This is a genomic window from Novosphingobium sp. BW1, from assembly GCF_008107685.1.
Classification (GTDB): domain Bacteria; phylum Pseudomonadota; class Alphaproteobacteria; order Sphingomonadales; family Sphingomonadaceae; genus Novosphingobium.
In genome coordinates, this window is sequence record NZ_VIRF01000128.1 from 1 (window position 1) to 57121 (window position 57121).

Genomic DNA, 57121 nt, shown 5'->3' on the forward strand with positions numbered 1-57121 from the left:
GCTTCCGCTCCGCTACAGCCGCTTCCCCGCTGCCGATAAGGCCCAGCCTCAACCCGAGGCTTTTTGTTTGAACCAACTGGCCCGTTTTTAAACCGGTGGCTGGCCCCTTTTTATACCGGCGTTGACACGCGGTTTTCTCGCCCTCGCTCGGGACGCCGGTGATCGGCGTGCCGTGCCGCTGGAGTTCGTAGCCGTCATCGACAGGACTGATCGTAAGCTCGCCGTGTCCGAGATAGGCTGCGATCAGCTTGTTGATTACCCCGGCGGCGGGGCCGTGCGTCCTTATCTGCTGGCGGAGCTCGCGCGCCTTCTCCCGCAGCGCCGCAGCACTTTCGGTCTCCACCTTCAGCTTGTCCTTCGCGTCATTGAGTTCCTTTGCCGTCTTCGCGTAGTCGTCGCGGCAGTCGACGATGAAGTGTCGCCGTATTGAGGTCTCGGCGGCTTCCTTATGCTTCGCGAAATCGGTGACCGCCTGGTTGTGGGCCGAGATGGCTTCGTTTACGGTCGCGATGCCCGCAGTAATCCGCTCCGCAGTGGCGAGGACATCCGCTTCTGCTGCAACGTCCTTCATATCGGCGGGCGTCGCTGGACGCTCCAGCTTGGCGGAAAGCACAGTCTGCAGCGTGCCTAGCTGCTTCGCGAGAAGGCGCACGTCCTTCAACACATTCACCCGGACGTCCCTGAAACCGGCCCGCAGCTCCGTCGCCAGATCGTCCAGGGCGGGTATCTGGGCGCCCATTTGAGTCGAGGATTCGATTAGATCGCTGAGCCGCTCGGCAGTCTTGTTTAGACGTGCGACAAACTGGTCGACCCTGTCGTCGAGGGCCGCGGCGAGGAGCTCTCGGCGCTCGGCCGAAATCGCGTTACCGCACAGAAGGCAGTCGGTGATCCCATGAGCTTCGTGGTACTCATGCCCGTGCTTCAGCCAAAGCAGTATATCGGGATACTGCTGCACCTCGTCGAGTGCCACTGTCGCCAGTGACTGGCCGCAGACGTCGGCGATGAAGCGGTAGGCCGTCTCAATGGTCGCTTTGTCGAAAGACATCGTTTCGAGGCGCGGCATCGGCTCCTCAAGCCGGCGGGTGTCCTCGACCGCCTTCAGTTCGTCATCCGTGAGTGCGGGCCGATCATCATCCTTCCAAGTGTCATAGTCCTTTGCGAGAGCCGGCGCCTCGTACTTGCGGCTGCCAAGATGCAGGCGGGATGCAACAGACTTAGCGCGCTCCCTCTTGTAGTTGGCGAATGTCTTCTCCGCAGCCTTTTCTGTCGCGGATGCGGCTTCCCTCTTCGCATCCACTTTGACGATTTCGCTTTCGACCTTAGTCAGTTCATTGGCGGCTTCAGCCTGCTCAGCGCCAATGTAGAAGACAGGGTTTGCACGCCCTGCAGCCCATTGCAGATTCTGCTCAATGTAGTCTGAGTTAAAGACAAGCAGCCGCTGCTCGAGGCCGATGGGATTGGTCGGGCATCCGAACTCCGAGCCATCGTCCAGCGCTACCTCGAATGTCCCGCCCGTGGGAAGCTTGGGGTGCGGTCGGCCGGCCTCAAGGCTCGCGAAAAGGCGCGACAGCGTGCTCTTCCCCGACCCGTTGAATCCGTAGACGAGGTTGTAGCGGCGGAATTGGAGGGAAGGCGAACGTGCGCCGCGGTCGGCATATATCCCCATTCGCTGCAGCGATTTGATATTCGTTATGATCCCCATCACTGGAGTTCAGGCGGTGACATGGTCGTTGTCAACTTCTCAATTTGCAAGTCCGACGTACAGGCAGCGCGCGCCTCGCTGGGTAACTCTTTGCCGATCAGTCACGAAAATAGCGTCCAATCGCGGTAATCAGCCGTCCGCACGATGAACGACAGCTCTTGGGATGATCGGCGAGCCATCTGAACGGCCGCCATGGACCGAATTGCCGTCACCACAGTTTCGTCGATCTAAGCGCTGGGAACGTCGTCTTTCTTTGGTCAGTTGTTTTCAAGCCGACATCCGGGAAAATCCCACACCCAGTCTTTCAGCTGCCGTCGCAGCTGCTAATGACAAAGATATTCTGCTTGCAAAAAGGTTCTCCAGCACGCAAAATGTGTCCCAGCAGCTTTTGGGGAAACTACATAAGCTGTTGAAACCAAGCCACTTTATGGGCAGCACTGGTGCGTACGGTGCATTACAAAACGGCCACGGCCGTGAGTGCTTTCTTGCGCAGCGATTTCTCGCTGCGTCGCCACGTCCCGGAAGGGGCGCGGCTCCCCCGAAGGGGGCCTTGTCCTTTCGCCGGTGGGACACCGGCAGGCTGATCATGGTGCCGCAAAGAGAAACCTTTGATTTCATGATGACCTCGCGGGGCCAGGGATTGCAGGCCGCCTTCGGGCGGCCGACAAAGGGGGCGGCGGGCAGACCATCGAAGGACCGATGGAAATGCCCAAGAAGACCGACCGCGAACGCCTCGCCGACCTCGAAGCGCGCCAGCACATGATGGCCCAAGAGGTGGAAAAGACCCGCCGCGCCTTGCGCCGCAAATACGCCGAGATCGTCACCGACCTGCCCGTCGAGGACCTCACCGAACGGGAATTTCGAGACCTGCTTGCCGCTGCGATCCGGTGTGGCGGCGCAGCTGCCTTGAGCGCCCTTCGTGCTCTTCCGGAGGTGAGCACTTCGCCCCAGTCTGGTGCTCCCACGAACTCCAAGTCATCCCGCAGGGATGGCCCAGCGACGAGCATGGCGTAGCCACGCGCAGGAGGCCGGAGCCACACTCGTGGCTCCGCATCGGCCCCGTGACGGGCGCGAAGCCGAGAGGCTTCGGGTCCCTGAGCGGGGGCGATATCCACGCTGGCAAAAAAGAGCGACCGGCCGAGCCGAAGCCCGACCGGTCCCCTTCCTTGCCGCCTACGCCGCGTCCCGATTGGTGCGCTGGTCCTTCAGCGCGAAGAAGCGAGCGGGGATCCGCTTCGCCCTCACCTCGCGCGCGAGATGGGACTGCAGCCCGGAGCCTTCGCAGACGATCGCTTCAACCGGACGCAAGCCCAGGAGCTGCTCGTTGCGGGCAAACCCCGCCCGCTTGCCGAGGCGCCTGTCCAGGGTGAATGCGATGAGCATCGTGCCGCTGCGCGCCGCCCAGGCCGCCGCGATGGCATCGCAGCCCTTGTCCTGCGCAGTAGTTGCCAGCACCATGTTCGGCACTCGCGCCTTCACCGCATCGAGCACGTCGGTGAGGAGTTCGTGATCCTCCCAGGACTGCCCTCCCGAGAAGATCACCACCGGGCCTTGCGGAGCATGCGCCTCGGCCTTGCGCATCCGCCGCGCGGCGAGGAAATCCTGCGCGGCAATGACCGACGCGGTGCGTTTGGAGGAGACCAGCGAGCCCCGCGCCGACGACCATGGCCGTCCGCTTTCGGCAAGGTAAGTTGCCGCCGCGTGATCGCGCATGCAGGCCACCGCCTCACGTGCTTCGTCCAGCGACTGGCAGAGCACCTGCGCTTCCTCAAGTTCACTCATCAGCACCTCGCTGCCGTCGGCATCGCCGGCGAGATCGCGTACCTTCATCGCGGCCCGGTCGGCTTCGCCATCGAGCTGTTCGGCCACCTTGTGGAAGGAGTTGACGATCCCCCAGGCCAGGCGCGGCGCGAGGCTTTCGATGCGCGTGTCGCGCAGCACATCGAAGAGCGTGGCGACCAGCATTTCGGTGGCAAGCTGGGCCTGCATAGCGTCCGGCATGTCGCAGGTCAGTTCGTCTTCGGCGACGCCCATCCGGCTCGCATCGAGGCCGGTTTCGAAGGCGGTAGAGAAGCCGTCGGCCGAAGCCAGGGTTTCCGCGACGATAAGATCGGCGATTTCTGAAAAGTCGCGAATGGTGCGCTTGGTGTTCATCGTAGCCTCCTTGAATTCAGGAAAAGAGGCTTCCCCTCCTGCACGGGCTGCGAGTGCCGGGGTCAAGGACCGGGCGCAGCCCGGCCGCGAAGCGGGCGACGGAGGAACCGATTTGCGCAGCAAATTGGAGGGGCCGTCGATCCTTGAGGCCGGGGCTGACCCCGTGCCAGACTTGGACTTGTTGGAAGAGAGAATAATACACAACGCCTGCCCCATACGCCCGAGCCCCGACATGGGCTCGATGCCCATGACAGGGCTTTTGTGCAGCAGTTGAGTAGGAGTGCTACGGCGGGATTCGCGGCAGGTAGCGCTCCCCGGCAGCACAAAAATGGGCTGGCGCGCGGGGAATGCGGCCAGCCCGAATTGTCCTGCTCCGTCGCGCGGACCAATCCTGTCCGCGCTGTCCTCGTCACGCCCGTGGTAGTGCGCGATCGCCCGGATCGGGCGGAATGTAGTGCTCGAAAGGGTTCCCATTGCAGAGATGTCCTAACGGGGTCATTACGTAATCGCCTTCGTCGCGGCCCACGGCCGTGACGACGTAGCGAGGAACACCGGTCTGGGCATCGGTGCACTCCAGAAGCGCAAGATTGCCATCGGCAGCGGCGCGAAGCAGCGTTTGGAAATTGCGGCGATAGGGTTCGGGAATTGCCATGCGAACCTCCTGTCCTGGAAATATGATGGGGCGGGCCAAAGGCCCTGCCCCGGATGATCAGGCCGGCTTCACGCCCGCATACGCGGGACTGCGGTGTCAGCGATCTGGTCGGCCTTGCGGAAGGCATGGATCGGGACATTGGCCTCGCGCAGGACCTGATAGAGGTTCGCCTGCAGGCCCGATCCTTCGCACAGCAGCGCCTCGACCGGCCTCAGTTCGGCCAGCTTGCGGTTTCGGGTAAAGGCCGTCTTGCGCCCCGAACCGTAGAGCCCGTAGGCGACCAGCGGTACGCTGTTTTCCGGGCGCGCGGCCCAGGCCGCTGCGATCGCATCGGCGCCCTTGCGCTGTCCGGTCGTCACCAGCGTCATGTGCGGCACGCGTGCCTTGATCTCATCGAGCCGCGCCCAGAGCGTCTCCCAGTCGTGCCATTGGGCCGGCCCCGAGAACACGACCACAGGTCCCTTCGGACTGTGCTTTTCGCGCGTGGCGAGTTCGCGGGCGCGCAGGAAATCGAGGGCGGCAATCTGGCTGGCGGACGAGGCCGACGATGCCTTGCTGCCGCGTGCCGGGGACCAAGGCCAGCCCGACTGCACGCGGTACATTTCAGCGGCATAGTCTCGCATGCATTCGATCGCGGCGCGCTGCTCGGCGACCGACTGGCAAAGCAGTTGCTTCTCTTCGAGATCGCCGTTGTAAACCTCGCTCATGTCGGGATGGCGCGCCAGATCACCCAGTTCGAGGGCAATGGCGTCCTCACGGCGTTCCAGTTTTCCGGCAACGAAGTGGAAGCTGTTCACGAAACCCCAGGCGATTTCCGGGGCGAGCGGTTCGAGCCGGGTGCCGGCAAACAGGTCGAAGATCGCGGCGATCACACCGCCGCATTCGGCCTGCGCTGCGAAGGGCTCAGGCATGTCGTGTTCGCCCGGCTCCTCGCCCGGCTGGGTGATGGACACGGCAAGTGGATCGCCGAACGCCGCCTGAAATTCCGGGGTGGCGGTCATCTCGGCATAGAGGGTCTTGAGGTCGGCGAAGCGATCGACGCTGCGCGTGTGCGGGGTGTTGGTCATGGCGAGGCCTTTCACATCTCGGGATCTGGACAAGAAAAGGCCGGAGGCGCTCATTGCGCCCCCGGCCTTCGCAAGGTGCTGTTCGTAAGGGATCAGAACAGCGGTTCGTCGCCCTCATCGGCGCCGGCACCCATCAGCGCGCCATCGGCTCCTGCAGTGCTGTCGCCGAAGCCTTCCTGCCCACGCTCATCGTAAGAGCGCTGCATGCTGCCGAAGCCGCCGGCGAACTCGGACCGCATGGTCTCGCGCCGCCAGGCGATGGTGTAACCGCCCTCCTCGGTCGGGAAGAGCGCAACGGGCAGCGGTTCGGGAAGGCCCGGATCATCGACCGATCCGGCAAGGAAGGCTTCCCCGGTCTTCTTCGAGAAGGCCTCCCACAGCGCGCCGATCTGGACCCAGCGCCGGGCGACATTAAGCGCCAGGATCTCGTAAGCGGGCGCACGGTCGCTCATGCTTTCGACCTTGCGCAAACCGATACGCGGCAGGTCGATGGTGCGGGTAGCGATGGCTCCGGTGAGGCGGCCATTGACGCTGCGAACTTCTCCAATGTTCATGATCTTCACTCCTTGATGATGTCGCTCTCGAACCATTTCTTCGCGACACCTTCTTCGAACCTCCTCTCCTCTGTATCCCGCCCTCGCGGCCTCACCCTTGCGTGGCCGGGCGCAACACCCTCGCCTCCCGCGGCACGCCGTCCGTCAATCTGGGTGGACTGGCCGGCTCCTCATTTCAGGGGTATTTATGGGCGATGGACTCGGAAACGCTTCGCGCCGTGGCGGACCTTGCCCGCAAGCGCGCAGCGCGCGGGTGTTCAGGCGCGCATAGCGACAGCATGATGCGGCTGGGCGCGGCGCGTGCCCTCACCCAGCTTGCTGTGGATCTCGAAGTTTCCGCAGCCGAACTTGAGCGCATCCCCGGTTCGCGGCGAGGCGGAACTGATCAGCGGCCCGGGGATAAAAGGGCGATCCGTTAGCGGTCAGGATTTCCGCACCTTTGTTTGCAGTCGCACGGTATGCGCGAGGGGTTCAGGCTGAAGCTGAAGCGATCCAGGTCAACGTGAGGCGGTCTGGTCCGGTCATCTGGCCCTCGGCGACGACCTGTTGGTCATGGAATGAGGCAAGATCGTCCTCGGAAACGAGGAAGATCAATTCCCCATCGCCCGTTTCGAGAACGGCGCTGCGGCCGTTGAGACGCAGCAAGCCCGTGAGACGGCGATACGTGGGATAGTGCGACGCCATCAAACCATGGCTTTCGAGCGCAGCGCACCCTGCGCGCCAATGCGAGCGCGGAGCCTCCCGCGGAAGATTCGGAAGAATGCCATACGCCCCCTGTCCGGCGATCTTACGCAATGATCAAGACTGAAGATACTGCCAGAGCATATCCTGGTGTTTCCGCGTCGCGGCGCAGAAGATGGCTGTAACTGGACGAAAGGAGCGCGCCGATATCGCGGATGATGACGGCAATGGTTTGGCCAAGGTCTGCTTCCGCCGCAGGCGAAAACTGCAGATCCATCAACTGTTCGTAGCGCCGGCGGCGATGCCTGCGATCCGTTTGCGCGCGTTCGCGAATACCTGTTCGGCGCAAATGCCGGGGCCGCTGCTGGCACCCTGCTCGATCTCCGCGCGAAGCGCATCGAGCCGCGCCTGACGTATTGCGTCCTGCTCCTTGAGCAAGCCAGAGCTATCGCTGGCGGTTCGACGATAGGGTCGGCGGCCCGTTCCATCTGTTTTCAACGAATGGCGACCACTTCAACACCGACCTTTTCGGCAACTGCACTCCACTGCCGATCCGATGTCCAGGCCGGCACATTCTCAATCGAAGCCAGAGCCAGACAGAAGCGGTCGCCCAGGGACAGTCCGACGTCAGCAGTCAAGGCGCGCAGGTGCCCCGCAAGCCGCGCGGTATCGGGATCAGCCGGAACAAGGGAGATTGGCAAGGGATGCAGCATGTCATCCACTTCGTGTGAAGGCATGCCGTTGTGAATGAAGTGGCTGACGACTTCCGCGTAGTTGACCACGCTCATGCGCGCATCGCCAAGCGCTTCGGCCACCTTGTCACCGCCCGGTTCCTCCCGGAGCATGGCCAAGAGCCCCGACGCATCGAGAATAAATGCGCTCATACCCCGCTGTCTTCACGCCGGTTCGCGAGAAACGCATCGACCGAGGCATCAGGCCGGTCAGCGGTATATTTCCGGGCAAGCGCCCTCGCATGCGCGACCGACTGGGCGACAGTTCGCAGGATCACGCCGTCAGGGGTTTCCTCGACGATCAGCGAGCCGCCTCCCGCAAGGCCAAGCCGCTTGCGGATATCAGCGGGCAAGCTCAGCCTCCCGCTGGGTGTTATTGAAATCTGGATTGTCATAGCGCAGGCCCATATGGCTAATGATCAAAATCGTGACATGAATGATAATATATGCCACAGCGTGCACCTCTTGTCATGCGCCGAAGATCAAAGCTCGGCACGATAACGATTGACGGCAGGAGGTGAGGCGAGTGGCCAGTCCCTTCATGCGACAAGCGCGAGAACGATTTCATCGTTGCCAGGCGCCAGGCAGCTTGTGCGGATAGGCTGAAACGGATTGCCGGTGGCGACGATAAACTGGCGCATGCCCGTTTGGCGGCGCGCGCACAGGGCAACATTATAAGCGCGATCGAAGCTCGTGAGTTCTGCTCGGCGCGGCGATAGCGTGCAGCCGGAGTCGGCATTGCGCATGGAGCTTCTCCAATCCAGGGTTCCCGGCGATCATCAGTGTCGTCCGAGCGGGCCGATCGTCACCCGCTCGCGCCATTCTCCAGATCGTGCAATGCGCCATCACCGCAGTGGTAGCCTCCACTGTGTGTGGCGGCCACCGCTTTGTTCAGGCGCTTCTCATTCCCGCCTCACCGGCGAAGAACAGTTCCACGCTTCCTTCTTCGGCCAGAATCGGCACATTCCGACCGGCGGGAATGAGCCACGCGATCTTCTCGGAGACGATGTCCCGTGGCATCACAAGAATCATGAAGAACACCAGCAGCTTCATCTGGCCCGGCCTATTTCAGTCTGCCCTCCAGGCGCATGATCAGCTCCATTCGCTCGTGCAGGATTGCAACGATGAGCGCCGGTTCGGCCGCGCGCGGCAGACAGAAAATATAGTGATGTTCGCAGTGGACCATCCGGAGCCCTGGGTAGAGCTCCCCCATCTCCTTGAAAACGCCGTCCCCGGTCGCAATGCGAACAATGCCTTGTTCAAGCTTGGCGAGATAGGAGCGAACCTGAGCGTTCCCCCATTGCTTGCGCGTATGACGAATGATCGAGCGCAAGTCGTCTTCGGCTGCCGCCGTCAGAACATAGGGGGCAGTCAATCCTAGCGATCCTCACCAAGCTCTTCGTCCACTATCGCGCCAACACTCTTACCTGAAACGCAGCCCGCCAGGCCTTGGTCGATTCGCTCGCCCAGAAGCGCTTTCAGTTCAGCCCAAGCTTGATCGGTGCCAGCATCGGCGGGGAAAAGCCGTTCGATCGCATATTGCCGGATCGTCTTGCCCTGCAAGGCGGCCAGGGCCTTCAGGCTCTGGTGCTGCTGCTCAGAGATGTCGATGGTGAGCCGACTCATGGTGAACCTCGCAAGTTTCTACAAACCTACATTTACAGAAATGTGGGCCTGTTGTCATGCATGCCGACCAAGGCTGGAATGACTTCTCGGTCCGCGCTGCGCCTCGCGCTTCTGGGAAACGCAGCACCCGGGTCACCATGGAAACACCGGCAGGCCATCGATGACGTCGGCATCACAGTCGAACAACAGATAGTCGCATCCCAGATCCCGGGCGAACCGCATGGCCGCCAGCAGCTCCAGGGGAACCTTCCGGCAGTAGGGCTCGGGGATCTCGCGGCTGGCCACGAACCAGCCTTCATGGGTCGATGCGACAGCCAAGGGCCGAAGCGAGCGATCAAGCGCGGCCCAGGCATCGAGCCGCTCGGCTGTACCCAGGCACACATGGGATGTGCTGAGCACGAGGTAGCGCCCCAATTCCACAGGCACCTCCAACGGTAATGAAAATCGAGACGTGCCGGCCGATGCAAAAATCGCACGGCCGGCACGTGGCGGTTCAATTGACCTTTTCGAGGATCTTGCGCGCCTTGCCCTCGATCTCGAGCCGGGCGTCCTGGTTGGTCTTGCTGCGCGCGTGGGCGGTGATCCCTTGGACGAAGTCATAGAGGCTCTCGGGCGGACGGCCTTCCTCGGCGAGCACGCTGGCAATGATCTTGCCGGTCTCGGCCTTGGAGAAGCCACGCTTCCTCAGGAAGTCTTCGCGGTCCTCGTCCTTGCGGGCGACGATGCGCTCGCGCGCATGCTTGATCCCGTCGACAAAGCTCCTGGGCGAGGAGTCCGCGAAGTGCGCCAGGGCGGGCGCAGCTTCATGCGCGAAACGGTTGGCGGCGAACTTCGAGTGGCGGATGCTTATTTCTTCGAAATTTTCCACGCCCCACAGCGTCCTGTTCTGGCAGACCGCCCTCAAAAAGAAGGTTGCGATTCCCAGAGTTTTGGCGCCCACTTCGGAGTTCCACGCATAGAAGCCGCGGAAGAAGAGATCGGGCTCGCCGTTAGGGAGCTTGCCGGCCTCGATCGGATGCGTGTCATCGACCAGGAACAGGAAGACGTCGCGGTCGGAGGCATAGAGCGTCGTCGTCTCGCTGCTCACATCGACATGGGGATTGTAGACCATCGAGCCCCAGTCGAGCACACCCGGCACCTTCCATCGCGTATCGCCCACACCGTCACCGGCAATGCGCATGACCGCGCTCACGAGTTCGTGATCCCAGATGCGGCCATAGTCGGGGCCGGTTACCGCCCGCAGTTCGGTGCGGCCAGTATCGGTCTGGAGAAGCTTCACCTGCTCGCCGCGATGGGAGAGTAATCCGTGCTGCATGTTGATGCCAGCAAGGGCTGCCGGAAGCGTGCGCAAATAGGAAGCAGGCGCCCCCACCAGGCTCGCGAGCTGTCCGAAGGACCAGTTGGTCGGCGCGATCGGCGTGTCCTCACCCGGCGTGATCAGCGCGAGCATTTCCGGGTCCTCGCTGCGCGCCCCGACACGCACCTGCCTGCTTTCGACAATCCGCGTCGTTGCTTGGTCGGCTCGGCGGCGCACGCTGGCATGCAAGTCTGTGAGCGAGAGATAGCGTTCGTCGTCGGGGCGCGAAAACCATTCGGAGGATACGCGCGAGATGTTCTGGCCGCGCGAGATGTCGACGCGGTATCCAGTGTTTACAGGCGCGTCGGAGGGTTGCTCGATGATGCGGGCGAGAGTGGTCATGATGGTGCTCCTCGAAGATGAAAAAGGTCAAAAAGCCTGAAGCGTCGCCACCCCCAGGCTCATCCTCTTCATCCCCCTTTCCTTTCGTCACATGGCAGTTGACCCCGCCCCGTCGGGGCCGGCGATCAGCGGTTGCCATTCGTAAAGCAGGTGAGCATCCGGATCGTGTTCATTCCCGATCGCGATCCGCACCAGGCGTCCATCGCAGGCGAAATTACTGGCGCGCGGGAAGTCGCAGTAACTGCGCCCTTCGAACACGAAATCCTTGGACCGAACCTCGATCACCTTGCGCGCCGCGCCCAGTGCGCGATGGTTGAAGGGCGCGTGCAGCAGAGTGAGGGTATCGCCGGGTCTGAGGCGCTTCCTGAAGCTGGCGAGCGAAACCAGATTGTCGACCGGATTGGCCTTCCCGCGCCGGGCAGCGAGCGCTGCCCAGTAGGCCTGCCCGATGGCAATTTCCGCATAGAACGAGCAGCTCCAGTAATCTTGGAGCGGGTTGGTGCGGCAAAAGCCGAAGCGCTCGATCTGATCGCGTACCACCGTGATGAATGTCTCTTGCGCCTCGCGCGTGGACAGATCGCCGGGAGCATCGAGAACTTCGGCCGTAATCTTGCGGCCACCGGTAAATCGCTCGCTGCGAAGGACGAAGCAGATTTCAGGGAAATGGCTCGCGAGGTGCGTCTCGATCCGGTTGCACAATGTGCCCATGTGCTCGGAGGGACGATAAAGATCGCCCTTGTAATGGAAATTACCCCGCTCGTCGTAGGGTGTCTCGCTGTAGAGGCGCGCAGGCGCCTCCACCGGTGTGGTGGATAGCATCATCGTATCCTTCCGTTGGGGGGAGTGTCAGCCGCGGCCCGCGGCAACCCAGGCCCAGTAGCCGAGCCGGGGTCGCCATCGGCAACTTCGGCCTGCCAGTCGGCGAGAGGGTAATCGGGATCCTCGCTCCAGCCATTGCGGCTTTCGGCGGCGGAGGCCGCATGGGATTTTTGCGACAGCATGTCACTCAGCATCGCGCCCGTCGTCTTGAACGCGATGCCGCCCGCAGAGATCGCGCAGGCCCCGCCCCCGAATTCCCCCAGCTTGGGGCGAGAACAGGTGCAGGCCCATTCGAACCCGATGGGTGCCTGGCGCAGGGTATCCTGGCAACAATGCCGTATCAGCTGCGCGAGTGCATCCGGCTGGAAGTCGGTCGTCGAGTACAAGATGACGGTCGATACTTCCGGATGATCACACGCATTCCCGGCTTCGAATTCCACGCCGAAGTCCGGAAAATCCGGATCGGGAAAGATTGCAAGAAACCCGCTCCACGGATCGTCCGGTTTGACCGGCGGAAACACGGCCAAAAACTCGGGCGACGGATCGCTGGGCGTATCTTCGGCCATGAAGGCATAACTTGCCTCGAAGGCCTCCTCGATCAACGCCAGTTCGGCATGTGTGCAGTTGAAAGAGAAACTGCCCTGGACATAAGAGTCAGCCATTGTCCGTCGCCCCCATCACGCCGATTTCTGCAGACCACTCGCGATGGCGATCGGCGGCGGCTGAAATTCCGCGAGTTCGGACCACGCCTCGATCGCCTCCATGGTCCCGAGCGCGCGGATCATGCTGAGGGCAAGGACGATTTCCTCGTTCTCGGTCATGTCGAACTGCGCGGGCGAGCCGGTGCCGGTAAAGACCACGCGTTCGGGGCCAAACACGCCGCTACAACTCCCGGAATTGCGCACAAACGCGATGCCATGGTCTTCGCAGAACTGCTCGGTCCACTCGAACATGCCGCCGGGCTGGGCATAGGCGAAGGCCGCGAGGGTCTCGCCGGAGCGCAGCGATGCAGGATCGAGTGGCTCGCCTTCCCAGTCGGCGCGCCCTCCGTCGCGTTCAATCGCGGCGAACAGGCCAGAAATACACGAATGAGAAATCACGCCGCCAATGCGGATCGACGCACTTGTCCGGTCAGCCATCTGGGTTCTCCATGTTTCAGGTTCTGGAATGTGCGCCCGGCCAATCGGGCGCACCAAATCTCCCCCACTCCCTTCACGGGCCTGGGCATGATGGTACGGGTGGCGAAGCCAGGTCAGCCTCGTGCTATCGCCGAGAGCACCTCTTCCGCACGATCAAGGGGCACGAACAGACGCGTCGTGTACTGGATGACCTCGGTGAAGCAGCCGCGCGCCTTCAGCCAATCCCGATCGCCGGAGGCCGCCCCGCGCAGTTCCAGGCGGCGGCTGTTGTTGACGAAGACCGAGGCCAGGCGAACCCCTTCGAGTCCAGGGACGGGAACACCGCTATCGCTGCGCGCGGCGGCAATCAGTTCGCCCGTCGTCAAGCGCACCGATGCCCTAAGGCCAAACTCGGCCTGAAGCTTCTCGACGGCTGCCGGCATGACGATCCGGCCGAGCAGCGCCTCGCCATTCCTGTCGATAATCCGCCGGACCCGCACATCGTCCGCTGGGAGCTTGTGCCAGACCGGCAGCAGGAGGCCGGTTGCAAGGCTGACGGTCTCGACATTCAGATGGGCCGAAGCTGCTGCCACCTCGGCCACCCAAAGAGCGCGGAAAGCATCCTGCTCGATCGCTTGCCAGTGCGTGCTCTCCAGGCCTTGCGCGGCTATTCGTTCGCTGCCCGTGGGGCGGACCAGCTGGCACATGGGCACCGGACGGCCGTCTTCATCGGTAATCGACCAGGAGGGAACCCGCAGCGCCACCTTGCCCGAGCGGCCATTCCGCAGCCAGGCAATGCCTTCGTTGCCTTCCCACATGCGCGTGAGGCGCGCCCATGAGGTGATGCGCGGCTTGGTGTGAAGTTCGAGGCGCAGCAGGCGTGTCTGCGCGCCGGTGACGGGATCGGTACGCAGGACCTTCTCGCCAAGCGGCATGATATGCTCGGCAACAATGGTTTCGACCCCGAGATCGAGCGTGCCAGCCTCGCGCGCCGCATCGATGCGAGCCTGGATGAGCCCGCCGTATTCCTCGAAAATGGCATTCTGCGCCGCGATCCTGAGTGCCAGGATGCGATTGAGCCAGCGCTGGATAGGCGGCAGGCGTTCGAGCAGTACGCCGCTATCTTCCTCGACCAGCTTGAGACCGGTGAGTGACGTAAAGTCTGCGAGGGTCGTGCTGGTCAGCTTGCCGGCGTGCAGCAAGTGATACCACTGGGTCAGGGCCTCGCGGGCATAGGTACTTTCGAGGTTGTCGGCCGGATCGAAGAGGTTCTGCCCGCCAGTCTGGCGCTGACCGCGTGTCAGTGCCCCCAGACTGTCGAGCCGCCGTGCGATGGTGCTGATGAAGCGCCGCTCGCCCTTGCAATCCGTCGTGACAGGTCGGAAGACCGGTGCGCTGGCCTGATTGGTGCGATGGGTTCGTCCCAAGCCCTGGATGGCGCTTGCCGCCTTCCAGCCCGGCTCGAGCAGGAAGTGGATGCGGCGTTTCCCGGCGCTGCCGCAGCCCATGTCCGCATGGTAGGAGCGCCCCGTCCCGCCAGCATCGGAAAAGGCCAGGATTGCCTTGCGCCCAGCCATGAAGGCATCGCTGTCCGCCTTGCGCGCACCGGGACTACGCGATTCCAGTTTTTGGTTGCCGTGCGGATCGAGGACGATGCGTTTGGTCCGGCCTGTGACTTCAGCGACCACGTCGCTGCCGAAGTGGGCGATCAGCGCGTCGAGCGCGGCGGGAATGGGCGGCATGCCGCAAAGCTGCTCGATCAGGTCATCACGCGCCGCCAGGGCTTCGCGGCAGGGCACCGGCGCGCCCTGATCATCGACCATCAGTTCGGAACGCGCGGTGCCATCGCTGGCCGTGAACACCCGCATTTGCCGGGTGGGAAAGGCATTGCGAAGATAGTCAATGAGGCCGTCCCTGGGCGATACATCTACGGCGAGATGCGCGCGTTCCTGTACGGACAGGCCCGACAGCCGCCGCTCTAGGACGGCCTCGCCGGTCGTCACCAGCTGCACGACGGCGGCATGGCCGGCCGCCACTTCGCTTTCGATCGCTGGGATCAGGCTCGGCATCTTCATCGACAGGAGCACCTGGCCGAAGAAGCGCTGTTTGGCGCTTTCGAAGCGGGAGAGCGCGGATCCCTTGGCCTGCGAATTCAGCATATCGCCCGACATCCGATCGACGACGCCAGTGGCTTTCAGCGCCTCGGCGAGGTGCTGATGTATAATTCCCCAGGCGTCCGCGTAAGCATCGTAGATCGCGATCTGGTCCGGCGTCAGTTTGTGTTCGAGAGCCTCGTACTCGACGCCGGCAAAGCTGAGAGCCCGGGCGGTATAAAGCCCCATGGCCTTCAGATCGCGCGCGACGATTTCCATGGCGGCAATGCCGCCATCTTCCATCGCCGCCATGAACCCGGCCCGGTCGCGAAAGGCCGTGCCCGGCCCCCACAGCCCGAGGCGCGCTGCGTAGCACAGGTTCGCCGGATCGGTAGCGCCTGTGGCCGAAACATAGAGCACCCGCGCGCGCGGCAGCGCATGCTGCAAGCGGACGCCAGCCAGTCCCTGCTCGGAGCCCCTGGCCGCGCCGAACTCGGTCTCGGTTCCCGCGGCATTGGCCATGGCATGTGCCTCGTCGAACACCAGCATGCCTTCAAAGTCGTCGCCCAGCCAGGTGCGGATTTGCTGGAGGCGAGAGGCCTCATCGTGCCGCGACGAGCGCAGCGTCGCGTAAGTCAGGAACAGGATGCCGCTCGCCATCGCAATCGGCCCGCCCAGCGGGAAGGCATCGAGCGGCTGGATGTCGATGGGAAGTCCGCCGAGCGCTGCCCAGTCGCGGCGAGCATCCTCGATGAGACCCGAGGCCAGCGAAATCCACACGGCTTTCCGGCGTCCCCGGTTCCACTGGTCGAGGATCGAGGCGGCCACTTCGCGCCCCTTGCCGACACCAGTGCCGTCGCCAATGAAATACCCGGTGCGATAGACATACCCTTCTGCGGCATCGGCCAGTTGATCGCCCGCTTCGTTGGGAACGAAGGTGCCATGCAGATCACGCTCGAAGGCTTCGCCGGCCTGGATCACGGTTTCGAGCTGGGCATCGGAAAGCGCAGCAAGGGCACGTGCCTGCAGCATGGGGCGATAGGTGGGCGCCGGAGGCAGGACCGAGGCCATGGCCAGGGATTCCACGAGCTGATCGGGATGCGCGGGAGCGCCCGGGATTGCGATGCGGGAGAGCCGCCAGGGCACATAGATGCCGACGGGATCGCCCGCTGGCAGCGGCGTCTCGCGGACAGTGTATTCGATCGGCTTTGCTACATCGTCGACGCGCGGGTCCCGCTGGGGCAAGGTGCGGCGCGGCAATGCAAGCCCCGAGAACAAGGGTGACGTGGCAGGCCGCGCTGCGACACGCACCGGCGGTTGCGGCAGTGCCGCCGCAGGTGGCGGTGTCGGCGAGGGATCGAGCCGGGGCGGCAGCGCCAGAATGACTGGCAGGGCCTCTTCCAGCGAATGGACTATGTGGCGCTCCACCGGCCCCGCCCCGCCCTTGTCGTAAACAAGCAGGCGCACCGCGATGCTGGTACCATGTTTGGCGAAAGGACTTCCCAGGATCGTCAGTTCCGCGCGCGGCGGCGCGGCCTCGGCAACCGCCGTGTAGCCCGCTGGTGCGCTGCCGTCACAGGCGAACCCCGGCGGCATGATCGCGACGCAGCGCCCGCCAGGACGGAGCCGCAGCAGCGCCGAACGCAGATGGCGCGCGCCGGCGTGCCGATCGGCGCCGCGACCCTCGCTACGGCTGAAGGGCGGATTGATCAGGACGACGTCGGGAGTGAGGCTACTGGGCAGCTTGTCGTGGATGAACTCGGCATCGTGGATGGTGACCTCGCGGTCCAACGCCCTGCCCAGCAATGTAGCTCGGCCGGGATCGCGTTCGTTGAGCAGCAGCCGCGCACCGGCCTGTGCCGGATGGACGGCGAGCATTCCGGTCCCCGCAGACGGTTCGAGCACAAGGTCAGACGGGACAATCCGCGCGGCTTTGGCAGCAAGCCAGGACAGCGCCAGCGGGGTGCTGAACTGCTGTAAATCGATCTGGGTCTCGGACCGATAGGTCTGTGTCGGCAGGCTCTTCTGCAACGCGAGAAGCGCGGCAAACATGGCACGGGGATCGTCACCATGCAGCGGGTTGCAGTCGTTGCTTTGCAGCAGCATGACCTGTGCGGTCTCAAGCGCATCGTAGGCATCGCGCATCGACCAGGCGCCATCAGCATCCGATGCGCCAAACGTCTCCGCCATCAGCTGCGTGAGGTTTTGGCGGGTTACCGGTTGAGAACGCGACAGCCTGCCGGCCACCGCCCTGGCAACGACAAGCAGCTTGTCAGCCTTGGTGACACCGGCGGCGTCATCGGCACCGTCGGCGATTTTGAAAAGTGGGAGATTCATGGAGGTGATCCTTGAATAGTTTGGGCGGCACTTGCGCCGCCTCGCCCATCCCTCCTTCCCTCTCGGTCCGCGTGGGCCGGACGCAAGGAAACCGGGCCGCGACGAGGTCGTCGCGGCCCGGTCAGGAGGGTTCAGTCGTGTTCAGGCTGCTGCGGCGATCGGATCGCTGGCAGGGTTCGGTTCGATTTCCATTTCGGGACCGGTTTCCATTTCCGGCTCGATGCTCGCCGCATCGGTGCCGTTGTCATCCGATGCGAGGCTTGCGCCATTCGCTGGTTCGAGCGGCGCGAAGCGCATGGCATCGGGAAGCCAGGCCAAAGCCTGCTCCTTGATGTCGGACTCGACCAGGATGTCGCCGGCAAACAGCTTCTCGGCCGACGCTGCAAGGTCGTGCTTTTTCGAAGCGCCGTAGCGCTGGCGAAGATCCACGCCGCCGACTTCGTTGAACAGATCAAGGATCGCCGGCTTGGTGATGCGATCGAAGTAGTTGCGGGCCGTAGGTCGCCACCAGGCCGCGACATCGATATCCAGTTTCGTGCCCAGATGGTCGATGAAGACACTGCCCGTAGCACCTCCCGGCACAGCGTCGATCGTGCGCGCTACCGCCCAGCCCAGCCAGGCCGCGATGGCCTCCTCGGGCAGAGCGCAGAAGGCATCGTAGCGCATCCGGACATCATCGTGATCGCACCAGCTGCAATCGAGTGTGCCTTCGATCCGTGCCCATTCCTCGGCCGCCTGCGTGCCGCTCTCGAAGTTGGCGACGCGAGGAGACGGCACGCGGGCGCGAAGGTCACTGGCGAGTTCCATGCCGCCGTAGAGCCGGGTTGCCGCATCGGCCATGATGAAGGTTCCGAGGTCCAGCGCGAAACGCGGATCGCTTGCGACATGAACTGCCAGCATTTCCGTCTTCATCATGGCGAGTTCGTCGATGAGACGCTGGCTGTGGGCAGGCTTTGCGGCGACCTCGGCCTGATCGTCCTCACCATCCTCGTCATCGCCGTCATGGGCCTCGATGGCCTCGTCGTCGCCCGCCTGCTCATCGATCGGTGCGACATAGAGCTGCTCGTGAACCCTGGGCTGGCCATCGCGGCCAATCACTACATATGCGAGCGAGGAAGCCTTCTGCTCGTCAGTGAGGACCGGTGTGCGGTTCTGGATCGCCTCGTATTCCGCCTCGAGCGCCTGGACACGGGCTTCGTCATCGGCCGTGTAACCCTCGCCGTCCTCGTCGGCGGCCGTCTCTTCGATGGCCTCGATCTCGGACTGGATCGCGTCGCAGCGCGCTTCCTGCTCCTCGGTGAGCGGCGGCAGCTCACCGTCGACATGGCGCAGGGCATAAGTCTCGGTGTAGGGAATATGGGAAGCTGGAACCGCGCGGATCTGGCCATAGCCTTCCCGCTCACGGATAGCTTCGGCGGCCGCGGTGAGCTCTTCCTCTGCGAGGTGATCGAGGATATCACCGTCGATCCACATCTCGCTTTCCTCGTCGGAAAAGAGATCGGCATCGATCCGGCCGCCCGAAGCTACATAGGCTTCGCGGCCCACCAGCAGCGCCTTGGGGTCACTGCCGCGATAGCCACCCGAGGCAAGCTGGCGGCGGATTTCGCTGAGGTTGCTGCGGTAATAGCCCTGCCCCAGTTGCTCGAACACCGAGGCCTGGCGCGCGGTATCCGACGTACTGGCGTAAGCCATGGCGACATCGAGCGTGATCTCGCCTTCACGCAGGGCCTCAAAGACCGGTTCGGCGAGGTTGGCCAGCCGGAGGCGGCCAAGGACGAAGCGCTCGGTAAGGCCGAAACGCTTGGCGATGTCTGCAGGCGTCTTCTTCTCGGTCTCGATGATATCCTGAAAGGCGCGGCAGGCATCGGCCGGCGACATCGAGAGCTTGAAGAAGTTTTCCGAAAGGCTGATTTCGATGGCGTTACCCGCTTCGGCCACCACCATCACCGGCAGTTCAGTATCGGCGGGAAGGTCGCCCTTCTCGATCGCGCGGTGGACAGCATCGAGGCGGCGGCCTCCGGCTGTAATCCGATAATGGCCCTTCTTGCGCGTGACCGGCAGGCCGATGAGGTTCTGGATTACGCCACGGGCGACAATGCTGGCCTCGAGCTGGGCGTCGGCCTCGGAATCGCTCGTCTTGCGCACGTTGCTCGGCGACTTGGTCAGTTTCGAGGCCGGGACGAAGATGATGGGCTGGGACATGGATATTCTCCTGGCGGACGAGGCCCGACCATTCAGGCCGCTTGCCGCGTCCCTTTCACCACTCCCTTCCTCCCTGTCCGCAGCACGTCGTTCCAATCGTTGAAGCCTATAGGCGGCCAGATCGTCTCGATGGTGCGGCTTGGCAAGGCATGAACCTCACTGGCCTTGGCGGCGCCGATGTGACCGGCCCTGTCGTTGTCGGGGAGCAGGATCAGGCGGGTGACGGTTTCCGGCACGGCGACATGAGGGAACCGCTCGCTGCCCAGCGTTGCCCATACCGGGAGACCCAGCAGGATCATGGCTGAAAGAGCGGATTCCACGCCTTCGGCAAGGCCCAGCACCTCAGTCGACGGTGCGAGCAAGACCGCGCCTCGCCCCGGTTGGGCAAGAGACCGGCGCGGATTGGCTAGGTCACGGGCACGGCGCGGCTCCTGCGCGTCGAGGAACGTCCTCTGCATCGCGATGAGGCGGTCATGTTCGTGGATTGCGGCGAGCATGGCGGGGCGAAACACGGCAAGCTTGCCACGTCCCAAGGGCGTATGAGGATGATAGCGCAAGTCGGAGGGCGTCAGCGGGATCGCGCGGCGACGAAGGTAGGCCTGGGCCAGTGTTCCCGCGATCGGCAGGGCTTCGTCCCACAAGTCCTGCGCACGGCGTCGAAGCCAGGCTGGGCTGAGGGGCGTATTGGGCAATCCGGCAAGCCTCTCGCCACCGACAGGGATGCTCACGTCGAGCCCCCGGATTGCCCGCATGACATCGATGGTTGCGCAGCCCGCGAAGCATTTGAACAGCAGGGCCTTCTTGCCGACACGAACAGACAGGCTCGGCGTACGATCGTTATGCGCTGGGCACCGGCACATTCCGCCGCTCGGCGACCAGATTCCGCCAAGGCGATTGACGAGATCGGCGGCCTCAGTTTCGAGGTCTCGAGAGGTGCGTATGATGGACGATGTGGGCATGACTGCTCATCGAACGGAACATGCCCTTCCCCCTCACCGCCTCCAGCGCCCAGAAGCCATGTTCGATTACCGGTGAGTTCCGGCGGCAGGTTTCGGGGGCTTGAGAGTTGGCCAATCTCGCAACCGCCACAACTCGCATATTCAGCCAAATTGCCCCTCGACAATACAAGCGCCCTGCAGGCCGATCGTGACCGGCCTGCAGGGCTTCGGGGATTATTCGGACTTACCGCGCCGATCCGTGGCTTGCCGGCAATTCAGCGATAGGCCGGTGCCAGCGTCTTGCGCTCCTTACGGGCGGGCTTGGCCTTGGCACCGTTTTCGGACATCGCAGCCCCACCGCTGGATTTTCTGGATCTGCCCTTTGTTGGCTTGGCCGCAGCAGGAGCAGCTGCTGGACCGGCTTCGGTGGCCTCGGATACTTCGACTGGAGTCGGGGTTGCTGTGGCATCGGCCGAAGTGGTCTCCGCCGCCGGTTGCCTTGCCATACGCCGTTTGGGAGCCGGCTTTTTGGCTGCGGCCTTGATTGGCGTGTTTGCTGCTTTTGTCAGCTCCGTCTGAGGTGTGCTCTCTGCCTCGGACGCGGGTGCCGGGCTGACGTTCGGGGTTTCCGGAGGTGCCGGGACGGCATCGGCGGCATTTACCGGTGCGGCACTGGCCGCAGCGCCCTTAACGCGAGGTCGCCGGACCGGCGCTTTCGGGGCAGCAGCGGCAGCAGTGCTGGCTGCCTTCTCTGGCGAAGCAGCCTTCTTCTTCGAGGCGCTCTTCCTGGGAGCCGCCTTCGCCTTGACCGGCGTGGCAACTTCTTCCGTGACTGCAGAGGCCGGTGCTTCCGCAGGCTTGCCCCCGGCACCGGCATCCTTGGCACTGGCGTGCACCCTGGTCGCCACATCACGGCGAAGCTTGGCGTAGGCCGGTGCGACCATCGGATAATCATCGGGTAGATTGAAGCGAACTCTGTATTCGGTCTCGGTCAGACCATGCTTGCTCAGGTGCCGCCTCAGCATCTTGAATTTCTCGCCGGTGATCAGCGAGACGATGACATTCGGATCGGCCAGCGATTCCTCGATCGACACCGCAGGTGTATTGATAGCCGAAGCCTGTGGCGCGGGCTTGGGCGCCAAGGCTTTCGTTTTTGGGGTCTTGGACGGCGCAGCCGGTGTCGCCGCGGGCGTGGTGTCCGGTGCGGATGTAGCCTCCGATTCCGTCACCACCTCGTTGCGCTTGCCTTCCGGCTCGGCGGTTTCCTTGGTCGGTATTTCAAAGCCGGAAATCGCCTTGAATACATCGCCCAGCAACGTAGGCAGCTCCGCAGCGCTGAGCTTGTTGTTGTTCACAAAGGCCGTGACCAGATCAAGCGAAGCGCGGCGCGCGTCAAAGTCGTCCATAACTGTCCATCTGGAAATTTGGTGCAAGGAGCGGTGAACACGTGCTGCTGCGCGTCAGCTTGAATGTCAAATTGCGGCGTCCCTGGCCGCCATCAATGCCAGAATTTCGGCTTCGACAATGCGGTACCTATGGAACGGCGGAACGTGGCCCGGTAACAAGAGGCCGTGAACACACTACCTTTCAGACAGATCGGGATCGTCGGAACCGGCAGGGTCGCGCGAGCACTTGTGCTCGGTCTGCAGAACCATTCATCGGCGCCTCTCCTGGTATGGGGACGCACACCTGCGAGGTGCCGGGAGGCGGTTGGACATCTTGCCCATGCCCAGGCTGTCAGTTCACTCTCCAACATCGTGGATGCCTGCGACATCGTTGCCATTGCGGTTGCCGATGACGCGATCCCAGAGATCGTTCGCGCGATCTGCGAGGCCGGGGCGCTGAGCCAAGCCCCGCTTGTCTTCCACGTCAGCGGCGGAAGCGGGACAGCGGTGCTTGAACCTCTGCGCCAAATGGGCGCTCAGACGGCGGCGATCCATCCTGCCATGACTTTTACAGGCGATCCGGAGCTGGAGTTCAAGCGCATGGCCGGCTCGCGCTTTGCCGTCACCGGGTCTAACCCGGAAAGCACCCTGCTTGCGCAATCCATCGTGGAAGCGCTCGGCGGAATTTCCGTCGAGATCCCGGAAGGTTCTCGCGCGCTTTATCATGCAGCGCTGTGCCACGCCGCGAACCATCTCGTTACCTTGTTCGCCGGTGCATCGCATGCTTTGCGCGTCGCCGGTGTGGATGAGCCCGCAGACCTGATTGCACCGCTGGCTCGCGCAGCCCTGGAAAACAGCATTGCCAATGGATTTGGTGCATTGTCCGGGCCGGTCCTGCGTGGGGATACGGAGACCGTCCGCCGCCACCTCGCGGCACTGGAAAGCGATTGCCCCGAATTGCTTTCCACCTATCGCGCCATGGCGCTCGCCACTGCCGAAGAACTCGAACGCCGCAGCGACCTGCTCGACCGAGCTGATTTACGCAACTTTCTCGGCGAATAACGACGAAGCGAGGACCGTGTCCCGGCAAAGTCAGTCTCCAAACCCGTCGCCGAAAAGCCGTCTCTTCAGTTCAGCGGGAGACAGATTGTTCCAATCCACCTGATTGTCGCTGCTGCCCGGTCTCGTCTGGTCGGCAGTTGAATCAGCTTGAACATGTGCGGCAGCGGCCAGTTTTTCGACGGCCGACGAATGAGTGAGGGAAGGACTGCCGCCTCCATGCCCCGAGGTTCGACGCGAAGGTTCTGAGCGACTGCCTGGATCAATTGGTAAAACGGCCTTAGCTGCTGGGTTTCGGGAATTGTACAACCACGATCGGGCAGCGGCGTGCATGATGGCTTCCGCGATCCGTGCGTCGGGCGAATTGCGAAACTGAGAGAGATCGATAACCATCGCGGAGATGCCTGCCTGTTCGAACCTTAATTTCCCGGGCAGAGATTTGGCGCGCTTTATCGCGAACAAGATGCAAAGCTCACGTCGAACATCGCCTGAGCCTCGAACTATCCTGACGCCGCCAAAGTCGCCGAACACCTCCGGTATTGCGTCTGCCAACCCGGTAATCTCACGCTTGCCGGGAATTAGGGGAATTCTGACCTCGCGGAATCGCTTCAGCGCATCAGCCGCAAATTTGCTCAAGGCGTGAAGGTGGGCTTCCTTGCAGCGCTGCGCAGCCCCTGAAGCATGGGCAAAATGATGGGCACGCACATCGCCTTTGCGGGCGATCAGGTCGGCGCCGCATTCGCATTTCAGGTGATCCGCAGCCCCTCTCCGCGCCCGGTCTATGAACAGGCGGGTACCGTCCGGCTTGATGCCCCAGACGATCATGGCGTCCTCTGGCCCCAAGCCGATGCCGCGTTGCATGATCACATAGCCAAGGCTGTTGCGGTGTTTGGGTTGTTCCATCAATTGCTGTACCATCGACATCGGAATTCAGTCGAGGAATTGGCAGGTCAGGTAAATCTACGATACGATCGGTCCACTGTCGAGAATAGCCGCGCGCCAGTAAGCGGGACGTCTTCACTTGATGATCGGCTGGGACTGCCGGTGTTTTTTCCAAATCCAGAACGGGAATCTGGACGCTCAGCCGTGGATTGGGATAGGGAGCCCGCCACATGAGTGAACTTTCCTCCTATCTCGACGAACTCGATCATTTGCTCCTCGATCAGGGCGAGAACTGGATGTTGCTTACCCAGCTCGACGGCTACCTCGCCGGCATATTGGTCAGCCCGGATCTGGTTCCGCCCGGCAGTTGGCTGAAGCACATCTGGGCCGGAGATGACGGCGCCGGTTTGCCGTATTTCGAGAAGATGGAGGATTTCCAGCACGTCATCGACCTGATCATGCGGCATTACAACGACGTTCTGGCTTCGCTGGCCCAACCGGGTTGCTATGAACCATTGTTCGATATCGATACCCGTAATGACGACGTTCTCTGGGAGTTGTGGGTCGAGGGTTTCGTGCAAGCGATGGACTTGGCCCCTGACGGGTGGGAGCGCATCGCCGTCAGCGGCGACGCCGGTTGCAAGGCGGCGCTCAAGGGTATGGCGAAGCTTCATGCGATCGCAAATGGCGAGGCGCAATTGTCCCGCGGCAAAGTTGAGCAGTGGACTCGCGAGGCACCTGATCTCATTCCGATTTGGGTTGAAACGCTTCACGCCTGGCGATTGGAGAATGATCCCAGCCGACCACCGCCACCCCGGCAAGGGAAAGTCGGGCGCAATGATCCATGCCCTTGCGGATCAGGGAAAAAGTACAAGAAGTGCTGCGGCCTGAATTGAGGCGGCTTCGCCGCGACGCATGAAGCGAAGCGACGGCTCAAGCCGGCAGAGCGGACGTTCCCAGGCCCCGACGAGCTTGTCGAAAACCGCCCTCCATTCACGTGAGTCTCGGCAAACGGGAAAGGGAAGATCTGGGACATTCGCGAACTTCGGCTGCGGAGCAACGAGAATGGGATAGTCGACATTTCAGGCCCAGCGATGATCGTGTCAGGCGCCGCGTCGGTTCATGACGGCAATGCTCTACTATTCGGACAAGATCGCCAGAGCGCCGCTTCGATTAAAGTAATTTAATCGCGATCACATATTTGCCGCTTTCGATTTACGCATCATTCGAAAACGGTGATTATCACTTTGGGCGGGGAAGCGTTCTCGATATGAAGACGTCCACAAGGGGGCAAAGATGTGGGCAAATCGGCGGATGCATCATCCATGACGGCAAGCGCTTCGACGCATGTCAGGACGGCGCATGCCCAAGCTCCATCTGCGGAGTGGACGACGCGTCGCATCGGGCAGCATGTCCTTCACGTCGATGCCGCAGGCCGTTTCCTGCTATCCAATCACGATCTACGAGAAAGCGCCGAAAGTAACCGGCTGACCTTGCACGATTGGGATCGCCTCAGGGAATGCGGCCTGATGGTCGAAGGTGAACTGGGACGCCTTTCGCACAAGTTCGCTGTTCAGCGGCGCCGTTTTCATCCCGGCGAACTCGACTACCTGATCCTGGTTCCAACGCTTCGCTGCAACCTTGCCTGCAGCTATTGCCAGGTTTCCAGAGCCGCCGAGGGCGCGAGCGGTTACGACTGGTCGGACGGGACACGCGATGCGGTCATCGACCTCGTGCGCCAAACCCGCTCGGGGCATCTCAAGATTGAATTCCAGGGAGGTGAACCGACACTTCGCTGCGATCTCATAGAAGCCGTCATCGGTGCAGTCCCGCCACATGTCGAGGCGTCATTCGTGATCTGCACCAATCTCCAGCATGTGCCGCCTGAAGCTGCCGCGCTGTTCGACCGTGACGACGTCTCGATCAGCACTTCGCTCGACGGGCCCCGCCTTCATCATGCCCGACAGCGAGGTCAAGACGATGCGGCTAGTGAGGCTTTCGAGCAGAACATCGACAGGCTGCTTGCCCAATACGGATCGCGAAAGGTTTCGGCCCTGCCCACGCTCGATCCTCGTTCGCCGCCCGATCCGGATGAATTGATCGATGCCTATGCCCGCCGCGGCATGACCGCGATTTACCTCCGGCCGATCAATTACCAGGGATTTGCCCGCAGGCAGCACGCCGATTGCCGGACCACCGATACCCGTTGGCTGGAATATCACGAGACCTTCATCCGCCGTCTGATCTATCGAAACTGGAAAGACCGCAACATATGTCTTGAAGAGAACTATTTCAGTCTGCTGCTGCGCCGTATCTTCCGGCCGGGCGAGGACCGGCACGTCGATCTGCGCAATCCCAATCCGTTCGGCACGGACTTCATCGTTATCGACCACGACGGTCTTGCCTATCCGACGGACGAAGCACGCATGCTGGCGCGCGCGGGCATCATCGATCTGTCGATCGGAAATATACGGCAGGGCTGGAACACGCCCGCGCGCGATGCCCTCAATGCCGTCTCGACGTGCGATGGCGATCCGGATTGCGAAGCCTGCACCTACAAACCCTTCTGCGGCCGCGACATTGTCGATGACATCTCCCGCTACGGAACGATCGACATCCCTCGCCGCGAAACTGAATTCTGCCGGCGGCACTTGCACCTCTTCGACCTCGCCTTCGAACTGATCCATTCGCCCGATCCCGCCATCCAGTATTCGCTATGCCGGTGGCTGGGGCTTGGCGGCGACCGGCTTCCGGCAGGAGGTCTGTCATGATCGCGCTTGCACTTCGCGCCGCGAGCGATGCACCGGCACCCTTCGTCACGCGCCTTTCCCTGCAAGCGGAAAGCGAGCCGGCGCTGAGCCACTTTCTTGCCTGCACGCAGGCAGGCAGCCTGTGGAGTGGCACACAGGGCCTGTTCGAAGTGGCATCAGCCGCAGAGGACCTCATCGGCGATGTCGTTCTCGTCGATCCGTTCGAAGGACGCGCGGATCGTCTCATCCGCAGCGCCTCGCGCCACAATACCCTGCTGGTCACCGAGCAGTGTGACCAGCTTTGCGCGATGTGCTCGCAGCCTCCGAAGAAGACCCACGTTGATCGCTTCGATCTTCTGGAACAGGCCTCCCTGCTGGCCGACCAGGGAATCACGATCGGGATTTCAGGAGGTGAGCCCACGCTGCATCGCGCACGCCTGTTTTCCATGCTCGAAAGCGTGCTCGAAGCGCGGCCCGATCTCAACTTCCACGTCCTGTCGAACGGCCAGCATTTCACGGCAGAGGACGCGTTGCGCTTGCGCAGTCCGTGCTACCGCAATGTTGTCTGGGGGATACCCATCTACGCAGCCGACGCGGCATCGCACGACGCCATAGTAGGCAAGGCCGGAGCCTTCGAAAGATTGATGGCATCCTTCGCCCATCTGCTCAGGGCCGGTGCCCGGATAGAACTGCGCACGGTGCTTTCATCGTCCACGGCCGAGCGCCTCGATACGCTGGCCAGCTTTATCGTCCGCGACCTCGCTCACATCGAGCAGTGGTCCGTCATGGGGCTGGAGAACATCGGTTTTGCGAGAAACCGGTGGAACGAGCTCCATCTCGATCTGCGCCGCGACTTTCATGCTGTCGGCAAAGCGCTGGATCGCGCGAACCTGCATGGCATCCGGCCCCGGCTGTTCAACATCCCGCTTTGCCATGTGCCTGCGGCCTATCGCTCCTACGCGGTGGCATCGATTTCGGACTGGAAGCAACGCTTTTCCGACAAATGCGCGCCTTGTGCGGCCCGGCCAGAATGCTCGGGCTTTTTCGAATGGCATCCGCCTGAACTCGTAGACGAGGTCTTTCCTCTGTGAAAAAGCGTCGATTTCTGATCTCCAGCCTCGTGATGGCCGGAATCGCGCCCGTCCCGCACACATCCTTGGCGGCACCGGGCCTATCGCCTGCCTCCGGAGGCCCCGACCCGGATGACGATGACCATATGATCCAGCGTTTTTCGCAGGACCACATGTTCCTCCTAGCGGGCCACCGTTCGCATTCGAGCCACGCCTCGCATGGCAGTCATCGCTCGGGCAGCAGTGGGACGTACCGGGCACCGGTATACACGCCCAGAGCGCCTGCGGCTCCCCGAACGAGCGCACCTTCGACCCGGAACGAGCGAAGCACGCCGCCCTCTTCCATCCTTCCCTCGTCTCCGGCGATCACGACTGCCCAGCCGCTCTATTCGACACCTTCGGCCACGAGCATCCAGAATGTGGTGCGTCAGGTTCAACTGGGTCTTAAATCCTACGGATACTACGACGGCGCCATCGACGGCATCGTGGGCCCAATGATGCGCGGTGCGCTGAGCCGGTTCCAGACCGACTTCAACCTCAATGTCACCGGAACGATCACGCCCGAGGTGCTCGATGCCTTCAAGATTCGCGCGCAGTAGGATTGTCACGCATCTTCTGGCGCTCACCGCCGGTGCGGTCATGGCCTGGACCGCCGTGCCCCTGTGGCGAGAGGCTGTGATGCACTTCAACCAGGAGCGCTACGGTCTCCTTGTCGAACAGTGCGACATGGCCATGCAGGATCACTTCGCTGCCAGGCAGGAGGCCGAATTGCATCCTTCACCGCAGGCAAAGGCAATGGTCAGTGCAGGCGAACTGGGACTGGTCACGTGCCAGGACTACGACATCTACCAGAAGCGCCTGATGCAATGGGGGCTGCGCGAAAGCGAACTGGCCCAGATGCGGCTGATTGCCATCGAAGCGCGCGCCTCCGACCTTGATGACGTGGTCAAGATCCATGAAATCCAGTTCTAGATCGCACTTCTACAGGCGTACCGCCGCCGCAATCCTCGGCATGGCTGCGATCATGGGCGTCTCGGCTTGTACAGATCAACAGGCCGCGGCCATTCAGCAAGAGCGCGACCAATCGCCGGCCAGCGATCACATGCGCCTTGCCGCGCTAAGGCGAGCCGTCAAGGCGAACGGGTTCGTCAGGGCCGCAGACCTAGCCATACCGGTCGACAGCAAGCGGCGGGAAGCAGGCAAACTCATTTTCGCTTCGCCCCTCATGAGCATCAACGGTTCCATCAGCTGCCGCGACTGCCATCTGGAACAGTTCGGCAGCGCGGATGGTCTCCCGGTTGCCATAGGCGTGGGCGCGAAAGGGAGCGGGAAAGACAGGCTCTCGAGCGGCGGACAAATCGTCCCTCGCAACGCGCTGGCCTTCTGGGGCCGGGGTAGCAAGGGCTTCGATACCTTCTTCTGGGAAGGCAAGGTCAGCGTCCGGAACGGACGTGTCGTCAGCCAATTCGGCAGAGATACGCCTTCCGACGACCCCCTCGTCGTCGCCGTGCACCTGCCTTCAGTCGAATTGCGCGAAATGGTCGACGATACCCCGCAGGTGGAAGAAGCGCTCGTCACCGAAAGCGTGAATTCGGCAAACCGGCTTCAGAATGCACTGGCGGAGCGATTTGCGAAGGACCTTGTAATCGGTCCGCGCCTTGCCAGTGCATTCGGCGTGCCTGCCACAGCGATTACCTTCAACGACGTCGCGACATCGCTCGCCGCATTCATTCGCGACGAATTCAGGATCCGGCCGACAAAGCTCGAGCGCTTTGTCTTCGATGCAGGCCCCCTCACCACGAGCGAACTGAACGGGGGCATTCTCTTCTATGGCCGTGGCAAATGCATCGCCTGTCACAATGGCCCATACTTCTCAGACATGCAGTTCCATGCGGTGGCGTTCCCGCAAATGGCGTTTGGCAAGAACGGGTTCGGGATCGACTACGGCCGCTACAATGTGACCTTCGATCCCGAAGACCGGTACAAATTCAGGACACCGCCTCTTTTCAATGTGACCAAGACGGCGCCCTACTCACACTCCGGTTCGGTGCCGACACTCGAAAAGGCCATTATTGCACACTTCGATCCCCTGCGGCTTGTCGACACGGACAAAATGACTGTGCGCCAGCGTGCGGATTTCTATGCTCGGCTAGGACCAGGCGCGCGTGAGCCACTCTCTTTAGCTTTGAACGACGATGAAGTCAGCGATCTTGTGGAATTTCTAGGAACATTGACATTCTGAATTTGGGACCTTCGCGACTGTCGGCTTCGGAGCAACAATTTTAGGATAGCTGCGTTCCCCGCTTCCGGCACCGGTGTCGGCTCGCGCCTGAATAGCTGCCGTTCGAGGCTCATGCTGAAGCCTTCAAAACTTGCCTTACGTTCATCGATCAATGGGCGCGCCTGAGTGACTTGGTCTAGGACATTTCTGCCGTTCGCCGTAGCTTTTGGGAGCGTCTGATTACGCCAAGACCGAACATTCGTGGGCCACGGACTCCCTTTCACTTGCGTCGGGGCCTTCGCCCCTTCGGCACGGCAGGTTCCGAGCCGCGTCGGACAGTTTGGCCGTTCATTCAGTGAGGCTGCCCTTGGACCTAAACCGCCTCGAAGCCCCCGATACAAAAATCAGCAATCGGCTCATGCATGTTTCGTCGCATTAAAACTGTCGGTGCCGTAACCTTCGAATTCAATCCACAGCTTTCCGTTCGCTACTTCCGGACATCGGCAACGGAGTGAAAAGGTGTTTGATCAAACGCTCAGGACGGCGCGGATCTGAGCCAATGCCGCGTCGCCGGCGCCGCCCGGTGGATCCAAGCCATCGATGAGCCGACGCGCCGCCGCCGCCTTCTCGGCATCGCTCTGCGCCGCCTTGGCGTTGCCCTCTGCCGCGTCCGCGCGGGCCTCGGCGGAAGCAACCCGCGCCTGCTGCACGGTGGTTCCGAGCAGGACGCCAGCCGCCGCGACGGTGAGCGTCTGCACGGCGTTGAAGATCAGCATAAGCCGGTCCCAGCGCATCTGTTCGTCCTTGCCGATCACGCCGGAGACGGACACCAGGTAGAAGACGAGCGAGGCAAACCCGATCAGGATGATGGCACCGGTCGCGACGCTGTACCAGGGGAGCCGGACCGGCGCTGGATTGGGTGTTGGTGGCATGGCGCTTCTCCTACTTCCCCTGCGACGCGCGCAGCTCCTCGTAGGCAATCTCGGCTTTGAGGCGCGCGATGCGTGCGTTGAGAAGCGTAGTCTCCGCGCCCAGCGAAGTCGTCTCATCGGCGACCGGGTCGTCCTTCGGCGCGGCAAGCGCCTGCAGATCGTCGCGCCGCTTCTTGAGCGCCTCCAGATAAGCGTTGCCTTGCGTGAGGCGGGCGGTTGGGTCAAGCGCACCCGCCAGCTGGTCCGCGGCGTCGGCCACCGCGCCGGTTGCGCCCTCGAGCGATGCGCTCTTCTGCTCGTAACCGACCGACTTCAGGCTGCCGTCCGGATTGAACTCTGCCGACATCGAGTTGTTACCGAACGCGCGGCTTCGGAACGGGAGCACATTGACGTAGCCGAGCTGGACGACCTGGCCAGGGAACGTGGCAAGGGTCGAGGGGGCGTCGGCGCCGCAGGGAGACTCACTGCAGGCAACCAGCGTGCCGGCGGCAGGCATGCGGTAGCGCAGGCCGCGACTAGACGCGGCCGGAGGCTTGTAGGGGTCCGACCCCGGCGTCGCGACGACCGGGTTCGCCGGATCGCGGACGCGCTTTCCGTTTGGCGGAAGTGGCCGCAGGTCGAGGTGCTCGGGTGCGCGGCCGAAGCTACCGACGCGCTCGATTTGGAGGTAGACGGCGGACTTCGGGATCGACTGCCCCTTCAGCCCCGGTATCCACGACTCCAGCTTGTCGCGATCGACGACGATCGGCCCGCCGCTGAACACGTTCCCGCCATCCGGCCACCTGACGACGCGCTTGTAGGTGATCGCATCGAGCGCCTCTGTAAGCGCCCCATCAGCCTCTGTCTGGGCGGCTTGCGCCGCGACCGCGTTGTCCAGCGCAGCGCTCAACGCCGCCTTAGTCGGGTCGTCGACCGCGTCGCCCATTGCCGCGACCTTCTTCTGGACGGCGCCGAGCACCTTCGTCGCAGCGTCGAGCGCGCCGGTCCGCACTTTTAGGGCCGCCTTCGCGGTAGCCGCGTCGGCGAGCGCCTGCCTAGCGCCGTCCGTGCACATCAGCGTCGCCGACCTCGCCCCCCCAGGGGGGGCGGGAACACCGGCTGCAAGGGGGATGATCTTGACTGCCGTCTTGACCAGGTTGCCCACGATCTGCGCGGAGCGGTCCTCGACGGTGGCGTTGATCGACGAGAGCATATTGCGCCCGTCGAGCCACTTCGCGCCGAACGTCGTGACGCTGGTTAGCGTCTGAAGGTCCTGCGGGTTGATGACGAAGCTGAGGTCGCCATCGTCTGCGCTCCCCGCCACGGCCTCCACCTTGACGGCGAGCTGCGCATCCTTCCCGTCGTGCGCGTTCGGGTCCTTAGGGTCGGGGCAATAGTCGAGCCGCCACGCGACGGTGATCGTCCACTGCGTATAGGGGAGGACATAGCCGATGCCCTCGCGTGGGCCGTCTGCGGTGATCGGCTTCGCGTCCATCGTCGCGCATCCGCTGAGCACCGTGGCGAGGAGCGCTGTCGCCCCCGACAAACGGCGCGCCCTCACGCGCCTTCTCCGAGGGGCGCGGCGGACCCGTCGCGGGCTCCGAGCCCTTCGATCGCCGGACGGGCTGCCAGCATCTCGATGAAGCGGCCGCTCTCGATGAGGCGGTTACGCGGGAGCTCCATCTCGGGCGGGGCGCTGCTGACTACCACTGCGTCGAGTTCCGGTCCGTGCAGCCAAAGCCCGACAGTAAAGTGCGAGGGGACCATCAGCACCTCTGCCTCGCCCTCCTGCGGCACGTTCTCGTCGACCCAGCGGATCGTCCTGCCCAGGTCCGCTGCCACGACGGAGTCAGCGACCTCCACGACCTCGGACGGCTCACCCGGCGCCTCGGGCGCCTCGATCGAGCGCGCAAAGCTCCGCGCGTCGTCGCCTGTGTAGATCTGGTGGTGCCATTGGCCAGTCTCGACGACGCGGTCGCCGAGCGCGCCTTTCCCGCCGGTGAGCTCGTCCTCCGGTAGCAGCGCAACGCGCAGGCTCTCGCCAATCCCGGCGACAGCTCCGGGCGCCGCTAGCTCGGAGGAGCGCGGGACGCGTTCGGCAATCTGGTTGGCGATGCTGTTCAGCACTTGGGGTGCCAGCGTCGGGGCAGTAACCATCACGCCATCCTCCCTAGAAAGTGAAGCTCTGGATCCAGCGGCCCAGCCCGTAGGCGCCCTGAATCTGCGAAAACTGCCGGCGGCCTGGTCCATAGCCCGGCCAAGGGTCGTAGACCTCAAAGTCGCCGTTGGGATATTCGTCGACGATAAGCGCGACGTGCGTCGAAGACGACCCGGTCCACTGGTAGCAAACCTGCACCGGCCGTCCCGCGGCGATCTCGGCAGAAACGGTTGCCTGGGCGAGCGGGGCGGCCGTTCGCAACGTGGGGACGCCCGACGCGGGATAGGCTACGTCCGGCCAGCAGCCCCGGTTGCAGCCTGACGGTGCGCCGGGGCTCGGACAGCACTGCAGCGTGAACTGCTTGGAGGCGAGCGTACATTGGGTCTCGGCGATGCCGCGGGGCTGCATCACCATTTCGCCGCATGCAGCCCAGCACCAGTTGGTTTCGGTCTGCTTGACGTAGGTGGTCGGTGCCGCGCCTGGCGGTGCAAGCGTCCAGAGCTGCGCGCGGCCCAGTGGGATCGGTTGTAACTGCCTGTTGCCTATCGCCATCGCCATCCCCCGACTCACGATCAGTCTGATATAGCGCGTACTTCGTCTTAACAGCAAAGTAATAAAACCACTTTGAACGAAACGTGCAATTCGAGGACTGGTTGTTAGCGCATTTAGACGCTGCCCGGCAGGCGTAACATTGAGATGACGCAGTTTGATCCATCGGCTCAAATCTATTTACCATTAGATAAAGACGCCCGATCCGATAGTTCGACCCATTTTTGACCATCTCTGCCAATCAATCAGCAGCGTCCACCCTCACCGCTTTTCGGCTGAAGGCCAACGGTAAAAACTTGCCCTATTGCTGGAAGTCGACAGTCCTGAGCTAGAGGTAGATATTGGTAGAGTAGGGTCCGGACTCATTAGCGCCACAAGATATCCGCGATTGCAGCAGGCGCATCCCATGGGTCAGCTTCCCATCCATCTGACGCGGAGTTCATGCGGTCGAGTTGGTCCATAGAGCTCATCCAAGCCGCATCTTACCAGCGGGCGCGAACGGCTGCAAAGTTGGCGGCTCCGGAAAGGCTGGTTCCCGGTTAAAATGTTGAAATGCTGCCCTTCGCTTGCGGCCTTGGCGGGCCGGCGGGAGCCGCCAACATAGCTGCCATCCAAGGGTCTTGACGAACGTGTCGAAAGCCGCCCTTTGTTCACCTCATTGCCAAGTTCCGAAGTGACAGAGGCTGGAATAAAGGCGTCTCTCTTTAGAGCGGACCCTGAACGCCGGCTTTTAGCTAAACCGGTTATTGACGGCGTGCCGAAAGCCCATGTGGAGCAGCCGCAGTCTGGAAGCCACGATCTGCCGCCCAGTTGCCATCATCACTCACAACGGATCGCCACACCGCCGGTTGTGGCATACGTTCGCTTCTCGGACCCAAATTCGGTCATGCTGGCTGTGACGCTTTCCTGACCATGGGAACCTGACCGACAACGGTTGCAAGAAGACCAAGTCCGAGCAGCCCGAGAGCGCCGTCAACGATCAGAGCCATACTGTCGCCCATGCCCAAGAAGGCAGGATGCGCGAGAGCAAGAACGATCAATAGCGCGCCCGTGATGGCGCGACCGAACCGCGACAGCGTAGCAGGCGGAAGCAGAGCGGCCGCCCCAAGCACCGCGATGCTGATGATCCCCCATGTCCAGATCAATGGCGCGACCAGTGGGGTAAACAGCGCGGTGAAGGCCGCGCATGCCAGCGCGACCGGTTGCCCCCAGACAGTCGCGGTCCAAACGCTCTCCCATCCGGGTGCCGGTCTGCCCTTGTCCCGCCGCCGCGCCAGCCAGATGTTGACGCCTCCTGCTGCGAGGTAGGTGAGGCCAAGGCCCAGCAGAGCATAAGCGATCTTGATGACGCCACCGCCGAACCAGCCAAAATGCAGGAGTCCGAGCGAGCCCAGGATTTGCTGGCCCACATTGTTGTCAGCTGCCTTTTGCTCGTAATAGAGCTTGCCCTCGCGATCAAACGCGTAGCTATTCGCATTGGCAAGCCGCGAAGAGCCGTCCTCGACCTCGAACATCGCGGCAGCGCCCATTTCGGTGGGATGCTCGATGACGAGATAGTTGATGCGCTCCCCCGGCGCTCGTGCGGCGACGGTGGCGAACAGGGGCCGCAGGTCGAGCGGCGGCGCGGGTCGCGCGTCCGCTGCCGGATGGGGCGGCGTGAAGATGGCATAGACCTTGGCGGTATCGCCCTGGAACACCGCAAGGCCGATCGCACCGATGATGATGGTGCTGAGACCTAGCAGCGCGCCCGTCAGCGAGACGGTGATATGGAAGGGCAGCGCCCATACTCCAATCCGATTATGCAGATCCGCCTCCTGCAGGCGCCGCGATCCGCCAAGCCGCAGGTGGAAGGCATCGCGAAAGATGCGCGGATGCGCGAGCAGGCCGGAGATGAGCGAGGAGAGCAGCGCGACGCCGGTTAGCCCTATGATGAAGATACCCCAGCTTTGCGGCAGGTGCAGATTGATATGCAGCCGAGTCAGGAATTTCGTCCAGCCCTCGCGGACCTTCCCTGTGATACGACCTGCGCCATCGGCGATCCACGTCGTCTGGGTACCATCTTCGGCATCGAACCGTAACGTTGGCCAAGGGCGATCTTCGCTCGGCATCAGGATTAGTACATGCTCGACCGGACCTTCGGTGCGCTCCATAGCACCGAGGTAGGCCGCCTGTACGGCATCTGCGGACATCATTTGCATGCGCTCGGCGCCGGGATTCTCCCACCGCTGAAACTCGTTGGCGAAAACGGCGATGGTGCCGGTGAGGCAGACCAGATACAGGAGCGCAGCGAACGCAAGGCCCAGGCCGCTATGCCCTTTGAGCACCGCGCGCACTAGATCGGACGAAGGAAAGCCCGTGCTCTTTTTCACTTTCGTCATGTGAACCCCTTGAGCATTGCCGCGCCAAAGCCGAAAACGGCGGTTCCCACCAGCATGGCGGTCGCGCGCAGGATGCGGCTGTCCGCCAGCGTCCACGCCATCGCACCGCCCCATGCCAGCGGCACGATCAGCCCTCCGATCAGGAGCCGTGTCTGCATCTCACCGGGCGCCCACACAGCATAGCTGATGCCAAGCGCCATGGCAGCGATCATGCCCACCGGGCCGGCGAGCGACCAACGCAGCGTCGTGCGCCAAGCGCTCATCGCGCGCTCCGCCGGTTCGGGAGCCAGGCCCTCACGCGCGGCGCGGCCTGCCTTGGCTGGCCGGAGCGTATGGCCGGAAGCGATGACACCGAGGGCCGCAACGGCAAGGAGAGTCAGGGCGATGAATGGACCACGTGCATACCCTAAAGCCCAAGCGGACCAGATGAGATTGATGGCCAGTAGGGAAAGCCCGGCCCAGCGCCACGGCGCCTTCCCGGTTTTGAGGCTCCAGGCCCGGCGCAACAGCCAGCTTCCGGATATAGCTCCGCCGAAAATGACCGCCATCTCACCAAGAAGTGCCCCGCCGGTCAAAACCCTGCCTCCAGGATTACGCCGACGCTGCGTGGTGCGCCGATGATGGCGAAATTGGTGAAGCTGTTGACATATTGGTCGTACTTCTCGCCGAACAGGTTGTTGGCAAACAGCGACAGGCTCCAGTTGTCGGCTTGATAGCCGATCCGCGCATTGACCAGCGTGCGCGCGCCTACGCGGCCATCAGATTGCGGGATCGACACGTCGGTATAGACCGCGCTGCGGTAGCTGGCGTTGACATTAGCGTTGAAACCGCCTCCGAAGCGCAGATTGGCGCCGCCCGCCAGTGTCCATTTGGGCGCATAAGGAAACTCCAGACCCGACAGGTCGGTGATGGAGCCGACATCGGTGACGAATTCATCGAACTTCGTGCGCGTATGGCCAAGGCTTGCATACCAGTCGAACGACGATGACACGCGATGCGCCAACTCCAGTTCGAACCCGTAGAGATGCGATTTGCCAGCGTTGACCGTATGCGTGTCATAAGTGCCGTTGCCGAAATTGGCGGTGGTCTGCTGCTCCTTCCAATCGATGTAAAAGGCATTGGCGTTCACCGTCATGAGACCGTCGAGCCAGGCCGAGCGCAGCGACAGCTCATAGTTCCAGGTGAATTCGGGATCATAAGGGAAGAGCTGCGAGCGGGCGGTGTTGAACCCGCTGCCGCCCGATCGATAGCCGCGCTGCACGACGAAGGCGGTGGCAATGTCGGGCGTCCATGCCATCTCCACGCCGCCCTTGGGCAGGAAGGCATTGAAAGTGCGCGTGCCCACTGGTGCCGAGCCATTGGCATCATTGACCAGCCCCAGCACGGCGGCATTGATGCCTGCGAAGGCCGGCGCCAGCGGACCGTATGCTGCCGGATCGGGCAAGGTGCCGACGAAGGTCGCTATCGCCTCACCGCCGATCTTGTTGCGCTCGCGGTCATAGCGAAAGCCGCCGAGCAGCGACAGCCGGTCGGTCAGGCGATAGCGCGCATCGGCGAACACGGCCATCGTCTCCACCTTCGTCGGAAAATCCGATGTGTAGTCGACCGGGATGTTGGGAAGCGCGGCGGTGTACAGCGCGGCAACCTGCGCCGCCGTCTGGGCACCCAGCGCGGGCGTCAACAAGTTCACGATGGTCGGGCCGGGTGTCGGCACCAGCGTTACCTGATGCGAACGCCTGTATTGGTCTCGATTATAGTAGAACAAGCCACCCAGACCGCTAAGACGATCACTTTCATAATTGACGCGCAGTTCCTGAGTAAACGTCTCGGCCCCGCCGGCGATATCGCTGTAGGCTATGCTGGCAGCCGAACTGTCCCCGTCATATTTGCGGATGAAGTTGGTGTCCGTCCAGGTGCCGAGCGCGCTTAGCGACAGGCCGCCGCCCAGATCGTAGCGAAGGTCCAGGGTCACCTGATCATTATCGACATCGCTGCTGTTGGGATAATCCGACGGATTGGTGCGGTTGTTGAAATAATCGCCGACCGACCGGTCGACATAGGTGAAGAGATAGCCACCCTTCGTTTCGAAATGATGATAACCAAGGCGCGCCTCAAAACCCGCGAGGGCGGAGGGCGTCCAGAGCAATTTGCCGCGGATCGACGTGGAATCGACGCCGCTTTCCGGTTCGTTGCGCGTGATGTTGCGAATGTAACCGTCCGAATCCCGCTTTTCGGCCGAGACGCGGAAGGCCAGTTCGCCGGGCACCAGAGGACCTCCGCCTGCGACGGCGAATTGCGTCGTGTCGAAGGAGGAGACGAGCGCGCGGCCTTTGAGGCTCCAGTCGAAGGTCGGATCCTGCGTGCGGATATGCACTGCGCCGGCCAGCGCGTTGAGACCCTGAATGGTCGATTGCGGCCCGCGGAATATCTCGACCTGCGCCACGTCCCACATATCGGTCGGGCCGTTCGACAGCACGTCCTGCGGCACCGGCGCACCATCGACGAACACCGTGGCCGTCGCCGCGTCGCCGCCACCGGAAACTCCGCGCTGGTCGACGCCGCGGATCGAGAAACCCGAAGCCCCATAGGTTTCGGAGACGTTGGCCGTGCGATTGTAGACGTCCTGGATCGTCAGGATATTCTCTTCGGCCAGTTTCTTTTCGGTCGTCACACTCACCGAAGCCGTCGTTTCCTGAAGACTGCGCACCGCCTTTTCGCCGGTGACGATGATTTCGTTCTGCTCGTCCAACGACGTCGCTTGTTGGGCAGCCTCAGCCGAGGCGGCCGCTAACGCGCAGAGCAGCGATGTGGAAAAAAAGAAGAATTGCTTCATGGCACCCCCGTTCGTCACGAGGAGTGCCTAACCAGTATCGCTAATGCGAGTCAATCTCAATTTTACTGTTGAGGTTGTCTACTTCCTTTGACTCCCACCTTGCGGCCTACAATTACGGCGCTCACCGCCCTCATAGCTGACGTCCAAGGTCCTTTCGGCTCTCCCTAATAGCGGACTCTCGTTCATCCTCCGGCGGCATGGCAGCGGGTTCAGTGGCGACATGCAGTGGCTATGCCATCGATCTCGAACGCGGGCACGGCGCGGACGACTGATGTGGTACTCGCGGGCCATTGACGTTGCTAAGGTGCGAGACGAGGCTCATCTTCGCTTAGGAGCGCAGCGGAACCGTGGATACGATACTCGACAACGCCGTACAGTCGATTCAGATCGGCATCGAAGATTATCGCAACGACGATCCGCGCCGCTTGCTTTCGGCGATCCGGAATGTCCAAGCCGGCATCCTGTTGCTTTGCAAGGAGCAGTTGAGGCGGCTTTCTCCTCCTGGGAGCGTAGAGGTTTTGCTCAAACAGAAGACCCGTCCGGTGAGGCGCGGCGGGGAAATCATGCTTGTGGGCGACGGTCGCCGCACCGTTGACCAGGCCCAGATCATCGAGCGGTTCAAGCAACTCGGCATCGAGGTCGACTGGAAGCCGCTCGACCGTTTGACGCACCATCGAAACGACATCGAGCATTACCGGTTCGCCGGCACGCGCGAAGACCTATCGGGAAGCATCGCCGGATCGGCCAAGATCATCCGCCAGCTTGTGAATGATGTGCTCGATACCGATCCGCTCGCATTGCTTGGCAAGCCATGTTGGGAAGTTTTGCTCGAAACCGAAGCGGTATTTGATGCTGAATTTAGCGCGTGCCGCGCGACCTTGGAGTCGATCGACTGGTACTCCCAGTCTGTCGCGGACGATCTGGACGAGCTCTGCTGTCCGAAATGTGGTTCGATCCTGATCGCCCAACAAGATCCCGCCAACACCAATCAGGGGAAGGCCGACTTTCGCTGCCGCTCCTGCGGCGCAAGGCCTTGCAGCGAGGAACTGATCAATGAGGCGATCGGCCGCATCCTTCACGCGGACTTCTATATCGCCATGACGGACGGCGGCGAGGATCCCGTCATCGAATGCGCGGAGTGCGAATTCGAGACCTACATACTGGAAGAGCGTCTGTGCGCCGGCTGCGGTTATACCATTTCCGATCACAACTGCAGCGAATGCGGGCGCGAAGTCAGCGAGGACGACTTCCTTCGTCACGACGGCCTTTGCGTGCCATGCTTCCTTGCTGTCGACGACGATCGGTAATGCTCATTTTAGGTGCGACATGGGCGCGCTCTGGGGATCCACGTCGACGAGCGGGGCCGCCAACATAGCGGCCATCCGGCGGCCCAGATCCGCTCCCGCCGCTCTCCGTCATTACAGACGACGACCACTACTTTAGGAAGCAGTCGTTCGGCCATCATCAGGCTGTCCCGCGGTTTCTGCTCAGGAACTCGACGATAAGAATTCCGCCCAGGTTTGGTGACGACAGGACCAGATCGGGTCACCTCACGAGACGGTTGCAAGGATAGCGACTTGGTCACGAGCAAGTGTGCCAACTCCGAACGTGTCAGTCAGCACCTGCATGAAATCAGAAACGGCGTCGATCATGGCTTCTCGATCGTCATCGGGCAGCATGGTTTCATGGACTGCGAAGTCGTTTAGACCGCGGAACGCCATAGATCCCGGACTCGGCCGAGAAAGCCACCATTGAACATTTCGAAGCCCCGACGCACCTAATATTATCCGAACCTTACCCGCGCCTCCGGCGGTCCGGATCGTCCGCATCGTATGCTCAAGCCAGCTGACTAGGTCATTGATCACTTCATCATACGCGATGTGCGGCAGGTCTTCCTTTTTATAAAATCCCCACGCGGAAATTGCCCAGATCTCTCCGGTGCTCTTGTACCATCGGGCGATCGACTTGGTCGTGCGCTGGGCATCGGGGCTTTCGAAGAACGCATACCCGTTCCCGGTCTTTCCGCCGGACATGGCATGCCCGCCACCGATGGGGACAAGCGTGTCCTGACCCCCTGGAAAGATGCCGCTGAACTGAGTCGGTGCGCGACCCTGCTCGGCCGGCAATAATCGGACAAAAATCCGCGGAGCCGGTGCGACGATAACGTCGATCTGCCCAAGATGAGGGACGGCAACAGGAAGTGGATTATAGGCGTCTTCCCATATGCTGGGGTCGTGCCCAAGAGAGGCATGCCATTCAGGCAAGCTCTTCTCGGAATCGGTCTCCTCACTCTCGAACATTGCTGCCAGGCGGGCGCCGAACTGGCGTTGCAGATTGTTTCGTTCCTGGCGAAGCCTTTCGGTGGGTGCACCTTCCGGCAGATCATATGCGATTGACCCCGAGAGATGTCGAAGATCGAACGGCAGATCCTCGTAGCGGGTGGGCCCCATTGCCTTATTGAACACAGGAATGACGCGCCCTGGCCCTCGGGACTTCCGCGCATAACCAAGCTCCAGCATGACATTCGGGTTCGCCAGACACTTACGCTCCAATCCATCACCGATCGATGCCACGGTCGATATGTCCGCGACGAACGCGAAGGCGCAATCAATCTTGCGCAAGATTTCCTCCGCGATGATTTCGAGCCCAACGATACCTTTGACGCCCTGATCAACTTCAAACCGCTCGGCTTCCTCAAGCTCAGCGGCAAGCTCATCGACGGCGCCTTTTAAAGCCGCATAGATAAGATCACGTGTCTCCCGTTTGGGAGCGTCGCTTTGCCATGACCAAAAGATGGTACGTGTCACCGGGCTCTCCGTTTTCGAGTGCAGGGCCTGAGTTTACAACGGCAATCACCGCACCGTCTCAGTCTATTCTCGCCCGGCTGTCCGAGCAGGCGCCTTCGTCGCGTTCATCACGTCTCCAGTACGATCAAACCTTTTCCGCCGTCAACGCGCACTTCCACGAGACCAATTATCTCGACGCCTCGGCCTCTGCTGCTGGCATGGCTCCCTTTCTGAGAGCAAGCCAAGATAGCGATCAGCGCAGACCGGCGGGGATCTGATAGACCCTGTTATGGCGCGAAAGTTGATCGAGAAGGTTTTCGCTAGATCGCCAGCCCTCGAATTCCGGGTCGGCGTCGATCCCCAGCGCCCGATCGCCGATGGGCGCGTAGCGGCGTAACTGGCTCGCGATACCCTCGCGACCGAAAATCCAGCATGCTACAGAATGGCGGGAGAGCATGACGCAAAGCCGCCCGGCGTCGAGATGAAAGGCAGTCGCGTCGGCTCTGCCGGACAGCGGATGCTGCACGAACATGAGGGGCCGCTCGAGACCTTGGAAGCGATTGGCCGTTTCGACCAGAATGGCGTTGAGGTCAGGCCATAGCCGCTCACGCACGGCGGCAACTTGCGCGACCTGGGCACAGGCCACTCCGATCATGGCCGGGGTGACGCGCACACGCTCCCCATTGGGTTCGACGACGTAAGCTTGGCGGTGAAGCACGCGGCGGATCGTCGCTACCATGCATCCGGCCATTTCCCGATCGACGTCACCGGCCATCAGGGCGGGCAGCTCGATCATCGAAAGTGACTGTCCGCGGGTCGGCGCATCGAGCGGGAGATCGGTCGGCATGATGCCTGGGACGATGTAGCCCATCGCCCTGGTCGGGGTCAGGGCCTCGAAGGGCAGATTGGGATAGAACGCGGGCTGTATGAAGGAAACCGTGTCCTGGACCAGCCTGCGACTAACCGGCAGGGCGAGGCGCCGGATTCCGGGATGACGTGCGAGGAGCGCACCAGGCGCGGGAACGTGAGGACCGGCCAGGTCAGACCGCCAGCGTTCCAGCTCGGTCTGAATGACCGGCGCGATCTGTCCAGGGTCGCCAATCAATGCGTGGCGGTGCGCCAGGCCGGCAATCTGCAGAAACTGAAAGTCCGGAAGCTGATAGGCCTCGTCGACGATCTGCAACTCCGCGATCGGTTGATGCGCATCGAGCCAGGACCATTTGGCGGCATTACCGATGACGATCATCGGCCCTTGCGGCAGATGCTGGGTACTCTCGACGATCGTCAACGAGGGGATGGCTACGATGGCTTCCGGAATTTCCAGTTCCTTGCTGACCATCATATGGATGGGGACGCGCGGAAATCCCGCGCCTAGGCGGCGGGCGATGTCGTAGGCCTGTTCGTTGGTGAGGGTCACGACCATCACGCGCTCGCCGAGGATGGCCGCGCCCTGGACGGCCAGCCTTTCAACGACCCCGGTCTTGCCCGCGCCTGGCGGCGAATCCAGCACGACCGCGGCTTCGCGGCGATACTGCGTGGCCAGGACCGCCTCGATCGCGGCGTTGGCCCGGTCCGCGGCTGTCACCATGACGGCGGTCATCGCAGTGCCTCGATGGCCGCCTGTAGATTGGTGGGAACGGTGCGGGTGGAGGACGGCGGCGCCGGGTCGTCGTGATGCGTCCAGGGAATGACCGCGAGGCGATCGCGCATACGCCCGCGTTTACGGATCATATAGCCCCAATCGGCGCCCTTGCTGCCCAGCTCGATTGCACTCCCGCTCGTCGGGATATCGACCGCCTGATGGCCCTTCTTGATCCTGAGGTGGAGATGCGTGCCGGCCGGGGCGATGCGCACATCCTCGATCACGACCTGCATCCGCTGGTCGCGGGTCAGAACGAGCAGGTCGCGCGGACGGACGTGGAGATTGACCTGATCGGTCGAGATGACGAGGCGATGGACCGTCTTCCTGCCTTCGCGAACCGAACCGGTTTCGATGACCTGGCCGGCAATCAATCTCCCGTCCCAGCGCGCGCGGGCGGCCGCCATGCGGTCGCCATAGATCTGGTCCGCGGCGACTGCCTGAAGCGCGTGCTCGCGCTCGACCATCTTGTAGGCAGCCGCCCGGGGCTTGTCGCGATAGGGCAGCGGGCGTTGGGCATCGCGGCCATTCATGAAGCTCAGAAAGGCGTTCTCTTCCTGGCGGCGCAGCTCAGTCAGGATCGGCGCTTCGGCGATGGGCTGATCGAGCCAGCGCAAAGCCTGCTGAACGGCGTTGTAGATATTCGTAACGATAGGCGACAGCGCGGAGAAAACCTGCTGACGGCGAAACCACAGCTCGTCGGGCTGGGCATGGGTCGCGCGCGCGGCATCATAGGCGCTCACGAGCGGCTGCAGTGTTATCCGGTCGAATTCGGGATCGGTCTTCACGCCCATGACCTGGCGCTCGGCTTCGGCGATGGCGTTCTGCAAGCTGCGCCCGGCCGGGGGGCTGAGCCAGGTGAGGAATACGCCGAGATGCTCGTCGTCACCGCTGTGCTGGCCGGTGGCAAACAGCGTGGCCAGGGAGCTGGTTGCGGTCATCAAGGTCTGCTGGCCGGCATAGGGCATGCGTTCGGTCGAATACGTGAGCAGCTCGCCCACCCGCTTGATCTGCGGATTGTCGCGCGTGAAGCGAAGGCGGTCAGCCAGGATGTCTAGGTGACCGGCCGCTGCGCCGGACGAGACCCAGAACTGAGGAAAGTCGCCGCGCGCGCGGCAGTCGGCGAAGTAATTTTCGATGCGCGCGCCGAACCAGGCGATCAATTCATACTGTTCGTTGCGCTGGCGCGGATCGCCTACGACGAAGATCTCAGGCGTCTGGCCGATGCCGCCGACCGCAAGCGCGTGGACCGCGGTGTCTTCGCCGGCCATCGCCAGGGGGCACACGATCAGGGCATGCGGCTGGATCACCACCTGGCGGTGTGAGACGTGCCTAATGGCCCGTTGCTGATCGACGGCTGCCAGCCTTGCGACGAGATCGAGAGCACTAGCCATTGGCGGCCTCCGACAAGGTTCGATAGGCACGCGACAGTTCTGCTTGAACGATCGCCTCTGCCGGGGTGCGCGCCACGGTGCCGGGCCGGCCCTTCATCAGCTCGATGGCCCGGACGATCGACCCAGCCGGGGCAAGATACTCGCTGGCATGCTCGCCGAGCAGCGCCGGGCTGCTGTTCGCCACCGCCTGTTCGCGGCAATGCGTCCACAGCGCACAGTGTTCGCGGCAGTTGGTATGGTAGCGGCTTGGGATCGAAACCAGGATGGCGGGATCGCTGAGCGTGCCCCAGGCCGGTATCATGGCTTCTATCTCATCGAGGCTCGTTGGCGCGTCGGCCATAGCGCGCTCGATCGAATGCACTTCGCCGAGCACCGACATCCGCTTCAAGGTGGGCAGGAAGAAGCCTGTCACTTTGAGAATGAGGTCGCAGCGCGCCAAGGCGAGGGCCGGAGCGGTCCCGAAGTCGGACAGGAGCTGGCGCAGCGAGGTAACACCGACCGCGGCTTGCCGGCAAGCGGCGCGCAGATCGGCCGGGTCAGTCTTGCCGCCGCGATCCGCGTAGGACTTGAGAACGCCCACCCGGTAGAAAGGCTCGTCGTCGCGCGCCACCAGATAGTCCGGCTCGATGGCGTGAGGCGCGCCGCCGTAGTCGAGGATCAAGCGCGGCTTGATAATGAGGTTGGGCGCGTGACGGTCCTGCCCGAGTTTCAGGCCGATCAGCCGGCGCGTCTCCGTCTCTCGGCGGCGGCGCTGAGCGAACGTATCACCCGGCGCGAAATCACCGACGGATACGATCTTGGACTCTGATGCGTCCAGATAGGTCTCGTCGACATAGAGCGAGAACAGATTGGCGGCGCCATTTTGCATGACATGCCGTTCAAACTTCTGGTTGAGGACCAGGGCGAAGGGCGACTGCGCCTCCGCGTCGTCGCGGTTTAGAATGTCCTGCGCCGCTTTTGCCGGGCTGACGCCGGCGATGGTCAAGGCCTTGAGCCGAAGGCAGTCGGGATTGCGTGCAACGCGCTCGATGCCGCGCGCGCCCAACTCCTGAACGGGCTGGGGACCGCGAAGCTTGGCGATGCGCGCGACTTGGTTCACCCCACGGCCTTCCCGAGTTTCGCCTCGCCTTCGATGACGGCTGGGAGGCCCCAGAGCTGCTGCTGTTCGCGGTAGCCACGCAGTTTCGCAGTGGCGCTGAGGCGTTCCTTGAGGTCGTCCTGCTCGATTAGCTGGAGTTCGTTTTCAACGGCTGTGCGAATGCGCTCGGGGTCGGCAGGCTGGCTCGCTTCCACGGCGCCCGGGACGCCGCGCGCGAGGCGCATCATTATGGCCTCGACCGTGGAGGCTCGCACCGGGTTCGTAGCGGCAAGATGCAGCGAGCGTTCGAGCAGGGCGAGCGTCGTGCGCAGATGGCAGGTCCGCAAGGTGCGCGCGCCGATGAGCCGGCGTTCGATCGGCCATGCCGAACTGGTCAGGAGCCGCGGCATCGCCGTCAGTGTCGCGACATTGAGAGCCGGCGCGATCCAGGCGGGCCGGGCAGCCGGATCGCGCCGTGCGGCCCGCTCCTCGTCGCGGCGCAGGCTGGAGAAGCGCGAGGCCGAGATGTCGGCGTCGCTGGTCGCCAGCGCGAGTTCGCTGATCAGAGCGGGCGACGCTGGCACGCCGATTTCGTCGAGCGTGTCGAGAACCTGTTCGCGTACCACGCGGCCGCCGGCGCGTGAGCGCGGGCTTGCCGCAGCGTCCCCGTGTGCATCGAGGAAGCGCAACTCGGCCGTCAGGCGCCGCCGCTCGGCGCCGAGTCGCTCCAGCTTGGCGTCCAGATCGCGGTGATCGCCAAGCGATCCATCAGCCAGCGCTAAATCGAAGGATTCGAGCAGCATACGCTGGTCCGCCACCACTTTGGCGAGCCTGCGGGCGATCTGATCCTTCGAATGTGTCATGCACCGCTATATAGGCTTCCATGCTTTTCCATGCAATACCACGCTACGCCACGTCATCGTTGAAAGCATAGCACAGCCTCGAGGGCGCCGCTCTTACGCTTATAGATCCGTGTGTACCGATTGATTCCCGACATCGATCGCGCGCTTGGGAAATCGTCGCGGCGCGGTAGGCTGAGTCCGGCGGCCACTCCCATTTCGCCGATGATCGTCGGAAGATCGTTGTGCAACTCCTTGTAGTAGGAGTCCTGCACTACGAGAATCGCTGCTGCACTAGGTTTCAGCACTGGGACCAAGGCCGCCAGCGAACGCGCCATCTTGTCGAAGTAGTCGAGGTGGGTTTTGAGATAATAGCCGCCGGACGCCTTCGAGGGATGCTTGCCGAGCTTCTCCAGGAAGGCGAGGCAAGTGTCACCCCATTCGGGTCTCGGCGTGAGAAACTCCTTCGGAACCCGTGTGGAGCCGATCATCTTGCGCCCCAGCGCCTCCATCGAAATGCGCAGCCGCGGATAGAGGATCGCCAGTTCGATCCGAGTTGCGGCGGAATAATCGATCCGCGTGCAATAGGGGGGCGATGACAGGATCAGGTCGACCGTTTCCGCTGCCGGCTTGGCCTGGGCCGTGTCCATGACGCTCAAACTGGTCATGATGGGGCCGGTCGTCGGGCCGGCGTGGCTACGTGTTCCGAGCGATGTAGCCATGATGTCGATGGCCTCGACAAATCTTTCGAGCAGCTTGCGGCGTTGGCAATCAACGAGGGTTTCGCCTGGCTTGGGCTCGCGCAGCCAGGTGGGGTTCGACGACTGGAATTGCCCGGCAAGCTCACGAGTGATCGTGAACAGGGCCACGTAGAATGTTGCTGCGAGCGCCGACATGCGCTCGACTTTCGCACCCTCGATCGAGAACGTGGCGGCTCCGACGAGCTGGTCGCGAATTCGATGCTCCAAGCCGCGGATGAGCGCAGCAAGGGGCTTTTCGAACCAGGTCAGCAGTGGATCCTTGTCGAGCAGGCGGCGCGGATCAGCGCGGATGCCCTTGACCGTGTCGCGCGCAAGCGGTCCGAGCGCATCGGCCTCGCTGGTTGGAAGCAGACGCGCGCGCGCGATGATTACCATGACCGGATTCACGTCCCAGCCTTCCGCGCAATAGCCCCGGTCGGCAGCGCTATAGGTGGTCGTTCCGCTGCCGTTCCAGGGGTCGAGAATCTTGGCGCCCGGTGCCAGCTCAGCGCTCTCGATCAGCTTGTCGGCAAAGCTATGCGGGTAGCCGGCGTAATAGGGGAAAAAGCCATGCCATCCCGCTTCCTCTTTCGAGTTGCGTTTCGGCGATGCGATCTGGAGTCTGGCGATATCGGTCATTCGGCTTTTTCTTCCCGCCAGGCCGCCGCAAAGTTGGGCGTTAGCGGCGCCAGAAGCGCAATGATCGCCGCAACATCGAGGGGTGGATTCTTGAGCCGGTCTGCTTGCACTTTCAGCGCGAGATGCAGTGTCTCCGGCTTGTCGGCGAGAAGTCGTGCCAGGAAGGCATCGGGATGGACCGCTTCGATGCCCGTCGGCAGATGCACGAAATCCTTAAGGTTGCCGGTGACGATGCAATCGGCTTCAGACGCCGCCGCACAGGCAGCGACATGTCGGTCTTTCGGATGATTGCGCATCTGAGGTATCAGCGGCTTGTAATCCTCGACCAAGGCATCCGCGAAATTGGTATCGAGGGCTTTGCGAAGCGACGACGCGCTGGTCGCAGAAAGCCGTCCGTCTGCGATGAGATTAATAAACACTTCGTCGAGGATCTGATCGGTCCACAGCGGGATAAAGCAGCCCTCGACGGCGGCGGACAGCAACGTATCGCGCAGCGGCAACGCGTAGAGCACGTCGGCATCGAGAACGGCCTTCAACATCGAACGCGGACCCCACGCTATTACCTTGCGCGGCGATCAGTTCCCCCTGCGCGTGCGTCTTTTCTTGCCACATCGGCCGGCCAGCGTCAGGTTGCACTTGTAGCGATTAGGGGTTATATCCGCAGTTATGGCCGCCCCGCGTCGAACCCATGAGTCCAGCCAGAACGGCGTGACGAACGCCGATCGCCGTACCGCGCGCGAGCTCGTGTCGCTTCTGGGTGACCGAAATGTGCGCGACCGCTTCGAACTCAAGGGCAAGGATGGCCGAGCCGCGACGCTCACGGCGCCCATGATCAGTCTGATCGAGCGAGCGGCAAGGATCGTCGCCGATGGGACGGCAGTCGATGTTTTCGCGCGCGACAAAGAGCTAACATCGCAAGAGGCGGCCGAGTTTCTGGGCGTCTCTCGGCAGTACCTCGTTCGCTTGCTTGATCGAGGCGATATTCCGTTCGCGCGAACGGGCAATCATCGGCGCGTGAAGAGTGCGGATGTCCTCGCGTATCGCGAGAAACGAGATGCTGCGCGCCGCGATGCTTTGTCGGCGATCGCGCAGGAAACGCAAAATGCCGGCGGCTACGGCGCGCCCGCCACGCTGGGGCCTAAGCGCACCCGTCAGGGATAGGCCGGCAAGTCGCCATTGACGAGGAATTCGAGCAGGTCTTCGTTTTCGAGCACCGCTGAATAGAAGACGTGCTGCCAGGAATTGGGCGTCGGATCGGCATGGCCATTCCGAAAGGCACCGATCGTCTCGGCTACCGCCTGGCCACTTGCCCGCATGGTGGTGACATTGCGGATCAGCCGGCGATGTTCGTTGCGGAAGAACCGGACATAGCGGCCGGGAATATCGAGTTCGCGTAAGTGCGTCGTTACAAGCGCGGCTTCGCCTGGCAGAAGCGCCGGGCTGGGAATGAGCTCGAATGTCGGGGCCGTAAATGGCGGGGTGATGATGAGATCGACGATCTTGGCAACTGAGAAGACATCGAAGTAGGGATGGATGAAGTAGCGAGGATTATCGGCATCGCCTGTCTTTTCGAGCTTCTTGAGCTGGCAGGCGTCGCACATGGGAAACAGGTTGCCCGGCGTGATCGCGAAGTGCGGATAGGCCCCCTTTGGCAGGTAGTGATCTAGCGTATTGGGCGCGCCCGGCTCTCCGCAAGCAGGGCATAGATCGAGGTCGTGATTGCGGATCGGGGCCATCGCCAAACCGTGGGCGGATTCGTCGTCGGCGCTCTTGTAGAGGTTGTGAAACGTCTTTTTGCGTGGGCCGATCGCTGGCCATGACTGCACATGCTCGGGCGATCCGCCATGATCGAGATACGTTTGGACGCGGTCCCGCCATTCACCGGCTATTCCGGTAAAGAAATTGGCGTGAATGCCGTTTTGGCGCTCGGCCACGACCAGATCCACAAGGCCGAGGCTGCACGCCGCCGGAAGTGGTAGCTGCATGACCATCAGCCGTTGTCCATTGCGCGGATTTGCACGATCAGCTCTTCGTTCAATTCCTCGCCGAGGGCTGCGATCAGGGCGTCCGCGTCACCCAGTTCCTCCAGCTGTTCCCGGATCCATCCCTCGTAAGGCTTCGAGGTCGCATTGTCGCCGAACACGTAGGAGGTGATGCGCTGGATGTCGCCGCCGAAGGTCTCGAACGGTGGCCGCTTGACCACGAGGCCCGCGTCGGTGCGCTCGAAGACGTGGACGCAGTCGCTCGGAACTTCGCGCACGGTGACGACCGAATGGGTCGCCATCAGCGCCTTCGAGTTGAAATGCTGCAAAATCCGCTTGAGCATCCCGATAAACCGGATTTCCAGGGTCGGGTGGAGGAACAGTTCGGGCTCGTCGATCAGGATGAGGCTGTCCCGTCGGATCGCGCCCAGGATGTTCACGACGATGAACGAGAAGAGCTTCTGGCCGGAGCTCAGTTCGATCGGGCGCTTGTCCTTCACGAAGGTTACGCCTTCTGAGGCAACTAGGTCTTCGCGGATCGTGTCGATGACCAGATCGTTTACGGATGCGGCATCGATCGCGATCAGGTGACGGTCATTTAGAAGATCATCGTCTTCAATAATCTTCTGATCGACGTAATCGTGGTCGAGATAGTAGCGCTTCGGATCGAGTTTGGGGGTTTCGACGGTCACCGCGGCGAAATCGAAGTCGAACGCAGTACGCAGCACGCGCTCCATGGTTTTCAACTTCTGCGGCCAGCCAGGCAGCGAGCGATAGCGTTTGTCGTCCGACAGGCAGTCGAGCAGCGACGTCGCGGCATTTCGCTTCGGAGCCTCGTGGGTCAGCCGAATGCCGCCGAGCCGCTTCGTGCCCGGTTGTGGGGTCGAACGCCCGCGAAAACCGAAATAGCGGTAAGCGTCCTGATCCTGCTTTTTGACGCCGCGAAGATCGACCGGAAATTGCTCGAACGGGCTGTACGAGACGACGACGAGCTGGCTGAGATTGGGTTTCTCGATGAAGCCGGTATCCCGCTCTTCGTCCGTATCACCAAGCCAGTCCTGCACGATCTGGTGGAGCAACTGCGATTTGCCCGAACCGTTGGGTCCTATGAGGACATTGACGTCGCGCGGCAGCAATCCCTTCGCGGCGAAATGCAGTTCAAGCGTCGAGACTTCGCCGAAGACATCCCGAAACTGAAAGCCCAGGTCCATGACGTCCATCGCCTGGCGCGCGAAGAGCTTCCATCCATCGAGGAAGGATTTGACGCCGCCACGCTCGCGCTGCAGCGACTTGCGAAAGGGGCTCGTGTCGATCTGCGCTATCGCGCGCGCATCCTCCTCGATGTTAACGAGGTAACTGGCATCACGCAGCACCTTGGCGACCCGTTTGGCGCCGTCGAGCTCGATCTGCGCGACGAGCTGCTCGTAGAATGTGATCTCGTTGGGGACTGAGATGTAGTCGCCCTTCGGTATAGGAAACTCGCCGTCCCATCCGTCTTTCCGGAGTTTGTCGAGATAAGTGGCCGTCGTGTCCTGGCCATCGACCATGAGCTTTATGGCACCGAGTTCAACCTCTTCGCCGCCGATCCTGCAGATCGTTCCGAAGCTTGTCCTGTTGCCGTAGTCGTCCCAATCGTTTTCGAGCAGTTCGAGCGCGTCGCCGTCAACGCCCGGCACAAAGCCCTTCGCCCGGCGGCTCGACCGACCAAGATAGACGACTTTGAATTGGGCCCGCTTCGCCATATGGTCTTATTCTTCCCCATCCACAGCGACGCCAATAGCAAGCAGCCTGCTCAGGTTCGAGCCGCTATTTCGCGATTTCCGCAAAACCTAAGGTCGTCCCCTTGCGAACCACTCCCGCAACTCGGGAAGGGTGAACGGCATCAAGCGATCGTTGCAATGTGCACGCCGGTGGCATGTCGGGCACAGGATGACGAGATGGTTCGGCAATGTCTTCCGCACACCGCTCGCGAGCGGATTGGGGTGATGGGCATCGAGCATCGCGAAATCGTCGTGGGCAAAACCGCACGCCTCGCAGGTCGGTTTGCCGTGCCTGGCCGCCGAAAGCACTTTGGCATCCCGGCTCACCTTCTCGTCGCGCTCGATGTCACGTTGCAGCCTCCAGACACGGTTCCCCTCGACCGAGCCCGCCCCGTCGGGAACCGTGGGCCGAAGGCCGCCGGACACCAAGGTCGGCACGCCCGTATCGAAGAAGTTCGCAGGGGCGGGTAGAGTTGCCAGTTCGACCGTCCAGTCCGCAATGCGCTCCCACAGCATCGCGACGCGGTCGTCGTGTCGGATGACACTGTCGACCGCGCCTTCCAGCATGCGCCGGTCCGGCATGCCGAGATCTTCCACTAGACGCGGATAGCCTTGCAGGCGCCAAACATCGTTGAGCGCGATCGCAACAGGCCAGCGGGAGAGGCGTTCGATTTCGGTGGGATCGTCGAGCAGCGTGGCCGTGTCGCCATGGACGGTACTCGCCCGCGCGACGTTGAGAACGCGGCCGCCCAGACCATCGCGAACCGAGCGCCCGCCTCCGATCGCAATTATGAAGGGGCGGCCTACCGCACGGCGGGCGACGCCGGCGGGCAACATGTAGAATCGCTTGGGATTGGCGCGGTCTCCGCGCTTGGCAAAACAAAGAATGTGCGAGCTGATCGCGCCGAACACCGCCTTGCAGCCCATGATCTGTTCGGCGTCAGGGACGATGTCGCGGACAGTGGTCAAAAACGCACCTCAATAAGAACTGCGACATAGTGCAAAAATACGTCTTTCCTCAAGACTCCCTCGTTTATTGCCCGTAGATTTTGCGATAGAAAAGTAAAAGGCCTCGGGGGAAACCAGCTTGACCGCTCCAATTTATCGCAACGCCACGTCCGCCTGGAACGCGCTGCAGAATTCGGGCTGCCTCGATCTGGACGAGCGGGACGATGATCTCGTGGGCAAGCTCCGGGACCGCCTCGATGGCCAAGCACCTGATCTCGATCACGCGCTTTCCAACGCGACGACCGATGAATTGATGTCCGCGTTGTTCAGCGTCATTCAACCGTTCGTCGGCATGTTCCAGGATATCCTTGCGTTCTTCGAGAAGGCCGGCGCGCACAATGGGCAGTCGCAGTGGCGCATCAGCGTGGGGGAAGAGTTTCTCGATCTGCGCCATTTCGAGGAGTTTCTCGAACATTGGAGTGCGATCGACGCGGACCTGGAAGTGCCTGCTCTCGACCGAAGCCACGCCTTTTTCCTGAACGATGCGCGCGCGGCGATCGGCGGCTGGGACTACCTGGTCGAGGGGATGGAATACGGCAAGATAGCTGACACCGGCATTCGTGATGTCGATGACTGGCTCGCGGCTTACGACGCAGGGCAGTATGCGCTGTTTCCGCCCAGCCTGATGCCATCGAAATTTCCTCCAGGCCTCGCTGACGCGGCCGCTATCCTGTTGGCTGCAGTGACGATCCTGCGGCAGCGCGGTCTCTCCCGTGAAGAGATGTTGGCCGAGCACAGAGCGCGCGGCTACCGATCCGTGGACGACGACGCCTTGCATCCGTGGACGATTGCTCAAAGCGAGACCGACTACTGGCTCCGCTCGCATGTCGGATATTTGGCCAATATCCTGCAGCGTCCGGCCTCCGACATCGAGGAACTCGCGGCGCTGACCTCGGAAAAGCTCGCGCCGTTCCCGCGCCGGCGCGTCCCGGGACGGATCGAGATAAAGGAGATCGAGCGCCTGTTGTCGCTCCCCGTCTGGCGGCAGCGCTACGAGACCTATGGCGTATGGATCGCAGCGCTGATCGCCGGATCGCTCGAAGATCATGAGCTGAATATCCATGCCGATGCCGGACAGCTCCGATTTTCGTTCAACGAAGCGAAGATCGTGGATGTTGTCTCCACAAGGCCGATGCGAAGCGTCTTCGCCGAGCGGCGCGTCGAACTGGCGAACCCGGTTGGAAAAAGCCGGACGGGTAATGTGCAGCCGGACTTCAGCATCTGGGCTGGAGAAGAGCCCTTCTCGGACTGCGTTCTGGTTGTCGAGGTCAAGCACTACAAGAAGCGGTCGCGTCGCAACTTCGAAGAGGCACTCATTGACTACGCGAGGGCTCACCCCCGCGCGAAGGTCGCGCTCGTCAACTACGGGCCGGTGGGCAAGGAGTTCGACAAACTGCCCGATCGGATCGGCGACCGGGCTAAGATGCTTGGACCGCTGACACCAGAAACCTACCAGACTCTCGAAGCCTTCCGAGAGTTGATAAAGGACGTGGTCGGGCCGCCCGTGCCGAGGCTGGACGACAGTGGAGGCGGCATTGATCCCATTGTCGCTCTGGACGTGTCCGGGTCTATGCGTGCAGTGCTAACGTCCGAGGAATTTTTTGCCTTTTTGGGGCGATCATCGATCTCAGGCGCGATGTTCGTTCTTATCGACCAAGACGTGAGGGCTAAACTTTCGGGCAACAAGATCGAGCGATGGCTTGCAGAAAACGAACTTGGAAATGCTACCTCTCTTGCCGAACCGATGGCGACGCTGCTCGCTCAGTACTCGGCTATCACTCTGATAACGGATGAGAGCGGCCTGCAAAGCCTGAGCTCGTTGCGATCGGAGATTTTGAAAAGTCCGTTGTCCGATATTGGAGTGGCCTTAGTTGCGCGCGTGACGCGGTAGGGAGCAGACGCGCGACCAGGCTGAATGAAGGTCCGCTTACCTGATTTCCAACATGAGTCCGGACAGTCCCAAACGTCCGACGTCCCGGTCATTACCACGATCGGGATGCTCAAAAATCGGGTAGGAATTTGGCCCACCGAGCGGTTAGACATCCGGCATAGGATGCCGCAGAAGTTCAATTGGCATTTCGGGATGGTTAGACAGTGTATCCCCCTGAAATATCATGATTGAGAGAGTCCGGCTCGGGCCTCCAACATCCTGTCAGCCGATGCGTGCTGATGATTGAAAAAACCCCGCATTTCCGCTAGTTTAAGGTCATTCGCTGGTTGTCAGCGATGGCCTCTGTTTGCGTGTGATTGCAGATGATGGGGGCCGGATTCGGGGGCCTCGTGAGTCCCCGTCAGAAGCGAGGCCCCCAATGGCGCTGACCGACACGGCAATCCGAAAAGCCAAACCCAAGGAAAAACCGTACAAGGTCACGGACGCGCAGGGCCTATATCTGTTGGTCAATCCGGGAGGCAGCAAACTCTGGCGCGTCAAATACCGTATGAACGGCGTGGAGCGAAAACTTGCGCTGGGGTCTTATCCTGAGATCACGCTTGCCGAGGCCCGTTCGGCACGCGACGCTGCTCGCAGACAACTTGCCCATGCCATTGATCCCAATGCTGCAAAGCGGCAAGCGCGCATCGAAGCGAGCATCCGTGCCAACAACAGTTTCGCCAGCGTGGCCGAGGAACTGATTGAGAAGAAGACGCGAGAGGGGCTGGCGGAGCCGACGTTGGCCAAGATGCGCTGGTTCGTGAAGCTTCTTGGTGGAGATTTCGGCAGGCGCCCGATCACGGAGATCACGCCGCAGGAGCTGCTGCACGAACTACGAAAGCATGAACGGCGGGGCCGGTTTGAGACTGCGAATCTGCTCCGGGCTTTCGCCAGCCGCGTATTTCGCTATGGGGTGGCAACAGCGCGGGCCGAGCGTGACCCGGCCCAACTGCTGATAGGTGCGCTGACAATAGCGAGGGTGAAGCATTTCCCCGCGATCACCGATCCAATGGTTTTCGGCGCGTTGCTTCGGGCAATCGAAGATTATCAAGGTGATCCCGCCGTAATGTATGCCCTGAAGCTCACGCCCCATGTTTTCCAGCGGCCCGGCGAAATCAGGCATATGGAATGGAAGGAAGTGAATTTCGAAAAGTCGGTCTGGGTCATCCCCGAAGGTAAGATGAAGATGCGCCAGCCCCATTCAGTGCCGCTATCCCGGCAGTCGCTGGAGATCCTCACCGATATGCGCTCGTTGTCTGGTTCAGGGCACTATGTATTCCCATCGATTAGGACACGCGCGAGGCCGATCAGCGAAAATACGATCAACGCCGCATTGCGCCGCATGGGCTTTCCCAAAGAACAGATGACCGCCCACGGCTTCCGTACATCAGCCTCTTCGCTTCTGAACGAATCCGGCAAGTGGAATCCTGACGCAATCGAGCGAGCACTTGCGCATATGGTCGCAGGCAGCGTCAGGCGCATCTACAACCAATCGGCCTATTGGCCGGAACGTGTTGAAATGGCGCAATGGTGGAGCGATTATCTGGAGGAACTGCGAGACGGAGGAAACAGATGACAGGTTCCCCAAGTGAAGGATGGAAAAACTTCGCGGATGGGGATGAAGCTGAGGATGTTCCGCTCTGGCAAGTGCTGGCTCACATCAGGTCGGACGATCTCGACGAAGGCTTGAGCGCGAACGCGGCGATTATCGGTCAGGTCAGACCGCCCATCGCGCGGTATTACAATGTAGCTTTCGTTGTCAGCTTCGCGTTCGGTTTTCTGTCCGTCCTTTCCATGATTGGTCTTCTGATCTCGGCGGCGTATCCAGGCGCGACGAGCTCTTTCTACTATCTCACGTTGATCATGCTGGCCGCCACAGTGGCACCGCACCTGTTACGACAAGCGTATCAATATGGCCTGAGTATCCCTGAAGCTCCGCTGGAACTGCCCCATGGGCCAGACCGGCTTTTTGACGAGGTCCTACGTTACCTGCAGAGGGTGGACGGCCCGCAAGCCTTCTATCGCTCCCGCTTTCGCAAGAAGCGGATTCCCCTCAAGCGTAGGCAGTTTTTTGGCAGGTTGCGCTACTTCCTGTTCTCCGAGCATAGCAAGGATCGCGGCATGGTCATGCGCTTCCCGACCGCCATGTCCCTCCCGGCCGATCTCTATCTTCATCGTGATGATGTCGAGAGAATGCTCACGATGAGCAAACCGAAGCGCAAGGGCGGGCCAGGCCGAAACACCAAGTACCGCTATGATGAGGCAATTATCTCGCTGATCGGCGATCCTCGGCTGAACGCATTGGACCTGAACGATCGGGCGGCGGCGATCCTCAATATCAAGAATTGGCTATCCGAATGGTTCGAGGCCAACGCCGATGAGTCCGGCGATGTGCCGCGCCGGGATCAATTGACCCGTTATGCCGAAAAAATCTTCACGCACCTGAGAGGCTGCTATCTGCACTAGCGTCGGTCGGAACCATGGCCTTGATGTTGGCTGAGGGGCTCATCTGCATGATGAGTAACTTCTCCCGTCTCGATTATCGTCACTTTCTCGAAATACCTATCACTTTGACGGTCGATAGTCCGCTCTTGACGGCCAATTGCGCCATCGCGATTGTGCTGCGGCGCGTAAGCAATACGCATTTCTGCAATTCGGCCTTTCGACTTGCTCTCACCAGAGCGCCATATCTTGGTATTGAGCATCGTTCCCCTTGCTCCGCCATCCTCCAAGGCCGCCCCACATCCGGGACAATGC

55 protein-coding genes (1 of these 55 cut by a window edge) are annotated in these 57121 nt (G+C 62.1%); 14 read left to right on the forward strand and 41 right to left on the reverse strand.

All coding sequences use genetic code 11. The annotated features are described in order from the left end of the window. On the reverse strand, nt 1–1702 hold a 1702-nt coding region (locus FMM79_RS20565; RefSeq protein WP_148629377.1), incomplete at its 3' end, for an AAA family ATPase. A gap of 705 nt (nt 1703–2407) precedes the next feature. Here FMM79_RS20565 and FMM79_RS20570 point away from each other — a divergent pair. Beyond that, nucleotides 2408–2716 (forward strand): hypothetical protein, encoded by a 309-nt coding sequence (locus tag FMM79_RS20570; RefSeq protein WP_240339339.1) that lies wholly within the window; start codon nt 2408–2410, stop codon nt 2714–2716. 159 nt (nt 2717–2875) lie between these two features. Here the strand turns inward: FMM79_RS20570 and FMM79_RS20575 are convergent, their stop codons facing one another. From FMM79_RS20575 to FMM79_RS20675, 22 genes are all read right to left on the reverse strand, one after another. Continuing rightward, nucleotides 2876–3856: a DUF2493 domain-containing protein gene (locus FMM79_RS20575; RefSeq protein WP_148629379.1), complete on the reverse strand. Its 981-nt coding sequence runs from the start codon at nt 3854–3856 to the stop codon at nt 2876–2878. 409 nt (nt 3857–4265) lie between these two features. Further along, entirely contained in the window at nt 4266–4508 is a 243-nt protein-coding gene (locus FMM79_RS20580; RefSeq protein WP_148629380.1) for a DUF6117 family protein, read from the reverse strand. Between the two features lie 68 nt (nt 4509–4576). Further along, nucleotides 4577–5575: a DUF2493 domain-containing protein gene (locus tag FMM79_RS20585; protein ID WP_148629381.1), complete on the reverse strand. Its 999-nt coding sequence runs from the start codon at nt 5573–5575 to the stop codon at nt 4577–4579. Between the two features lie 92 nt (nt 5576–5667). Continuing rightward, entirely contained in the window at nt 5668–6129 is a 462-nt protein-coding gene (locus tag FMM79_RS20590; protein WP_148629382.1) for a DUF736 domain-containing protein, read from the reverse strand. Between the two features lie 471 nt (nt 6130–6600). Further along, nucleotides 6601–6813, reverse strand: coding sequence for a DUF5818 domain-containing protein (locus FMM79_RS20600; RefSeq protein WP_148629384.1), 213 nt, complete (start codon nt 6811–6813; stop codon nt 6601–6603). Nucleotides 6814–6916: 103 nt separating this feature from the next. Then, on the reverse strand, nt 6917–7087 hold the full coding sequence (locus FMM79_RS21295; RefSeq protein ID WP_153269337.1) for a hypothetical protein: 171 nt from the start codon (nt 7085–7087) through the stop codon (nt 6917–6919). Further along, nucleotides 7087–7248 (reverse strand): hypothetical protein, encoded by a 162-nt coding sequence (locus tag FMM79_RS20605; RefSeq protein ID WP_240339340.1) that lies wholly within the window; start codon nt 7246–7248, stop codon nt 7087–7089. Before FMM79_RS20605 ends, FMM79_RS21295 begins: the two co-directional genes overlap by 1 nt. A 56-nt stretch (nt 7249–7304) precedes the next feature. Next, complete coding sequence (locus tag FMM79_RS20610; RefSeq protein WP_148629385.1) at nt 7305–7694, reverse strand: PIN domain-containing protein; 390 nt, start codon at nt 7692–7694, stop codon at nt 7305–7307. Continuing rightward, nucleotides 7691–7936, reverse strand: coding sequence for an AbrB/MazE/SpoVT family DNA-binding domain-containing protein (locus tag FMM79_RS20615; protein WP_148629386.1), 246 nt, complete (start codon nt 7934–7936; stop codon nt 7691–7693). Before FMM79_RS20615 ends, FMM79_RS20610 begins: the two co-directional genes overlap by 4 nt. 144 nt (nt 7937–8080) lie before the next feature. Further along, the gene (locus tag FMM79_RS20620; RefSeq protein ID WP_148629387.1) at nt 8081–8287 is read right to left on the reverse strand and encodes a hypothetical protein; all 207 of its coding nucleotides are present in this window, start codon (nt 8285–8287) and stop codon (nt 8081–8083) included. Nucleotides 8288–8432: 145 nt separating this feature from the next. Beyond that, nucleotides 8433–8594, reverse strand: coding sequence for a hypothetical protein (locus FMM79_RS21300; RefSeq protein ID WP_153269338.1), 162 nt, complete (start codon nt 8592–8594; stop codon nt 8433–8435). A 10-nt stretch (nt 8595–8604) separates the two neighbouring features. After that, entirely contained in the window at nt 8605–8916 is a 312-nt protein-coding gene (locus FMM79_RS20625; protein ID WP_148629388.1) for a type II toxin-antitoxin system RelE/ParE family toxin, read from the reverse strand. Between the two features lie 2 nt (nt 8917–8918). Next, complete coding sequence (locus tag FMM79_RS20630) at nt 8919–9167, reverse strand: antitoxin (protein WP_148629389.1); 249 nt, start codon at nt 9165–9167, stop codon at nt 8919–8921. A 132-nt stretch (nt 9168–9299) separates the two neighbouring features. Then, on the reverse strand, nt 9300–9587 hold the full coding sequence (locus tag FMM79_RS20635) for a hypothetical protein (RefSeq protein WP_148629447.1): 288 nt from the start codon (nt 9585–9587) through the stop codon (nt 9300–9302). 73 nt (nt 9588–9660) lie between these two features. Then, complete coding sequence (locus FMM79_RS20640) at nt 9661–10866, reverse strand: DUF932 domain-containing protein (RefSeq protein WP_148629390.1); 1206 nt, start codon at nt 10864–10866, stop codon at nt 9661–9663. Between the two features lie 87 nt (nt 10867–10953). Further along, nucleotides 10954–11685 carry a hypothetical protein gene (locus FMM79_RS20645; protein WP_148629448.1) on the reverse strand — a complete coding sequence of 244 codons (732 nt, stop codon included), beginning with the start codon at nt 11683–11685 and terminating at the stop codon, nt 10954–10956. Next, entirely contained in the window at nt 11685–12347 is a 663-nt protein-coding gene (locus tag FMM79_RS20650; protein ID WP_240339341.1) for a hypothetical protein, read from the reverse strand. The genes FMM79_RS20645 and FMM79_RS20650 overlap by 1 nt, the downstream gene beginning before the upstream one ends. A gap of 15 nt (nt 12348–12362) precedes the next feature. Then, nucleotides 12363–12824, reverse strand: a complete 462-nt coding sequence (locus FMM79_RS20655; RefSeq protein WP_240339342.1) for a hypothetical protein — start codon at nt 12822–12824, stop codon at nt 12363–12365. A 113-nt stretch (nt 12825–12937) separates the two neighbouring features. After that, nucleotides 12938–17233 carry a strawberry notch-like NTP hydrolase domain-containing protein gene (locus FMM79_RS20660; RefSeq protein WP_148629391.1) on the reverse strand — a complete coding sequence of 1432 codons (4296 nt, stop codon included), beginning with the start codon at nt 17231–17233 and terminating at the stop codon, nt 12938–12940. 141 nt (nt 17234–17374) lie between these two features. Beyond that, entirely contained in the window at nt 17375–19435 is a 2061-nt protein-coding gene (locus FMM79_RS20665) for a ParB/RepB/Spo0J family partition protein (RefSeq protein ID WP_148629392.1), read from the reverse strand. A 32-nt stretch (nt 19436–19467) separates the two neighbouring features. Next, nucleotides 19468–20163: a toprim domain-containing protein gene (locus FMM79_RS20670; protein WP_240339343.1), complete on the reverse strand. Its 696-nt coding sequence runs from the start codon at nt 20161–20163 to the stop codon at nt 19468–19470. A gap of 485 nt (nt 20164–20648) precedes the next feature. Further along, nucleotides 20649–21779 (reverse strand): MucR family transcriptional regulator, encoded by a 1131-nt coding sequence (locus tag FMM79_RS20675; protein WP_148629394.1) that lies wholly within the window; start codon nt 21777–21779, stop codon nt 20649–20651. Nucleotides 21780–21944: 165 nt separating this feature from the next. Here FMM79_RS20675 and FMM79_RS20680 point away from each other — a divergent pair, with 165 nt between their 5' ends. After that, a complete protein-coding gene (locus FMM79_RS20680; RefSeq protein WP_148629395.1) occupies nt 21945–22820 on the forward strand; it encodes a Rossmann-like and DUF2520 domain-containing protein in 876 nt (291 codons plus the stop codon). Between the two features lie 30 nt (nt 22821–22850). Here FMM79_RS20680 and FMM79_RS20685 read toward each other — a convergent pair whose 3' ends face one another. After that, nucleotides 22851–23741, reverse strand: coding sequence for a hypothetical protein (locus FMM79_RS20685; RefSeq protein WP_148629396.1), 891 nt, complete (start codon nt 23739–23741; stop codon nt 22851–22853). A 188-nt stretch (nt 23742–23929) separates the two neighbouring features. On the opposite strand from FMM79_RS20685, the gene FMM79_RS20690 reads away from it, so the two are divergent. The 6 genes from FMM79_RS20690 to FMM79_RS20715 all read left to right on the forward strand — a co-directional run bounded on the left by FMM79_RS20690 (nt 23930) and on the right by FMM79_RS20715 (nt 29761). Next, nucleotides 23930–24595: a UPF0149 family protein gene (locus FMM79_RS20690; RefSeq protein ID WP_148629397.1), complete on the forward strand. Its 666-nt coding sequence runs from the start codon at nt 23930–23932 to the stop codon at nt 24593–24595. A 633-nt stretch (nt 24596–25228) separates the two neighbouring features. Next, nucleotides 25229–26470 carry a radical SAM protein gene (locus tag FMM79_RS20695; protein WP_148629398.1) on the forward strand — a complete coding sequence of 414 codons (1242 nt, stop codon included), beginning with the start codon at nt 25229–25231 and terminating at the stop codon, nt 26468–26470. Continuing rightward, nucleotides 26467–27540 (forward strand): His-Xaa-Ser system radical SAM maturase HxsC, encoded by a 1074-nt coding sequence (gene hxsC, locus FMM79_RS20700; RefSeq protein WP_148629399.1) that lies wholly within the window; start codon nt 26467–26469, stop codon nt 27538–27540. The genes FMM79_RS20695 and hxsC overlap by 4 nt, the downstream gene beginning before the upstream one ends. A gap of 32 nt (nt 27541–27572) precedes the next feature. Further along, nucleotides 27573–28118 carry a His-Xaa-Ser repeat protein HxsA gene (gene hxsA, locus FMM79_RS20705; protein WP_240339348.1) on the forward strand — a complete coding sequence of 182 codons (546 nt, stop codon included), beginning with the start codon at nt 27573–27575 and terminating at the stop codon, nt 28116–28118. Next, on the forward strand, nt 28093–28491 hold the full coding sequence (locus tag FMM79_RS20710) for a TIGR03982 family His-Xaa-Ser system protein (RefSeq protein WP_148629401.1): 399 nt from the start codon (nt 28093–28095) through the stop codon (nt 28489–28491). Before hxsA ends, FMM79_RS20710 begins: the two co-directional genes overlap by 26 nt. Beyond that, nucleotides 28475–29761: a His-Xaa-Ser system-associated MauG-like protein gene (locus FMM79_RS20715; protein ID WP_205466781.1), complete on the forward strand. Its 1287-nt coding sequence runs from the start codon at nt 28475–28477 to the stop codon at nt 29759–29761. The genes FMM79_RS20710 and FMM79_RS20715 overlap by 17 nt, the downstream gene beginning before the upstream one ends. A gap of 506 nt (nt 29762–30267) precedes the next feature. Here FMM79_RS20715 and FMM79_RS20720 read toward each other — a convergent pair. The 7 genes from FMM79_RS20720 to FMM79_RS20750 all read right to left on the reverse strand — a co-directional run bounded on the left by FMM79_RS20720 (nt 30268) and on the right by FMM79_RS20750 (nt 38569). Further along, nucleotides 30268–30672: a hypothetical protein gene (locus FMM79_RS20720; RefSeq protein WP_148629402.1), complete on the reverse strand. Its 405-nt coding sequence runs from the start codon at nt 30670–30672 to the stop codon at nt 30268–30270. A 10-nt stretch (nt 30673–30682) separates the two neighbouring features. Next, on the reverse strand, nt 30683–32146 hold the full coding sequence (locus tag FMM79_RS20725) for a hypothetical protein (RefSeq protein WP_148629403.1): 1464 nt from the start codon (nt 32144–32146) through the stop codon (nt 30683–30685). Between the two features lie 62 nt (nt 32147–32208). Then, nucleotides 32209–32808, reverse strand: a complete 600-nt coding sequence (locus FMM79_RS20730; RefSeq protein ID WP_148629404.1) for a hypothetical protein — start codon at nt 32806–32808, stop codon at nt 32209–32211. A 13-nt stretch (nt 32809–32821) separates the two neighbouring features. Further along, complete coding sequence (locus FMM79_RS20735; RefSeq protein WP_148629405.1) at nt 32822–33367, reverse strand: papain-like cysteine protease family protein; 546 nt, start codon at nt 33365–33367, stop codon at nt 32822–32824. Nucleotides 33368–34242: 875 nt separating this feature from the next. Further along, nucleotides 34243–35736: a PepSY domain-containing protein gene (locus FMM79_RS20740; protein ID WP_148629406.1), complete on the reverse strand. Its 1494-nt coding sequence runs from the start codon at nt 35734–35736 to the stop codon at nt 34243–34245. After that, nucleotides 35733–36311, reverse strand: coding sequence for a hypothetical protein (locus tag FMM79_RS20745; protein ID WP_240339344.1), 579 nt, complete (start codon nt 36309–36311; stop codon nt 35733–35735). Before FMM79_RS20745 ends, FMM79_RS20740 begins: the two co-directional genes overlap by 4 nt. After that, nucleotides 36308–38569 (reverse strand): TonB-dependent receptor, encoded by a 2262-nt coding sequence (locus FMM79_RS20750; RefSeq protein WP_148629407.1) that lies wholly within the window; start codon nt 38567–38569, stop codon nt 36308–36310. Before FMM79_RS20750 ends, FMM79_RS20745 begins: the two co-directional genes overlap by 4 nt. Nucleotides 38570–38916: 347 nt before the next feature. Between FMM79_RS20750 and FMM79_RS20755 the strand changes: the two genes are divergently transcribed. Continuing rightward, the gene (locus tag FMM79_RS20755) at nt 38917–39876 is read left to right on the forward strand and encodes a hypothetical protein (protein WP_148629408.1); all 960 of its coding nucleotides are present in this window, start codon (nt 38917–38919) and stop codon (nt 39874–39876) included. Nucleotides 39877–40119: 243 nt separating this feature from the next. Here the strand turns inward: FMM79_RS20755 and FMM79_RS20760 are convergent, their stop codons facing one another. From FMM79_RS20760 to FMM79_RS20790, 7 genes are all read right to left on the reverse strand, one after another. After that, complete coding sequence (locus tag FMM79_RS20760; protein WP_148629409.1) at nt 40120–41376, reverse strand: hypothetical protein; 1257 nt, start codon at nt 41374–41376, stop codon at nt 40120–40122. A gap of 232 nt (nt 41377–41608) precedes the next feature. Further along, on the reverse strand, nt 41609–42955 hold the full coding sequence (locus FMM79_RS20765) for an AAA family ATPase (protein WP_148629410.1): 1347 nt from the start codon (nt 42953–42955) through the stop codon (nt 41609–41611). Beyond that, complete coding sequence (locus FMM79_RS20770) at nt 42952–44388, reverse strand: hypothetical protein (RefSeq protein WP_148629411.1); 1437 nt, start codon at nt 44386–44388, stop codon at nt 42952–42954. The genes FMM79_RS20765 and FMM79_RS20770 overlap by 4 nt, the downstream gene beginning before the upstream one ends. Next, complete coding sequence (locus FMM79_RS20775; RefSeq protein ID WP_148629412.1) at nt 44381–45487, reverse strand: hypothetical protein; 1107 nt, start codon at nt 45485–45487, stop codon at nt 44381–44383. Before FMM79_RS20775 ends, FMM79_RS20770 begins: the two co-directional genes overlap by 8 nt. After that, complete coding sequence (locus FMM79_RS20780) at nt 45484–46329, reverse strand: hypothetical protein (protein WP_148629413.1); 846 nt, start codon at nt 46327–46329, stop codon at nt 45484–45486. Before FMM79_RS20780 ends, FMM79_RS20775 begins: the two co-directional genes overlap by 4 nt. Nucleotides 46330–46382: 53 nt before the next feature. Further along, nucleotides 46383–47684 carry a hypothetical protein gene (locus tag FMM79_RS20785; RefSeq protein ID WP_148629414.1) on the reverse strand — a complete coding sequence of 434 codons (1302 nt, stop codon included), beginning with the start codon at nt 47682–47684 and terminating at the stop codon, nt 46383–46385. Continuing rightward, nucleotides 47681–48223, reverse strand: coding sequence for a PIN domain-containing protein (locus FMM79_RS20790; protein ID WP_148629415.1), 543 nt, complete (start codon nt 48221–48223; stop codon nt 47681–47683). The genes FMM79_RS20785 and FMM79_RS20790 overlap by 4 nt, the downstream gene beginning before the upstream one ends. Nucleotides 48224–48350: 127 nt before the next feature. On the opposite strand from FMM79_RS20790, the gene FMM79_RS20795 reads away from it, so the two are divergent. After that, nucleotides 48351–48845 (forward strand): helix-turn-helix domain-containing protein, encoded by a 495-nt coding sequence (locus FMM79_RS20795; protein ID WP_148629416.1) that lies wholly within the window; start codon nt 48351–48353, stop codon nt 48843–48845. Here FMM79_RS20795 and FMM79_RS20800 read toward each other — a convergent pair. From FMM79_RS20800 to FMM79_RS20810, 3 genes are all read right to left on the reverse strand, one after another. Beyond that, entirely contained in the window at nt 48836–49669 is an 834-nt protein-coding gene (locus tag FMM79_RS20800) for a hypothetical protein (RefSeq protein ID WP_148629417.1), read from the reverse strand. The genes FMM79_RS20795 and FMM79_RS20800 overlap by 10 nt on opposite strands. A 5-nt stretch (nt 49670–49674) precedes the next feature. Further along, nucleotides 49675–51408, reverse strand: a complete 1734-nt coding sequence (locus FMM79_RS20805) for an ATP-binding protein (RefSeq protein ID WP_148629418.1) — start codon at nt 51406–51408, stop codon at nt 49675–49677. An 87-nt stretch (nt 51409–51495) separates the two neighbouring features. Continuing rightward, on the reverse strand, nt 51496–52395 hold the full coding sequence (locus FMM79_RS20810) for a hypothetical protein (protein WP_148629419.1): 900 nt from the start codon (nt 52393–52395) through the stop codon (nt 51496–51498). A gap of 118 nt (nt 52396–52513) precedes the next feature. On the opposite strand from FMM79_RS20810, the gene FMM79_RS20815 reads away from it, so the two are divergent. From FMM79_RS20815 to FMM79_RS20830, 4 genes are all read left to right on the forward strand, one after another. After that, complete coding sequence (locus FMM79_RS20815) at nt 52514–54325, forward strand: hypothetical protein (protein ID WP_148629420.1); 1812 nt, start codon at nt 52514–52516, stop codon at nt 54323–54325. A 418-nt stretch (nt 54326–54743) separates the two neighbouring features. Continuing rightward, on the forward strand, nt 54744–55940 hold the full coding sequence (locus FMM79_RS20820) for a site-specific integrase (protein ID WP_148629421.1): 1197 nt from the start codon (nt 54744–54746) through the stop codon (nt 55938–55940). Continuing rightward, complete coding sequence (locus FMM79_RS20825; RefSeq protein WP_148629422.1) at nt 55937–56830, forward strand: hypothetical protein; 894 nt, start codon at nt 55937–55939, stop codon at nt 56828–56830. The genes FMM79_RS20820 and FMM79_RS20825 overlap by 4 nt, the downstream gene beginning before the upstream one ends. A gap of 47 nt (nt 56831–56877) precedes the next feature. Continuing rightward, nucleotides 56878–57121: the 5' portion of a hypothetical protein gene (locus FMM79_RS20830; protein ID WP_148629423.1), read on the forward strand. The gene runs 146 nt beyond the window's last position; only the first 244 of its 390 coding nucleotides appear in the window; it begins with the start codon at nt 56878–56880; its stop codon lies off the right edge, out of view.

Bases quoted from the DNA above. Each gene is read 5' to 3' on its own strand.
- FMM79_RS20570 (WP_240339339.1), top strand. From the start codon at position 2,408: ATGCCCAAGAAGACCGACCGCGAACGCCTCGCCGACCTCGAAGCGCGC.
- FMM79_RS20575 (WP_148629379.1), bottom strand. From the start codon at position 3,856: ATGAACACCAAGCGCACCATTCGCGACTTTTCAGAAATCGCCGATCTT.
- FMM79_RS20580 (WP_148629380.1), bottom strand. From the start codon at position 4,508: ATGGCAATTCCCGAACCCTATCGCCGCAATTTCCAAACGCTGCTTCGC.
- FMM79_RS20585 (WP_148629381.1), bottom strand. From the start codon at position 5,575: ATGACCAACACCCCGCACACGCGCAGCGTCGATCGCTTCGCCGACCTC.
- FMM79_RS20590 (WP_148629382.1), bottom strand. From the start codon at position 6,129: ATGAACATTGGAGAAGTTCGCAGCGTCAATGGCCGCCTCACCGGAGCC.
- FMM79_RS20600 (WP_148629384.1), bottom strand. From the start codon at position 6,813: ATGGCGTCGCACTATCCCACGTATCGCCGTCTCACGGGCTTGCTGCGT.
- FMM79_RS21295 (WP_153269337.1), bottom strand. From the start codon at position 7,087: ATGGATCTGCAGTTTTCGCCTGCGGCGGAAGCAGACCTTGGCCAAACC.
- FMM79_RS20610 (WP_148629385.1), bottom strand. From the start codon at position 7,694: ATGAGCGCATTTATTCTCGATGCGTCGGGGCTCTTGGCCATGCTCCGG.
- FMM79_RS20615 (WP_148629386.1), bottom strand. From the start codon at position 7,936: ATGACAATCCAGATTTCAATAACACCCAGCGGGAGGCTGAGCTTGCCC.
- FMM79_RS20620 (WP_148629387.1), bottom strand. From the start codon at position 8,287: ATGCGCAATGCCGACTCCGGCTGCACGCTATCGCCGCGCCGAGCAGAA.
- FMM79_RS21300 (WP_153269338.1), bottom strand. From the start codon at position 8,594: ATGAAGCTGCTGGTGTTCTTCATGATTCTTGTGATGCCACGGGACATC.
- FMM79_RS20630 (WP_148629389.1), bottom strand. From the start codon at position 9,167: ATGAGTCGGCTCACCATCGACATCTCTGAGCAGCAGCACCAGAGCCTG.
- FMM79_RS20640 (WP_148629390.1), bottom strand. From the start codon at position 10,866: ATGACCACTCTCGCCCGCATCATCGAGCAACCCTCCGACGCGCCTGTA.
- FMM79_RS20645 (WP_148629448.1), bottom strand. From the start codon at position 11,685: ATGCTATCCACCACACCGGTGGAGGCGCCTGCGCGCCTCTACAGCGAG.
- FMM79_RS20650 (WP_240339341.1), bottom strand. From the start codon at position 12,347: ATGGCTGACTCTTATGTCCAGGGCAGTTTCTCTTTCAACTGCACACAT.
- FMM79_RS20655 (WP_240339342.1), bottom strand. From the start codon at position 12,824: ATGGCTGACCGGACAAGTGCGTCGATCCGCATTGGCGGCGTGATTTCT.
- FMM79_RS20660 (WP_148629391.1), bottom strand. From the start codon at position 17,233: ATGAATCTCCCACTTTTCAAAATCGCCGACGGTGCCGATGACGCCGCC.
- FMM79_RS20665 (WP_148629392.1), bottom strand. From the start codon at position 19,435: ATGTCCCAGCCCATCATCTTCGTCCCGGCCTCGAAACTGACCAAGTCG.
- FMM79_RS20675 (WP_148629394.1), bottom strand. From the start codon at position 21,779: ATGGACGACTTTGACGCGCGCCGCGCTTCGCTTGATCTGGTCACGGCC.
- FMM79_RS20685 (WP_148629396.1), bottom strand. From the start codon at position 23,741: ATGTCGATGGTACAGCAATTGATGGAACAACCCAAACACCGCAACAGC.
- FMM79_RS20690 (WP_148629397.1), top strand. From the start codon at position 23,930: ATGAGTGAACTTTCCTCCTATCTCGACGAACTCGATCATTTGCTCCTC.
- FMM79_RS20695 (WP_148629398.1), top strand. From the start codon at position 25,229: ATGGTCGAAGGTGAACTGGGACGCCTTTCGCACAAGTTCGCTGTTCAG.
- hxsC (WP_148629399.1), top strand. From the start codon at position 26,467: ATGATCGCGCTTGCACTTCGCGCCGCGAGCGATGCACCGGCACCCTTC.
- hxsA (WP_240339348.1), top strand. From the start codon at position 27,573: ATGGCCGGAATCGCGCCCGTCCCGCACACATCCTTGGCGGCACCGGGC.
- FMM79_RS20710 (WP_148629401.1), top strand. From the start codon at position 28,093: ATGCCTTCAAGATTCGCGCGCAGTAGGATTGTCACGCATCTTCTGGCG.
- FMM79_RS20715 (WP_205466781.1), top strand. From the start codon at position 28,475: ATGAAATCCAGTTCTAGATCGCACTTCTACAGGCGTACCGCCGCCGCA.
- FMM79_RS20720 (WP_148629402.1), bottom strand. From the start codon at position 30,672: ATGCCACCAACACCCAATCCAGCGCCGGTCCGGCTCCCCTGGTACAGC.
- FMM79_RS20725 (WP_148629403.1), bottom strand. From the start codon at position 32,146: ATGGACGCGAAGCCGATCACCGCAGACGGCCCACGCGAGGGCATCGGC.
- FMM79_RS20730 (WP_148629404.1), bottom strand. From the start codon at position 32,808: ATGGTTACTGCCCCGACGCTGGCACCCCAAGTGCTGAACAGCATCGCC.
- FMM79_RS20735 (WP_148629405.1), bottom strand. From the start codon at position 33,367: ATGGCGATGGCGATAGGCAACAGGCAGTTACAACCGATCCCACTGGGC.
- FMM79_RS20740 (WP_148629406.1), bottom strand. From the start codon at position 35,736: ATGACGAAAGTGAAAAAGAGCACGGGCTTTCCTTCGTCCGATCTAGTG.
- FMM79_RS20750 (WP_148629407.1), bottom strand. From the start codon at position 38,569: ATGAAGCAATTCTTCTTTTTTTCCACATCGCTGCTCTGCGCGTTAGCG.
- FMM79_RS20765 (WP_148629410.1), bottom strand. From the start codon at position 42,955: ATGACCGCCGTCATGGTGACAGCCGCGGACCGGGCCAACGCCGCGATC.
- FMM79_RS20770 (WP_148629411.1), bottom strand. From the start codon at position 44,388: ATGGCTAGTGCTCTCGATCTCGTCGCAAGGCTGGCAGCCGTCGATCAG.
- FMM79_RS20780 (WP_148629413.1), bottom strand. From the start codon at position 46,329: ATGACACATTCGAAGGATCAGATCGCCCGCAGGCTCGCCAAAGTGGTG.
- FMM79_RS20785 (WP_148629414.1), bottom strand. From the start codon at position 47,684: ATGACCGATATCGCCAGACTCCAGATCGCATCGCCGAAACGCAACTCG.
- FMM79_RS20790 (WP_148629415.1), bottom strand. From the start codon at position 48,223: ATGTTGAAGGCCGTTCTCGATGCCGACGTGCTCTACGCGTTGCCGCTG.
- FMM79_RS20795 (WP_148629416.1), top strand. From the start codon at position 48,351: ATGGCCGCCCCGCGTCGAACCCATGAGTCCAGCCAGAACGGCGTGACG.
- FMM79_RS20800 (WP_148629417.1), bottom strand. From the start codon at position 49,669: ATGCAGCTACCACTTCCGGCGGCGTGCAGCCTCGGCCTTGTGGATCTG.
- FMM79_RS20805 (WP_148629418.1), bottom strand. From the start codon at position 51,408: ATGGCGAAGCGGGCCCAATTCAAAGTCGTCTATCTTGGTCGGTCGAGC.
- FMM79_RS20820 (WP_148629421.1), top strand. From the start codon at position 54,744: ATGGCGCTGACCGACACGGCAATCCGAAAAGCCAAACCCAAGGAAAAA.
- FMM79_RS20825 (WP_148629422.1), top strand. From the start codon at position 55,937: ATGACAGGTTCCCCAAGTGAAGGATGGAAAAACTTCGCGGATGGGGAT.